The organism is Levilactobacillus yiduensis, from assembly GCF_024718525.1.
In the GTDB taxonomy this organism is placed as follows: domain Bacteria; phylum Bacillota; class Bacilli; order Lactobacillales; family Lactobacillaceae; genus Levilactobacillus; species Levilactobacillus yiduensis.
The window spans coordinates 1-57,671 of the sequence record NZ_JAMXAZ010000016.1 but is presented as its reverse complement, the minus strand read 5'-3'; the positions used below and the strand labels follow the sequence as shown (position 1 = coordinate 57,671).

General features: G+C 50.2%; 57 protein-coding genes, 1 pseudogene and 1 riboswitch (1 of these 59 running past the window's edge). Of the genes and pseudogenes, 25 read left to right on the top strand and 33 right to left on the bottom strand.

Annotated elements, in window-relative coordinates; all coding sequences use genetic code 11:
* Positions 1-1,225, top strand: partial view of a peptide ABC transporter substrate-binding protein gene (locus NGM66_RS09670; RefSeq protein WP_208907371.1) — the 3' portion only. The gene continues 425 nt to the left of window position 1, outside the view; only the last 1,225 of its 1,650 coding nucleotides appear in the window; the start codon falls outside the window, past its left edge; the stop codon is at positions 1,223-1,225.
* A gap of 173 nt (positions 1,226-1,398) precedes the next feature.
* Here the strand turns inward: NGM66_RS09670 and NGM66_RS09665 are convergent, their stop codons facing one another.
* The gene (locus NGM66_RS09665; protein ID WP_258115586.1) at positions 1,399-2,397 is read right to left on the bottom strand and encodes a LacI family DNA-binding transcriptional regulator; all 999 of its coding nucleotides are present in this window, start codon (positions 2,395-2,397) and stop codon (positions 1,399-1,401) included.
* A gap of 237 nt (positions 2,398-2,634) precedes the next feature.
* Here NGM66_RS09665 and NGM66_RS09660 point away from each other — a divergent pair, with 237 nt between their 5' ends.
* Positions 2,635-4,029, top strand: a complete 1,395-nt coding sequence (locus tag NGM66_RS09660) for an SLC45 family MFS transporter (protein WP_209279989.1) — start codon at positions 2,635-2,637, stop codon at positions 4,027-4,029.
* Positions 4,030-4,058: 29 nt separating this feature from the next.
* Positions 4,059-5,732 (top strand): glycoside hydrolase family 13 protein, encoded by a 1,674-nt coding sequence (locus tag NGM66_RS09655; protein ID WP_208907369.1) that lies wholly within the window; start codon positions 4,059-4,061, stop codon positions 5,730-5,732.
* A gap of 69 nt (positions 5,733-5,801) precedes the next feature.
* Here NGM66_RS09655 and NGM66_RS09650 read toward each other — a convergent pair whose 3' ends face one another.
* The 3 genes from NGM66_RS09650 to NGM66_RS09640 form a co-directional block, all read right to left on the bottom strand.
* Positions 5,802-6,350, bottom strand: a complete 549-nt coding sequence (locus tag NGM66_RS09650) for a phosphoribosyltransferase family protein (protein WP_208907368.1) — start codon at positions 6,348-6,350, stop codon at positions 5,802-5,804.
* A 3-nt stretch (positions 6,351-6,353) separates the two neighbouring features.
* Positions 6,354-7,430: an NCS2 family permease gene (locus NGM66_RS09645; RefSeq protein ID WP_208907367.1), complete on the bottom strand. Its 1,077-nt coding sequence runs from the start codon at positions 7,428-7,430 to the stop codon at positions 6,354-6,356.
* 179 nt (positions 7,431-7,609) lie between these two features.
* On the bottom strand, positions 7,610-8,296 hold the full coding sequence (locus NGM66_RS09640) for a hypothetical protein (RefSeq protein ID WP_208907366.1): 687 nt from the start codon (positions 8,294-8,296) through the stop codon (positions 7,610-7,612).
* Positions 8,297-8,466: 170 nt separating this feature from the next.
* Between NGM66_RS09640 and NGM66_RS09635 the strand changes: the two genes are divergently transcribed.
* From NGM66_RS09635 to NGM66_RS09615, 5 genes are all read left to right on the top strand, one after another.
* On the top strand, positions 8,467-8,889 hold the full coding sequence (locus NGM66_RS09635) for a MerR family transcriptional regulator (RefSeq protein ID WP_258115585.1): 423 nt from the start codon (positions 8,467-8,469) through the stop codon (positions 8,887-8,889).
* A 169-nt stretch (positions 8,890-9,058) separates the two neighbouring features.
* Positions 9,059-10,339 (top strand): MFS transporter, encoded by a 1,281-nt coding sequence (locus NGM66_RS09630; protein ID WP_208907364.1) that lies wholly within the window; start codon positions 9,059-9,061, stop codon positions 10,337-10,339.
* 155 nt (positions 10,340-10,494) lie between these two features.
* Positions 10,495-10,986: a hypothetical protein gene (locus NGM66_RS09625; RefSeq protein ID WP_258115584.1), complete on the top strand. Its 492-nt coding sequence runs from the start codon at positions 10,495-10,497 to the stop codon at positions 10,984-10,986.
* Between the two features lie 169 nt (positions 10,987-11,155).
* Positions 11,156-11,722 carry a TetR/AcrR family transcriptional regulator gene (locus NGM66_RS09620; RefSeq protein ID WP_208907362.1) on the top strand — a complete coding sequence of 189 codons (567 nt, stop codon included), beginning with the start codon at positions 11,156-11,158 and terminating at the stop codon, positions 11,720-11,722.
* A gap of 76 nt (positions 11,723-11,798) precedes the next feature.
* Entirely contained in the window at positions 11,799-12,491 is a 693-nt protein-coding gene (locus NGM66_RS09615; RefSeq protein ID WP_208907361.1) for a DUF4097 family beta strand repeat-containing protein, read from the top strand.
* A 98-nt stretch (positions 12,492-12,589) separates the two neighbouring features.
* Here the strand turns inward: NGM66_RS09615 and NGM66_RS09610 are convergent, their stop codons facing one another.
* From NGM66_RS09610 to NGM66_RS09585, 6 genes are all read right to left on the bottom strand, one after another.
* Positions 12,590-13,777, bottom strand: coding sequence for an NADH-dependent flavin oxidoreductase (locus NGM66_RS09610; RefSeq protein WP_208907360.1), 1,188 nt, complete (start codon positions 13,775-13,777; stop codon positions 12,590-12,592).
* Positions 13,774-14,067, bottom strand: a complete 294-nt coding sequence (locus tag NGM66_RS09605; protein ID WP_208907359.1) for a hypothetical protein — start codon at positions 14,065-14,067, stop codon at positions 13,774-13,776. The genes NGM66_RS09610 and NGM66_RS09605 overlap by 4 nt, the downstream gene beginning before the upstream one ends.
* A 74-nt stretch (positions 14,068-14,141) precedes the next feature.
* Entirely contained in the window at positions 14,142-14,516 is a 375-nt protein-coding gene (locus NGM66_RS09600) for a winged helix-turn-helix transcriptional regulator (RefSeq protein WP_208907358.1), read from the bottom strand.
* Positions 14,517-14,708: 192 nt separating this feature from the next.
* Positions 14,709-15,686, bottom strand: coding sequence for a cation diffusion facilitator family transporter (locus NGM66_RS09595; RefSeq protein ID WP_258115583.1), 978 nt, complete (start codon positions 15,684-15,686; stop codon positions 14,709-14,711).
* Between the two features lie 65 nt (positions 15,687-15,751).
* Positions 15,752-16,732: a serine hydrolase gene (locus NGM66_RS09590; RefSeq protein ID WP_208907356.1), complete on the bottom strand. Its 981-nt coding sequence runs from the start codon at positions 16,730-16,732 to the stop codon at positions 15,752-15,754.
* A 97-nt stretch (positions 16,733-16,829) separates the two neighbouring features.
* The gene (locus NGM66_RS09585; protein ID WP_208907355.1) at positions 16,830-17,606 is read right to left on the bottom strand and encodes a hypothetical protein; all 777 of its coding nucleotides are present in this window, start codon (positions 17,604-17,606) and stop codon (positions 16,830-16,832) included.
* A 449-nt stretch (positions 17,607-18,055) separates the two neighbouring features.
* On the opposite strand from NGM66_RS09585, the gene NGM66_RS09580 reads away from it, so the two are divergent.
* Together NGM66_RS09580 and NGM66_RS09575 are read left to right on the top strand one after the other, a co-directional pair.
* Positions 18,056-19,228, top strand: coding sequence for an iron-containing alcohol dehydrogenase (locus NGM66_RS09580; protein WP_208907354.1), 1,173 nt, complete (start codon positions 18,056-18,058; stop codon positions 19,226-19,228).
* Positions 19,229-19,458: 230 nt separating this feature from the next.
* Entirely contained in the window at positions 19,459-20,115 is a 657-nt protein-coding gene (locus tag NGM66_RS09575) for an HAD family hydrolase (RefSeq protein ID WP_208907353.1), read from the top strand.
* A gap of 470 nt (positions 20,116-20,585) precedes the next feature.
* On the opposite strand, the gene NGM66_RS09570 is transcribed toward NGM66_RS09575, so the two are convergent.
* Together NGM66_RS09570 and NGM66_RS09565 are read right to left on the bottom strand one after the other, a co-directional pair.
* The gene (locus NGM66_RS09570) at positions 20,586-21,212 is read right to left on the bottom strand and encodes a GyrI-like domain-containing protein (protein ID WP_208907352.1); all 627 of its coding nucleotides are present in this window, start codon (positions 21,210-21,212) and stop codon (positions 20,586-20,588) included.
* Positions 21,213-21,288: 76 nt separating this feature from the next.
* Complete coding sequence (locus tag NGM66_RS09565; RefSeq protein WP_208907351.1) at positions 21,289-21,759, bottom strand: GyrI-like domain-containing protein; 471 nt, start codon at positions 21,757-21,759, stop codon at positions 21,289-21,291.
* 80 nt (positions 21,760-21,839) lie between these two features.
* On the opposite strand from NGM66_RS09565, the gene NGM66_RS09560 reads away from it, so the two are divergent.
* Positions 21,840-22,817 (top strand): helix-turn-helix transcriptional regulator, encoded by a 978-nt coding sequence (locus NGM66_RS09560; protein WP_208907350.1) that lies wholly within the window; start codon positions 21,840-21,842, stop codon positions 22,815-22,817.
* Here NGM66_RS09560 and NGM66_RS09555 read toward each other — a convergent pair.
* The 5 genes from NGM66_RS09555 to NGM66_RS09535 all read right to left on the bottom strand — a co-directional run bounded on the left by NGM66_RS09555 (position 22,807) and on the right by NGM66_RS09535 (position 26,717).
* Complete coding sequence (locus NGM66_RS09555; protein ID WP_208907349.1) at positions 22,807-23,016, bottom strand: DUF6440 family protein; 210 nt, start codon at positions 23,014-23,016, stop codon at positions 22,807-22,809. The two genes, NGM66_RS09560 and NGM66_RS09555, sit on opposite strands and share 11 nt — an antisense overlap.
* A gap of 129 nt (positions 23,017-23,145) precedes the next feature.
* Positions 23,146-23,817, bottom strand: a complete 672-nt coding sequence (locus NGM66_RS09550) for an ABC transporter ATP-binding protein (RefSeq protein WP_258115587.1) — start codon at positions 23,815-23,817, stop codon at positions 23,146-23,148.
* A gap of 3 nt (positions 23,818-23,820) precedes the next feature.
* Positions 23,821-24,882, bottom strand: coding sequence for an ABC transporter permease (locus tag NGM66_RS09545; protein WP_208907348.1), 1,062 nt, complete (start codon positions 24,880-24,882; stop codon positions 23,821-23,823).
* Between the two features lie 2 nt (positions 24,883-24,884).
* A complete protein-coding gene (locus NGM66_RS09540; protein ID WP_208907347.1) occupies positions 24,885-25,400 on the bottom strand; it encodes a TetR/AcrR family transcriptional regulator in 516 nt (171 codons plus the stop codon).
* Positions 25,401-25,532: 132 nt separating this feature from the next.
* Positions 25,533-26,717 (bottom strand): MFS transporter, encoded by a 1,185-nt coding sequence (locus tag NGM66_RS09535; protein ID WP_208907346.1) that lies wholly within the window; start codon positions 26,715-26,717, stop codon positions 25,533-25,535.
* Positions 26,718-26,761: 44 nt separating this feature from the next.
* Here NGM66_RS09535 and NGM66_RS09530 point away from each other — a divergent pair, with 44 nt between their 5' ends.
* Positions 26,762-27,301 (top strand): hypothetical protein, encoded by a 540-nt coding sequence (locus NGM66_RS09530; protein WP_258115582.1) that lies wholly within the window; start codon positions 26,762-26,764, stop codon positions 27,299-27,301.
* A 51-nt stretch (positions 27,302-27,352) separates the two neighbouring features.
* On the opposite strand, the gene thiW is transcribed toward NGM66_RS09530, so the two are convergent.
* Positions 27,353-27,862 (bottom strand): energy coupling factor transporter S component ThiW, encoded by a 510-nt coding sequence (gene thiW / locus NGM66_RS09525; protein WP_208907344.1) that lies wholly within the window; start codon positions 27,860-27,862, stop codon positions 27,353-27,355.
* Between the two features lie 70 nt (positions 27,863-27,932).
* Positions 27,933-28,032, bottom strand: a riboswitch (TPP riboswitch).
* Between the two features lie 131 nt (positions 28,033-28,163).
* Here thiW and NGM66_RS09520 point away from each other — a divergent pair.
* Positions 28,164-28,973 carry a hypothetical protein gene (locus NGM66_RS09520; protein WP_208907343.1) on the top strand — a complete coding sequence of 270 codons (810 nt, stop codon included), beginning with the start codon at positions 28,164-28,166 and terminating at the stop codon, positions 28,971-28,973.
* 289 nt (positions 28,974-29,262) lie between these two features.
* Here the strand turns inward: NGM66_RS09520 and NGM66_RS09515 are convergent, their stop codons facing one another.
* From NGM66_RS09515 to sufC, 9 genes are all read right to left on the bottom strand, one after another.
* Positions 29,263-29,916, bottom strand: coding sequence for a response regulator (locus NGM66_RS09515; RefSeq protein WP_208907342.1), 654 nt, complete (start codon positions 29,914-29,916; stop codon positions 29,263-29,265).
* Positions 29,909-30,958 carry a sensor histidine kinase gene (locus NGM66_RS09510; protein WP_245155278.1) on the bottom strand — a complete coding sequence of 350 codons (1,050 nt, stop codon included), beginning with the start codon at positions 30,956-30,958 and terminating at the stop codon, positions 29,909-29,911. Before NGM66_RS09510 ends, NGM66_RS09515 begins: the two co-directional genes overlap by 8 nt.
* A 305-nt stretch (positions 30,959-31,263) precedes the next feature.
* On the bottom strand, positions 31,264-32,157 hold the full coding sequence (locus NGM66_RS09505; RefSeq protein ID WP_208907341.1) for a helix-turn-helix domain-containing protein: 894 nt from the start codon (positions 32,155-32,157) through the stop codon (positions 31,264-31,266).
* Between the two features lie 11 nt (positions 32,158-32,168).
* On the bottom strand, positions 32,169-32,498 hold the full coding sequence (locus NGM66_RS09500; protein ID WP_208907340.1) for a metal-sulfur cluster assembly factor: 330 nt from the start codon (positions 32,496-32,498) through the stop codon (positions 32,169-32,171).
* A gap of 31 nt (positions 32,499-32,529) precedes the next feature.
* The gene (gene sufB, locus NGM66_RS09495; RefSeq protein ID WP_208907339.1) at positions 32,530-33,936 is read right to left on the bottom strand and encodes a Fe-S cluster assembly protein SufB; all 1,407 of its coding nucleotides are present in this window, start codon (positions 33,934-33,936) and stop codon (positions 32,530-32,532) included.
* A complete protein-coding gene (gene sufU, locus NGM66_RS09490; RefSeq protein ID WP_208907338.1) occupies positions 33,936-34,403 on the bottom strand; it encodes a Fe-S cluster assembly sulfur transfer protein SufU in 468 nt (155 codons plus the stop codon). The genes sufB and sufU overlap by 1 nt, the downstream gene beginning before the upstream one ends.
* Positions 34,381-35,628, bottom strand: a complete 1,248-nt coding sequence (locus NGM66_RS09485; RefSeq protein ID WP_208907337.1) for a cysteine desulfurase — start codon at positions 35,626-35,628, stop codon at positions 34,381-34,383. The genes sufU and NGM66_RS09485 overlap by 23 nt, the downstream gene beginning before the upstream one ends.
* Positions 35,618-36,895 carry a Fe-S cluster assembly protein SufD gene (gene sufD / locus NGM66_RS09480; RefSeq protein ID WP_208910941.1) on the bottom strand — a complete coding sequence of 426 codons (1,278 nt, stop codon included), beginning with the start codon at positions 36,893-36,895 and terminating at the stop codon, positions 35,618-35,620. The genes NGM66_RS09485 and sufD overlap by 11 nt, the downstream gene beginning before the upstream one ends.
* Before the next feature lie 20 nt (positions 36,896-36,915).
* On the bottom strand, positions 36,916-37,710 hold the full coding sequence (sufC, locus tag NGM66_RS09475; protein ID WP_208907336.1) for a Fe-S cluster assembly ATPase SufC: 795 nt from the start codon (positions 37,708-37,710) through the stop codon (positions 36,916-36,918).
* A gap of 276 nt (positions 37,711-37,986) precedes the next feature.
* Here sufC and NGM66_RS09470 point away from each other — a divergent pair, with 276 nt between their 5' ends.
* From NGM66_RS09470 to NGM66_RS09455, 4 genes are all read left to right on the top strand, one after another.
* Positions 37,987-38,220, top strand: coding sequence for a FeoA family protein (locus tag NGM66_RS09470; RefSeq protein WP_258115581.1), 234 nt, complete (start codon positions 37,987-37,989; stop codon positions 38,218-38,220).
* Between the two features lies 1 nt (position 38,221).
* Positions 38,222-40,210, top strand: a complete 1,989-nt coding sequence (feoB, locus tag NGM66_RS09465; protein ID WP_208907335.1) for a ferrous iron transport protein B — start codon at positions 38,222-38,224, stop codon at positions 40,208-40,210.
* Between the two features lie 16 nt (positions 40,211-40,226).
* A complete protein-coding gene (locus NGM66_RS09460) occupies positions 40,227-40,397 on the top strand; it encodes a FeoB-associated Cys-rich membrane protein (protein WP_208907334.1) in 171 nt (56 codons plus the stop codon).
* A gap of 159 nt (positions 40,398-40,556) precedes the next feature.
* Complete coding sequence (locus tag NGM66_RS09455) at positions 40,557-40,766, top strand: hypothetical protein (RefSeq protein ID WP_258115580.1); 210 nt, start codon at positions 40,557-40,559, stop codon at positions 40,764-40,766.
* Positions 40,767-40,841: 75 nt separating this feature from the next.
* Here NGM66_RS09455 and NGM66_RS09450 read toward each other — a convergent pair whose 3' ends face one another.
* The 3 genes from NGM66_RS09450 to NGM66_RS09440 all read right to left on the bottom strand — a co-directional run bounded on the left by NGM66_RS09450 (position 40,842) and on the right by NGM66_RS09440 (position 45,891).
* Positions 40,842-42,203 carry a glycoside-pentoside-hexuronide (GPH):cation symporter gene (locus NGM66_RS09450; RefSeq protein WP_208907333.1) on the bottom strand — a complete coding sequence of 454 codons (1,362 nt, stop codon included), beginning with the start codon at positions 42,201-42,203 and terminating at the stop codon, positions 40,842-40,844.
* 27 nt (positions 42,204-42,230) lie between these two features.
* Complete coding sequence (locus NGM66_RS09445) at positions 42,231-43,505, bottom strand: glycoside hydrolase family 27 protein (protein WP_208907332.1); 1,275 nt, start codon at positions 43,503-43,505, stop codon at positions 42,231-42,233.
* 283 nt (positions 43,506-43,788) lie between these two features.
* Positions 43,789-45,891 (bottom strand): glycoside hydrolase family 36 protein, encoded by a 2,103-nt coding sequence (locus tag NGM66_RS09440; protein ID WP_208907331.1) that lies wholly within the window; start codon positions 45,889-45,891, stop codon positions 43,789-43,791.
* A gap of 282 nt (positions 45,892-46,173) precedes the next feature.
* On the opposite strand from NGM66_RS09440, the gene NGM66_RS09435 reads away from it, so the two are divergent.
* Positions 46,174-47,103 (top strand): helix-turn-helix transcriptional regulator, encoded by a 930-nt coding sequence (locus tag NGM66_RS09435; RefSeq protein WP_258115579.1) that lies wholly within the window; start codon positions 46,174-46,176, stop codon positions 47,101-47,103.
* 262 nt (positions 47,104-47,365) lie between these two features.
* Here the strand turns inward: NGM66_RS09435 and NGM66_RS09430 are convergent, their stop codons facing one another.
* On the bottom strand, positions 47,366-48,223 hold the full coding sequence (locus NGM66_RS09430; protein WP_208907329.1) for a glycosyltransferase family 8 protein: 858 nt from the start codon (positions 48,221-48,223) through the stop codon (positions 47,366-47,368).
* 505 nt (positions 48,224-48,728) lie between these two features.
* Here NGM66_RS09430 and NGM66_RS09425 point away from each other — a divergent pair.
* The 7 genes and pseudogenes from NGM66_RS09425 (at position 48,729) to NGM66_RS09395 (ending at position 54,047) form a co-directional block, all read left to right on the top strand.
* Complete coding sequence (locus NGM66_RS09425) at positions 48,729-49,991, top strand: FAD-dependent oxidoreductase (protein WP_208907328.1); 1,263 nt, start codon at positions 48,729-48,731, stop codon at positions 49,989-49,991.
* Complete coding sequence (preA, locus tag NGM66_RS09420) at positions 49,991-51,262, top strand: NAD-dependent dihydropyrimidine dehydrogenase subunit PreA (RefSeq protein ID WP_208907327.1); 1,272 nt, start codon at positions 49,991-49,993, stop codon at positions 51,260-51,262. The genes NGM66_RS09425 and preA overlap by 1 nt, the downstream gene beginning before the upstream one ends.
* A 223-nt stretch (positions 51,263-51,485) precedes the next feature.
* Positions 51,486-52,058 (top strand): DUF1097 domain-containing protein, encoded by a 573-nt coding sequence (locus tag NGM66_RS09415; RefSeq protein ID WP_208907326.1) that lies wholly within the window; start codon positions 51,486-51,488, stop codon positions 52,056-52,058.
* A gap of 401 nt (positions 52,059-52,459) precedes the next feature.
* Positions 52,460-53,050: pseudogene (locus NGM66_RS09410) on the top strand (transposase); the annotation flags it as partial.
* A gap of 68 nt (positions 53,051-53,118) precedes the next feature.
* Positions 53,119-53,343: a hypothetical protein gene (locus NGM66_RS14370; RefSeq protein WP_373418486.1), complete on the top strand. Its 225-nt coding sequence runs from the start codon at positions 53,119-53,121 to the stop codon at positions 53,341-53,343.
* Between the two features lie 87 nt (positions 53,344-53,430).
* Entirely contained in the window at positions 53,431-53,784 is a 354-nt protein-coding gene (locus NGM66_RS09400) for a hypothetical protein (protein WP_208907324.1), read from the top strand.
* 20 nt (positions 53,785-53,804) lie between these two features.
* The gene (locus NGM66_RS09395) at positions 53,805-54,047 is read left to right on the top strand and encodes a transposase (protein ID WP_258115577.1); all 243 of its coding nucleotides are present in this window, start codon (positions 53,805-53,807) and stop codon (positions 54,045-54,047) included.
* Between the two features lie 126 nt (positions 54,048-54,173).
* Here NGM66_RS09395 and NGM66_RS09390 read toward each other — a convergent pair whose 3' ends face one another.
* Both NGM66_RS09390 and NGM66_RS09385 read right to left on the bottom strand, forming a co-directional pair.
* Positions 54,174-55,769 (bottom strand): M13-type metalloendopeptidase, encoded by a 1,596-nt coding sequence (locus NGM66_RS09390; RefSeq protein WP_258115576.1) that lies wholly within the window; start codon positions 55,767-55,769, stop codon positions 54,174-54,176.
* 22 nt (positions 55,770-55,791) lie between these two features.
* Complete coding sequence (locus tag NGM66_RS09385; RefSeq protein ID WP_208907322.1) at positions 55,792-57,327, bottom strand: ATP-binding cassette domain-containing protein; 1,536 nt, start codon at positions 57,325-57,327, stop codon at positions 55,792-55,794.
* Positions 57,328-57,671 lie beyond the last annotated feature (344 nt).

The following is a 57,671-nucleotide window of genomic DNA, read 5'->3' as shown; positions in this document are numbered from 1 at the left end:
CCAGGTGAAGAACGCCGAAGCCATCAACAATGGCAAGAAGCCACTGAGCGCACTGGGTATCAAGGCCGATGGTAAGTACAAATTAACCGTGCAACTCACCAAGCCCGTTTCGTACTTCAAGAAATTACTGGCTTGGCCGCTTTTCTACCCGGTCAACCAAAATGCCGTTCAGAAATACGGCAAGAAATACGGGACTAGTTCCGCCACGACCGTTTACAACGGCCCATTCCGCCTGACCAAATGGAACGGGACCAGCACCACCTGGACGCTGGCCAAGAACAAGACTTATTGGGATAAGAAAGCCGTCCACCTGGACAAGATCAACGAGGTCGTGACCAAGAGTACGACTACGAGCTACAACCTGTTCAACGCGAAAAAGACCGACGAAACGTTGCTCGACGGCCAACAAGTTAAGAACAATAAGAATAACGAAAACTTTGTTAAACGCCTCCCAACTGGGACGCAACGGTTGAGCTTGAATCAAAAGACCGTGCCTGCCTTCAAGAACGTCAACATTCGCAAAGCCTTCTCACTGGCCATCAACCGTAAGCAATTGGTCAACGATGTGCTCCAAGACGGCTCGACCGTCTCAAAGGGCTTCGTACCAGCTGGCATGGGCAACAATCCTAAGACTGGCGAAGGGTTCGACCAAGAAGCCGAGGTCAGCTCCGCCGTTTCTTACAACTTGAAACAAGCCAAGCAGCTGTTGGCCAAGGGCTTCAAGCAGACTGGCAAGAAGTCACTCGACGTTTCCCTCTTAGTCTCTGACACCGACGCCAGCAAGCAAACGGCCGAATTTCTCCAAAGTTCCCTGCAAAAGCTCCCCGGCGTAAAGGTCTCCATCAACACGATTCCTTATGTCCAACTGATCACGCGGCAACACAACAAGAATTATGACTTGACCCTGAGTGGCTGGCAATCCGTTTTCGCTGACCCAATCAACTTCCTGGACGTTTACGAAACTGGCTCCAGTTACAACACGTCAAGCTGGTCCAACAAGCAATACGACAAACTGCTGGATGAATCCGAAAACCAAGACGGTAACCAACCTGCCAAGCGGTGGGCCAAGCTGGTTCAAGCTGAAAAGGTCTTGATGAACGATCAAGGTACCATTCCACTGTACCAAGCAGCCAAGTCACAATTACTGCGGAAAAACGTCAAGAACATCAACTACAACCCCGCTGGTGTCCCTTATGACTTCAAGACGACTTACATCGCCAAGTAAGCACACGACCTAGGTGCTTCGTCCAAGGACTGGTTGATCCCCCTAGTTACCAGTCGTTGGCAGGCCTCATCAGCCAGCTCTACTTGTCAGTTCCATAAATGTCTTTATCTATAGTAGAAAACAGGTTCCCATCGGCGTTTGAAGTGCGCTCCGGTGGAAACCTGTTTTTGTGGCTATTTCATTAATAATTGGCGAATACTTTGCCGAGAGACCAGCTGGATCGGCGTAATCTTCTGCGGCAACGTTTCCTTAGCCCGCAACTGTTGGACGCCCGCAACGCCCATTTCATAGAAGTTCTGTGACACACTCGTCAGCTGAGGTTGGACTAACTGGCACAATTCTGTGCCGTCGATGGCGACAATCGACAAGTCAGCCGGCACGCGTAGGCCCAGGTCACGCGCCTGATTCATGACCCCAATAGCGGCCATGTCACTGGCGCCGACGATAGCGGTCAAAGCCGTTTGTGCGCCATATGCCCGCATGGCCGTTTGCCCGGCATCATAGCTGTAATTGCCGAGCTGAATCCAATCGGTGTCTGGCGTGATTCCTGCATTGGCTAGGGCCTGGGTGTACCCCAGCACCCGTTGACGGCCGGTGTGGTAATCGCTGTCGACGCCTGCCAGACCAATGCGGCGGTGGCCGGCGTTGATCAGCGCCTGGGTGGCCTGGTAGCCGACCTGCCAGTCGTCAGAGGTGATGTAGGGTAATCGCGCCCCATCAAAAGAAATCGACAAGAAACAGTAGGGAATCTGCGACTGTTGCAGCAGTGCCAAGTTCTCCGCCGCCAGATCGACCGACAGGAGTAAAATTCCCATCACTGGTCGCTCAATCACCGTGGTCAACGCGCGCCGTTGCTGCTCAGCGTCGGCATCCCCCGCATACAAAATGATGACGTTCAGGTCGTAGCGGTGGGCTTCGGCCTGAATCCCTTCAATGATCTGGCTGGCAAAGTTGGTTTTAGTCGAATTGACCACGGCCGCAATCACGTGGCTGTGGCGCGTGACCAATTCTGCGGCAGCCGTATTCTTCTGGTACCCCAGCTCCGTTGCGGCCGTCTGGACCTTCTGGGCCGTACTTTCGCTGAAGAAAGCCGTTTTGTTCGCCAGCACCCGTGAAACGGTGGCCGTGGAGACCCCCGCTAATTTTGCAATATCCTTAATCGTTGCGGCCATCACGACCACCTCGCTTTCAATTTGATCAGCATCTGTTCTTATTCTACCGTTAATTGACCTAAACCACAAAGCCAATCCAGCTAAAATGGGTAAATTTACACAAACGTTTGCTTTTCTGTTTTAAAGCTATTGTAAACGTTTGTGTAAAGTGATAGAATTTATTTTGTAAGCGGTTACTTAATTAATTGAATCCGTGATAGCAATTATTCTATTTTTCATTTTCAAGGAGGAATCACTATGGCGCAAAATACAGCCCTAGATGGTGAGCCCGCCGCAACGACCACAACGACCGTCGCCGACAACTCACTGCCAAAATTACCATTGAAGACCATCTTTGCCATGACATTTGGCTTCTTTGGTGTCAATATGGCCTTTTCCCTACAGTCATCCCAAATGGGGCGCATCTTCCAGACGATTGGGGCGGATCCGACGAAGCTCGGGTTCTTCTTCCTCTTGCCACCGTTGGCCGGCATGGTCGTCCAGCCCCTGATTGGGAAATATTCGGACGTCACCTGGAACCGGTTCGGTCGGCGGATGCCGTACCTCATGATTGGTGCCCCCATCGCCGCATTGGTCATGATTCTCTTGCCAAACGCCGGATCGTTTGGGTTTGGGTACGCCTCACTGGCTGCCCTGCTATTCGGTGCCGTCGCTATCCTGTTCATGGACCTGTCTTCTAACGTCTGCATGCAGCCGTTTAAGATGATTATTGGTGACATGGTCAACGAAGACCAAAAAGATTTGGCCTGGTCATGGCAACAATCCTACTCCAACTTGGGTGGGGTCTTGGCCACCATCTTCCCCTTTGTCCTGACCTGGTTTGGGGTCTCCAACGTGGCCGCCAAGGGAACCGTGCCGTTATCCGTACGGTTGGCCTTCTACATTGGTGCCGCGATTCTGTTACTCACATCCATCTACACCATCATCTCTGTGAAGGAATACGACCCCGATACCTACAACCGTTACCACCACGTGAAGACCGAGGCCAAGCAAAAGACCGCTAGTCTCTGGCACCTGGTCAAGACAGCGCCGCGGGCCTTCTGGGAAATCTCATTTGTCCAGCTGTTCGACTGGTTCGCCATTCAATACCTCTGGACTTACGGGACCGGTGCCATTGCCGATAACGTTTGGCACACCGCTAACGCCGCTTCGGCTGGCTATCAGGCCGCCGGTAACTGGTTTGGGATTCTCTCTTGCATCCAGTCCGTGGCCGCCGTTATTTGGGGATTCGCTGTATTGTCCCACACCAAGCCCAGCCAACGGAAATTCTGGTTCCGCATTAGCCTGATTATGGGTGGCCTGGGAATGATCTGGATCTACTTCATTCACTCACAATGGTTACTAGTACTGCCATTCTGTTTGATTGGCATCTGCTACCTGACCATGCAAACGCAAGCGATGTCACTGTTCACCGAATCATTGAACGGAGAAAACGAAGGGGCTTACTTGGGCCTGTTCAACTGTGGAATCTGCCTACCCCAGATCATCGCTTCACTTGCTAGTTTCGCCATCTTCCCGGCTATCGGTCAATCCATGCCCGGCATGTTAGTCATCGCCGGCATCGCCTTTCTCTTAGGGGCCGTCGCCGTGAGTGTTATTCATCCCAAATTATCTGAAAATTCTGTAAACTAAAGACACATACTTTTAGGAGGTTATCTGTTATGTCCAAGCAATGGTGGAAAAATGCCGTCGTTTACCAAGTTTACCCACGTAGTTACCAAGATAGTAACCACGATGGGATTGGGGATCTCCCCGGCCTGACGCAACGGTTGCCCTACATTAAGAAATTAGGGGCCGACGTGATCTGGTTGAACCCCATTTACAAGTCTCCCGACAAGGACAACGGCTATGACATCAGCGATTACCGCAACATTCAAGACGTCTACGGTACCATGGCTGATTTCGATACGATGCTGGCTTCAGCTCATCAACAAGGCTTGAAGATTTTAATGGACCTCGTCGTCAACCATACGTCCGACCAACACGACTGGTTCGAACAAAGCCGGCAGTCCAAGGACAATCCGTACGCAGATTACTACATCTGGCGCGATCCCGTCGACGGTCACGCCCCCAACAACTGGGGTTCTTACTTCAGCGGCTCTGCTTGGACCTTTGAACCCAAGCGCCAACAGTACTACTTACACCTCTTTGCACCAGGCCAACCCGACCTGAACTGGGAGAATCCCAAGGTTCGGCAAGAGATCTGGAGCCTCATGCGCTTCTGGCTGGATAAGGGTGTCGACGGCTTCCGCATGGACGTCATCAACCTGATTTCCAAGCCCGCTGGCCTTCCCGATGCGCCACAAGCACCTGGCGCGCCTTACGGTAACGTGGAGCCCCTAGTCTCCGATGGACCGAAGTTAAACGACTACCTGCGGGAAATGAACGATGAAGTTCTCTCCCACTACGACGTCATGACGGTGGGGGAAATGCCCGGCTCAACGCCAGCCGATGCCATTACTTACACCGGTCTAGACGCCAACGAGCTGAACATGGTCTTCCAATTCCAACACGTCAGCCTCTCACCGAACCCCAATCAGCGACTGGGTAAGTGGAACGACGCGCCAGTCAAGCTGACCGAACTAAAGGACGCCTTATCTCGGTGGCAAAAAGCGTTGGATGGCAAGGGTTGGAACAGTCTGTACTGGAACAACCATGACCAGCCCCGCGCCGTCTCCCGTTTCGGTAACGACACACCGCAATATCGCGAATTGTCCGCCAAGATGTTGGGGACCACGCTACACATGCTACAAGGTACCCCTTACGTCTACGAAGGCGAAGAACTGGGCGAGACCAACGTTCACTACACCTCACTGGATCAATACGAAGATCTGGAGAGCCTGAACGCTTATCACGAAATCGTGGATGACGAAAAGATCATCGACCAGCCAACCATGCTGGCTTACCTGTCGCATATGTCTCGGGACAATGCCCGGACACCAATGCAATGGGACGCCTCCAAGAACGCCGGCTTCTCCGATGCACAACCGTGGTTTGCGTTGAATCCGAACTACACCGACATCAATGCGGCCGCCGAAGTCGACGATGACGATTCCGTCTTTAACTACTACCGCCGCTTAATTGCGCTACGACACCAGAGTGACCTGATCGTTCACGGTACTTACGAAGAACTCGACCCTGACGACAACCAAGTCTTTGCCTACCGGCGCCACTATCAAGGCCAAACGCTGCTGGTCATCAGCAATTTCACCGACCAAACGGTGACCCGCGATTACGACCAAGCCCAAGCCAGTGACAAGCTCATCGGCAACTATGCCGACGATCAAGGGACGACGTTGCGGCCTTACGAAACTAAGGTTTACCTGTTTAAGTAACATGTGAATTCAAAAAGCATCAGCTTCCTGTGACTGCGAGCGCTGGGAATTGGTGCTTTTTCGTTTGGCTTAGTCCAAGGGAAATAAGGGCAATTCCGCCAAATACCGAATGTCGTCACGACTGACGGCACCGCCTTCGGCCAAAATCGCCAACTGCCCCACGACCGTCGCGCCCGCCTGTTCAATCAACGTCCGCGCCGTCGTCAAGGAACCGCCACTACTGATGACGTCATCCACGATTACCACGCGTTTAGCCACCAACCGATCGGCGTCGGCCCCATCCAGGACCAATTCTTGCGGTTTACTAGTCGTGATTGCGTTAACCGGCAACTTGATGGGTGCGCGCATGTAGTCTTTGGTCGACTTCCGCAGGACAACAAACTGCGGGTGATTGGTCAGGCGACTCAATTCCTGTGCCAAGGGAATGCCTTTGCTTTCCAGGGTGACCAAATAATCGAAATCCGCTGGTATTAATTTCACCAGTTCCGCTGCCGCATAATCCGTGAGCTCCGCATCCCCCAATAACACGAACGAGGCAATCGCCAGGTCCTGGCTAATTTGAACGATTGGCAACTGCCGCGTGAGTGGTCCGATTTTTAACTGATACGTCTTCAACATGTGTTAAACCCCCAGTCCTAAAAGTGGTAAGCCAAATTTCAAGATTCCGCCCGTCAACAGGCCCGCAAACGGATCGACCACGGCCGTGATGACCAGCGTCAATGCCGCAATCGTTGCGTCTGACCCGTGGAGCGCAGTCGCCGCATCAGCCGGGAAGATGACCACAGCGCCCAAAATGAATAGGAATCCCGCAATCGATGCACTTGGCACATATTTTCCCAGCTTGGGCAACCAGCCGATTGCCAGAATTGCCGCCATAATCAGCATCATCATGATGCCAGCCACCACGGGTTCTGGCGCACTGGCCGTCGCAGAAATGATGGCCTCGACCGGTGCCCCACCCAGCAGGCTCGTTCCCATGTCGGCTAACGATTGCGTGATGGTCAGCAGGTTCAGATTCACCGGATTGGGCTTCAATCCCGTCATCTCACCGGTAATCAGTCCATATGAGATGTTGGCGCCAATGTTCAAGCAAGCCAGACTCAATGCGCCCCGCACGACTCGGGAATTCACAGTCGGCTTGGTAAACACAAAGCGCCGGGCCGTCACGTGTTCCGGGAGTTCGGCGCGATAGTGTTGCAAGAAGACGGCTGCGAGGCTTGATCCGACGACCGACAGCCCAATGGTCCACACCAGGTCCTTGGTCACCAAGTACGTCACAGCGGCCAGGGCGACGGATAACCACCCTGTTAAGCGTTCGTTTTTGGCCATGCCGACAGCGATTCGCACCAGCATCACCCCGACACCGGCCATCATCCCCGCCATGATCTGGTTGCCCAGGACCGCAACGATTTTGGTCAGGGTACCCGTCACCCCAATCAGCAGCATGATGACCGAGCCCCCTAGAATGATCGACGTTCGTTCCCGCAGATCACGCCCGAGTTTCCCCGTCAGTGCCAACGACTCTGCCTGAAAAGACAGCGGTGCGACAGCCCCAAAGACGCCATTGACCGCTGAAGCAAAAACAAACGAAAACATCGTCGGAAAGATGGCAAATCCCAGAGACATCGCCATAATCCCTTGAGGAATCCCATTCAAGACCACGCCAATCGCCGCCAACAAGTCCGCTAACCAATGCACACCCAATTCCCCCACTCGTTAAAATTCGTATTTGTTTCACCATCATACGGGATTATTGCTTGGGTGTCTACTATTATCTCTTAATATGCGAACATTTATAATTAAAATCGTTATTAAATTCGTATATAGTTAAGCGATTAAAAAAGTGTGCCACGAAATTCATCGGGACACACATCCTTTTAATGACTATTACGTTCATCTCGTTTTAGTTGGCGTTCTGTTCCGGCTACCCGCAATAACTGCCAGGAAGTGGGCAACGTCAGCGCCTTCAGCCGGCCGGCCGCCAGGGACGTAGCCTCCTGGGCCAATCTGCCAGCGCGGGTGTCACAGCCCACCGGTACGTACACGTCGCAACTGGCGTCCTGGTCCACTAACTGCTGGAACAATTGACGTAGGGCGGTCACGCCGGCCGGTAGCAATAACTGATGTTCCGACAACCCCATCTGCTGAAGCCAGCACTGGGCCTGTCCCGCCATACCGGCCAATCGCGCTGGTGAACTGGACCCTTTATGCTGCGTGACCATCAACGCGACCAGCGCGCCCGTGGTTGCTAGCAGCGTGGCGTGGTCCGTGACGGCCAAGTCAGTCAGTAAATACGTCGCGGGCGTGGTTGGGTCGCGCGTCAATGGCCAAGCCGTCATCAGCTGACTAGCGATGCGGCCATAAACGCTGTGTGACAGCCGTTCCAGTAGTGTCTCGACGGATACTTGTGGCACGATGGTCAGTTCATCGGTCGCCTCGTCGATGACCAACAAGTCCCGCACATCAGGCCCCACTAACGCCGCCGCACTTACCGCCGGATCCGTTGACCACGGCAATAGCGGCACAAAATCCGCGCCAGCCCGTTGGACATTAAATTGTTTCACACCCCCACCACCTTTCTGCTTACCGTAGTGTACCCCCTTCGCCCTACTTGAAGGCAAGCGCTTTGCCCAAATTTCCAAGACAAATGCTTGCGCCGAGGAGATTGGACGCGTATGATAGAAAACATCACTTACAGTTAGTCGAACGCTAACCCTAAAAGGAGGAAACTCGCGTGTCTTATACCATCCACGAAGTTGCCCAAAAGCTGGGCATCTCCACTTACAGCATTCGTTATTACCACGACCATGGTATGTTGCCCTACGTCCAACGTGATGAGAACAACAACCGCGTCTTTAACGATGTCGACCTGGAATGGCTGCACATCATCGTTTTCCTCCGTGGCACCGGAATGCCCGTCGAACGGATCCATCACTACCTCGACTTAGTCCAAGAAGGTGACAGTACCGTTCCCGAGCGCTACGCCATGATGCAAGCGCAACAGGAACGAACGCTGAGCGAAATCGCTGACTTGCAACATCACTTGTCAACCATCAACTTTAAGGTGGACCACTACGCGTCCATCATGAAGAACCACGAACCCGATAGCTTTGTGCCGTCCAATTTGCGCGACACAGCCGCTGACCAAACGGCTTAAGCTTGACCGGCTCCCACTAGCAGAATCACAACCAAATCAGCCAGTTCACGGGGTATCCTGTGAGGTGGTTTTTTTCTGAGTCAATTTCCTTGTACCCCCTTTACTAATATGCTAATATTAACAGCCTGTGAAGCATCTATTGCGTATTTTTTAAAAGGGGGTCTGACCCTTGGAAACAGCACTAATTCCGCATTGGCGGCGCAATATTTATTTATTTTTAACCAGTCAGTTTCTGTCAGGCATCACCAGCATGGTCGTCCAGTACGCCATCATCTGGTATCTGACCAAGCAGACCGGTTCAGCCACGGTCCTCAGCCTAGCCACATTGCTGGGCATGATTCCGATGGTGTTGCTCAGTCCGTTTGTGGGGCCCTTCGTCGACCGCCTCAACAAGAAAGCCTTGTTGATCGTTCCCGACGTGGTGGCAGCCATCTTTGCCATTATTTTGTCCGTTGTTGGTACGCTGCAAGCGACCTTTCCGCTGTGGCTGATTTTCATTTCACTTCTGGTTCGTTCCATCGCGCAGACCTTCCAAATGCCCACCATCCAGTCGATTCTACCGACCATGGTGCCCACAGAAGAGCTGACGCGGATCAATGGTCAATTGGGTATGGTCCAATCGGCCAACATGATTATTTCCCCTGCACTTGGCGCGTTTTTATTTGCCATCATCCCCATGAATTTCTTAATTTTAGTGGACGTCTTGGGCGCCATCATTGGGATCAGCCTGCTGACCTTCGTGGCCATCCCCGAACACCCAGTCATCGACGAAAAGGTTCACGTGCTCGCCGATGCCAAATTTGGGCTGAATAAGCTCCGTCACACTCGCGGCTTGTGGGCCATCACCATGATCGGCGCGACGTTTACGCTGATGTTCATGCCCGCCGCTAGCCTGTATCCCCTGATGACCATGGGTTATTTCCACGGCACGGTCGGCCAGGCTGGCTTGATTGAGGTCATCTACTCGGTCGGGATGCTGGGCGGGGGCGCCATCATTGGCCTCTTCGGCAATTGGCGTGACCGCATGAAGCCTATCTTCTGGGCGACCATCGCCATGGGTGTCACCTTTGGCGGCAGTGGCCTGCTTCCCGGTAATCAAACCGGCTTCATCTGGTTCGTGGTTCTCAACGTATTGGCCGGCGCCGTGACGCCATTTTACAGTACCTTGTTAATGGCGATGATTCAGCAGAGTTTCCCATCTAACGAATTGGGCCGCGTCTTAGGGGTCTTAAATTCCCTGACCAGTATCGCCGGGCCCGTGGGCCTGATTTTCGCTGGGCCCCTCGCCGACACGATTGGCGTGGAAAAGTTGTTTATCATCGGCGGCGTGGGTTCCTTGATCTGTGGCTTGGCCATGTTGCTGATGCCGAGTGTACGCGCCTACGACCGACAGTTGCAGGCCCGCTTAACGGCTGAAGCCGAACCGGTGGTTGAAGAACCGCTGGAATAATCCCTATTTTTGTAATCGACAGGACGTCTGGTCAGCTGACTGGGCGTCTTTTTTACAAAATCCCAAGCCAACTATTAGCAGAAGTGGTATGCTTAATAGTGATTATTAACTAATCTTTGGAGATGGTTGTGATGAAGCATCAACGCTGCTTATGGATGACACTATTAACTGGATTAAGTGTCTCGGTCGGCCTGAGTTTCTCGGCACCAGCCAGCGCGAAATACGTGAACCATAGTACCACCCCGACTGAACTGCGGGGCACGTGGTACCAGTATCAAGGGCATCATCAATGGACCAAAATTGTGATTAAAAAGCACGCTTTCAAGCTGAATGGCAAGACACTGTACACACCGAAGAAGAAGTCCTGGCATAAACTGTATGTCTTACATCACAAGAAGGGACAAGAAGCATCCGGTGGCCTGAAGGGTTATGGTGGCACGAATTATACGTTCAACGGCAAGTTTAAAGGCGACTATCAGCAGCTGGGAAACTTCTGGCTTTCTCCGCGTAAAATCAAGGGTCGTCGCGTGATGAAATCGTATTATAATATGTGGAATTTTGAAGTTTACACACGGCAAAAGATTCAACACAACTATAACTACACATCTAAGGGCAAACAATATATCAACAAAATTGGGCGCTCATAACTTCTCTTTCAATTTACTAGCTTTTCTAGAATCGCCAAACTACTAGTCCCACCAGTCCTTTTCGCTGATGTGGCTAGTAGTTTTTTAGGTGTACACCTCCACCCAAATAACTTATCCTTGACAAAATGAATGAATTATCTTATTATTCATTCAGTAAGGAGGACCTCTCATGGAAGAAAAGCAACAACGCCTTTTCACCGCCGCGCGTGACCTATTCTTAGCCAACGGCTTCAAGGCCACCAGCATCGCTGACATTGCAGCGCGGGCCAACGTGGCGGTTGGGACCTTTTATAATTTTTATGATGCCAAATCCACGATTTTTCTAGCCGTCTACAATGCCGAAAATGAGCGGGTCAAAGCCGCTATTCTAGCGCAGACCGACCTCGACGCTGACCCAGCAACCGTCTTACGGACAGTGATCCAGCAAATTTTCGCTCAGTCCGCGGACAATCTGGTATTACAAGAGTGGTTCCACAATCCCAAGCTCAACGCGCAAATCGCGCAGGCCAACCAAAACGCTGTCACAGATAGTGTGGTCTACGCGACCCTACTTAACTTGATCGACCGCTGGCAGGCCCGGGGCCTTCTAGCAGACGGCATGACCCCCAAACGCGCCGTTAACTTATTCAACGCCTTGGTCGTCGTGGATTTCCATCAAAATGAGCTTCAGTCGGCCGACTACTTTCAGGTCCTCAACGACCTCATCGTCGGTATTCTCAAAGTCGTTTTAAAATAGCCATGACGGTTATTTTTTTAAGTCAAAAAGTGAATGAATAATAATTATGTTCATTCACAACCATAAAGGAGCTATCATGAAAAAATTTTTCTTAATCTTAGGCCTAATTCTCATCGTCCTCGCCGTACTCATCGGGGGCCTCGTCCTCTGGACCACCACGAGCCATCGCCGTCTCAACGTCAACACGTTCAAGGTTCAACCTCTGACCAATCAACGGATTACCTTGAAGGAAACGCCGCGTCAGCTCGACTTGACCCTTCGAACTGCCGTTGTCATCATCCAAACGGGCCAGCACCCGGGACTCCAACTAACCAACGTGACTGCCGATCAGTACCACATCGCTCAAAACAACGGCACGCTCAAGTTAACGCAACCGCAAGCCACTAACCACCAATTCGAAATTGGTAAATCGGCAACCGTTACGCTGATCCTGCCCGCCGACACCCAATTAGACGCCCTCACCATCAATCAGCTCAACGGAACACTCAAGCTAAACGATCTGACGACCCAGCAACTTCTGATCCACCATCACAATGGCACGACTCAAGCCGATCACCTGACTGTCAACGGTCCCGGTCGGCTGATTAAGGACAATGGCAGCACCACTCTGACTAAGTTGACGAGCGCTGGACTGAAAGTCGCCGTGAAAAATGGCCAGGCCCACCTTAACGGCCGTCGCGTTGCCACTAGTAACCATAGCTATGCCGTCTCCGGTCAGCATCCCCTGACCATCACCAGTGGCTCCGGCCAAGTCAAAATCACCCAATAGAAAAAACTTGTCCGCCATCCAGGTGTTTTCGCCTGCGATTGGGGACAAGTTTGCTTTAACAAGTATTTTCTATTCGTGAGATTTATAAACCGAAAACCCTACATTTTCTTCTCGAAGCCTTCCATCGGTGCCGCTTCATTCTGGTAATCTACCGCCGTTGCGGGATCCGTGGTGAAGTGCATGACCGAGTAAAAGGCCCCTTTCAGGTAGTATTGCATGGCAACGGGAATCTTCAGCTCCGTCATTTCAGAGGGTGACAACTGGTAACGAATGCTGGCCTCATCATGGTCTTCAACCTTTTCCATCCATTGGGGTTCGCGGATCATTTCTCGACCCATTGCGACCAGGTCGGCCCCCATCGCCAAGACTGCTTCAGCATCGGCAGGCGTTTCCACCGAACCCACACCGATCAGTGGCTTGCGGCCAGCCAATTGCGCCACAAACTTTTTCATAATGGGTTCGTGATCGGACTTATCATTCAATGAGGTCCGTTGCGCTGAACCCATGGACATGTGGACGTAATCCACAGGAGACTCGCCGAGCATATCCAGGAAGGCCAGGCTGTCAGCTAACCGAATGCCGGGTGTCTCGATTTCTTCTGGCGAGATGCGGTAGCCCAGTAAGAATGGGCGGTCCGCATAGGTGGCAATGGCGTCATGAACGCGGGCAATCACGGCCTTGGCCAATCCCATCCGTGCATCCCGGTCGCCGCCCCACTTGTCAGTCCGACGATTCGAGTTAGGAGAGAAGAACTGCTGCAACAAGTACGTGTTGGCCCCGTGCAGTTCGACACCATCAAATCCCGCGGCAATCGCCCGCCGCGTTGCCTCACCAAAAGCAACGATCAGTTCGTCAATCTCAGCGGCGGTCATTTCCCGCGGTGTTTGTGAATCAGCCGGGAAGACGGCCTTGACCGCACTGGCGCTGACCGGTTGTTGGCCCCGCAAAATGCTGTCGTTGGACTTACGGCCGGCGTGGAAGATCTGCAGGACGGCCTTGGTGCCGTTGCGCTTCATCGCATTGGCTAGGCGACTGAGGCCCTCAATGTCGGTGTCATCAGCAATCGACAATTCGCCTTCAAAGCCCTTACCACCAGCGACCACGTTGGCCACCTCACCAATAATCAGGCCCACACCACCGGCCCGAGCGCTGTAAAAGTCAATCTCGTCGTTCGTCACGTGACCGTCGTAGAAGCTAGACATGGTGGTCGTTGGGGACATGACCACGCGATTCTTTAAGGTTAAGCCATTTTGAAATGCATAGGATGTTTGAAAATGATAAGTCATTCTGATTTCCGCCTTTCTTGATTACAGGTTTGGATTGCGATTAGAATCGGCCGGAGCGTCTCGCCCGCGGTGGTCAACATCCAGCCGTGTTTCACGTGAAACATAATCAGGTGGTGCCGCCACAAGCGCCAGAGTCCTTGCCAGCATCGGTGCCACTTAGTTCCCAGCATCTGGCGCTGGAGACACCACCAATGCTGCGGCCCGTGTGCCAGCAACAATAATAGGTGCCATTCCGTGGGGCTGCCAACCAGACTTTGCGTCACTGCCAGCCCCCGAACTGTTGGGCTCATCGCGTCACCTCCTTAACGAGACCTAGCATAACTGCTGGGCCAAAATAAAAAAAGAAGGCACTTAAAAGTACCTCCTAGTTAGTCGTTAAAATATGTGTGAATCCGCTGTGATCATGGGTCACTTCCATGTCTGGTACCTCGCTGGCCCGGCGTTCACCCCACACAGACATTTGAACCAGAATCTGGCCCAACGAACGACCCAGATCAGTCAGGGCGTACGTAACCTTGAACGGCGCACGGTCGCCTAACACGTGCCGCACAATGATACCGTCATGTTCCAGTTCTCGGAGCTGTTGCGTCAACACCTTTTGCGAAATGGCCGGCAACTCCCGGCGCAGGTCACACGTCCGTTGTGGCTGATTACCCAGGTGGCAGAGCAGTTGTGGCTTCCATTTACCCCCGATAACGCCTAGCGTGGCCTCAACCCCATTGTCGTATGACTTTTTCACGTGATGACCTCCCAAATGTTTTTCCTCATTGTACGCCTTAACTGTCGATTTGGGGAGTAGGCACCTTTTGGTAAGTATCAATTTTTCATCAGCTATCAACAATTATCAATGTTTAATAATCATTAATAACTCCTAGTCATAAAAATGATTGGCCCACGACATCATCTCGTCAAGCCAATCATTTTCCAATTCCTATTCTGCCGGCACCGCCATCACGTTGGTATCGACGACCCCGAATTCGCGGCGCATGGCCGCTTCAATCTTCTCGCCCAGACGGTAGCTGTCCTGCACTTCCATGTGCGCGTCCACGGCAATTACCATGCCGACCGTGACCACGTTGCCGTTGTAGTGGGCTTTCAAATCCACGACCCGCTTGACGCCAGCGAAACGCGCTGCCATTTGGCGAAATTGTTCTTCGACTTGTGGGTCAAAGTAATCCGCCAGGTTCAAGCTACTCTCTCGGAAAATCTTGATGCCCGCCGTCAGGATAAAGATCCCGACTAACATACTGGCCACCCCATCGAGCCAGGTCAGCTTAAACGCTAGTGCCCCGCCGATGGCAATCATGGTGCCCAGGCTAGTCACGGCATCGCTCAAGCTATCTTGCGCTGCGGCCGTTAACGCCGCGTTCTTTAATTTCCGCCCGGTGCGCTTGTTCAGCCACCAGACACCCAACATGATGACCGTCGCCACGCCGGCCCCCAGCAAGGTAATCGGCTGGGGAATCTCCTGGTCCGCCGGATGCATCAAGCTTTTGATCCCGCCATAGATGACGCTAGCAGCAATCGCAATCATCACGATTCCCGTGATCATGGTAAAGACGGTCTCGTAGTGAAAACGCGTCAGTTGGAGGCGCTGGCCGCTGTGGCTGTAATCTCCCGGCAGCGGCTGCCCCATCAAGTCATCGTCGTGAATATCCCGGGCGATGTAGATGCCAATCAGTAACAGCACCGACGAGATAATGCCCGATAGATTATTAAATGCATCCGCACGTAACGTTTGCGAATGGCCAATGACCGCTAGATAAAATTCAATCACGGAAATGGCCAGGTAGGCGCCCACGTTTAGGTACAAATGGTGTTGGGCCCCATGCAGTTTGGCCAGTTCTACCTGTTGTCGGGCCTGCCACGCCGCCTGTTCCTGCTGCTGATGCTCTTGCATATTGTTCATATTGCCAATCCCTCTAATCCTCTCAGCTAGGTCCATTATAGCCCTCCTAGCTAGCGGTGGACCGTTTACTTCTCAGCCGCAAAGACCACGTGATCCACCCGTTGGCCGAGGCGATTCATCGCAGGAATCTGCTGGTCTAATCTGCCATGTTGCGACAAGGCCACGACCACCACGGCGCGCTTGCCTTGCGCAAAAATTGCGGCGTCATTTTCCACGCCGTACGTGTCGAACTCCCCCGTCTTGTTATAGACCTGACGACCGGCCGGCACGTGACGAGGTAACTTGGTGTGATTGGTGTTGGCCGCCAGCAGCTTGAGCATGGCCGCATCTGCGGTCGGTGAAATCAGCCGGTGTTGCCACAATTTCATTAATAATTGGCCCAGGTCCCGGGCCGAGGTGACGTTGTCGCGGCCTGCCGCAAGGGCTTGTTGGTCCATCATCTTTCGCCGCAAGACGGTCTGCGTGGCCCCTAACCGTTTAATTTCCTGGTTGACCGCACTTAGCCCGCCAACCCGGCGAATCACGATATTGGTTGCCGTATTGTCGCTCACGGTCATCATGGCCCGCAACAAGTCGCGGTTGGTTACCCGCGTGCCATCTGGTTGGGCCTGCAGATTCCCGGTACCCCCAACTTTATCGGCAGCACGCAAGGTGTAGGGCGCTGATAAATTGAAGGTGCCCGCGGTCACCTGCCGATAGACCGTCGCCAAAATAAATAGCTTAATATCACTGGCCGCTTTTTGCGAACGATTCCGCCAACTCAGGGTCTGTCCCCCAGTCGTCTGTATGTAGACCGCATTTTGCCCGGCGAGCTGCCCCATCGTCTGCTGGGCAATTGCTTTTAACGGCAGTTGGGGGTGTGCAGTCGACCGTTGCGTTGTCTGGTGGGCACGCACAGTTGGTGTCTTGCGCTGGGACGCTTGCCTGGTCGCGTGGTGGGTCGCGACCGATGAGCTTGCCGCCGACCGCTGCGGTGCTTGGCGTTGACAGCCCGCCGCCCCCCAGCTCAACGCGACGCAAAGGGCCAGTAACCCGGTTAATTTCATATGATCTCCTCCTCAAAAAAATGAGTTTAGGTACGACCGCCTAAACTCATTTTGTGCGCCGCGCCAAAAACTTTGGCCCCTGCGCACGTCAGGTTTACTACTGCATCCAAACTTCATTGACCAAATCACCATCATAAGAATTCCCATCGGTCAAGACGATATCGTCATCGTAAGACGTGTAGCCGTAGTAGGCTTCGTGCTCGCCATTACTCCAGGTCACGTCGATCTCCACGTTGGCATCGATGGTCTTGGTATCGTTGGTCCCCGTCGTCACGTCATAGGACAAGACGCCCGACGCGCTGGAATTCTTGATGGTCGCGGTTCCGTGAAAGGCTGAGCCGTCGTTGTTGTTTTGCACGACCGTCCCGTCGCCGTGAATCGTCAGGGTCTCTTGTTGCCGGTCACCATCGTCATCATTATAGAAATAGTAATCGCCGGTGTACTTGCTATAGCCGTCAAAACTGTGATTCGTGGTTGACGTGGTCGTCGTGTTCCCACTAGCCTGACTAGTCGACCCAGTCGTCCCAGTGGCTTGTTTCCCCTGACTCTTCTTCAGCAGAAATTTGTCATTACTCTTCTGCAAACTGAAAAATTCGGTTTTGAGCGCACCAAAGCCCTTCTTGTTCAGATCTGTCAGGTTAATCGTGCTTAATTTTTGATTAGACTTTTTATATTTGCCATCTGCATTCAGTTCCTGAGCCGCCTTGATGATCGACTCATCCTTAGCTGTTTTACCACTGGTTTTCTTGCTCGACTGTGCCTGTTTGAGCGCGTCCTTGACCTGATGGCCACTCAAGTTGGACGAACAGCCTGCTAGACCGCTGGCCGCCAATCCCACTGCCAGCAACGTGAGCCAGTGTGTGTGCTTTATCATGTGAATCCGCCTCCGTCTGAAAGATTGTTATGTATCCAATACCTCAAGTTTACGGCAAGTAGTCAACAACTACAACGACCAGCATCGAATATAACTAATTAGATAAATGGTTTCCGGTAAACGTCATTTAATGTCGTCACGGTAAATTCCAGCAGGGGGTTCACGACCCACTGAAACCTCACGCATGTGCGCATTCAATTGCGAAATCACGACCAAATGAGAACAATTTGTTTAATCTTTCATTAACCTATTTGCCATTTTGTAAGCGTTAAATAAATTTTCTTATCGACCAGCGAATACCATCAAATCAGCGATAATACCAGGTTTTATCACACAACTAACCAACTCTTTTTCGAAACCAGTTGCAAACTGTAAATTTTTTAGTTATAATTGCTTTGTGAAATTGGTACCAATGATTTTCAAAACTTCCGAAAGAAGGCATTTGTATAATGGCTGAACGTAGTTATGATTTTCTTATGCCCAGCGTCAACTTTTTTGGCCCTGGCGTAATTAGCAAGATTGGTGACCGTGCAAAGATGTTAGGGATGAAGAAGCCCGTCATCGTAACGGATAAGTTCCTTGAAGGAATGGAAAACGGTGCGGTTGAACAAACGCTCGACTCCTTAAAGGCTGCTGGTGTTGACTACGTTGTCTACAACAACGTTGAACCGAACCCTAAGATTCGGAACATCAAAGAAGTTAAGAAACTTTACGAAGAATCAGGCGCCGACTCCATCATCACTGTTGGTGGGGGCTCTGCTCATGATACTGGTAAAGGTGCCGGCATTATCTTGACGAATGGTGACGATATCACCAAATTAGCCGGGATCGAAACGCTGGACAAGGCTTTGCCACCATTGATTGCCGTTAACACAACTGCTGGGACGGGTTCAGAATTGACTCGTCACGCTGTTATCACGAACGAAGAAACCCACTTGAAGTTCGTTGTCGTTTCATGGCGGAATATTCCGTTGGTTTCCTTCAACGACCCAACTTTGATGCTGGATGTGCCTAAGGGCTTAACTGCCGCAACTGGGATGGACGCCTTCGTGCAATCCGTTGAACCTTACGTTTCCGTTGACCACAACCCAATCACCGACTCACAATGTATCGAAGCCATCAAGTTGATTGAAACTTCCTTACGTGAAGCCGTTGCCAATGGGCACAACCTGGAAGCACGGACTAAGATGGTCGAAGCTGAAATGTTAGCCGGGATGGCCTTCAACAACGCCAACTTGGGTTACGTTCACGCCATGGCTCACCAATTGGGTGGTCAATACGACGCGCCTCATGGTGTTTGCTGTGCTTTGCTCCTGCCTTACGTTGAAGAATACAACATCATCGCTTGCCCAGAACGCTTTGCTGAATTAGCTAAGATCATGGGTGAAAACACCGATGGTTTATCCACGCGTGACGCTGCTGAATTGTCCATCAAGGCCATGAAGCAATTGTCAGAAGACGTTGGTATTCCAAAGTCCATCAAGGAAATCGGTGCAAAGCCAGAAGACTTCGAGCTGATGGCCGAAAACGCCTTGAAGGACGGGAACGCCTTCTCCAACCCTCGTAAGGGGACTAAAGAAGATATCATCAAGATCTTCCAAGCTGCTTACGACGCAAAATAACCAGACAACTAGCGCGACGATTGCGGCCAGTCCCGTAATCACTCGCGATACTCCTTGCAAACACCAGGGTTGGGGTTAACCGCCCGACCATGAAAATTGACGGCCCACTGGTTACCCCCTCGTGGTCGTCATCAAAAAAACAAGATTGATTGTGTATGACATCTTAAAAACCACCTTTGCGGGTGGTTTTTTTGCTTATGCGCGATTTAACTACTGAGGAAGTTCTTACTATGAAAAAATTTTTAACCTTTGATTGCTACGGCACGCTTCTCCGTGAAGAAGGGACTTACGCCGAGATCGTCCGCGCAGCCCATCAGATCGGGGTGGATGTTAAATTAGCGCGGCAACGGTTCATCACTTATCAGGCTGACCGCAACAACATGCATCCCTACCTGGACTACGACCTTTTAACGCGTAATAACCTGATTCATCTGGACTATCAGTTTGGCCTCAAGCACCAGTTCGAACGCTATTATCCGGAAATCCTGATGGCACACCGGGACCTGACACCATTCCCAGAAGTCATCGCGACCCTGAAGACCCTGCGTGAGCGCGGCTATCATTTAATCATGATGTCCAATTCCAGTTGGGATATCATTCCAGCCAACGCCGATGCGCTTCAGGTGCCTTTTGACATCTGGACCGCTGAAGACGTCCACGCGTATAAGCCGGACCACACCTTCTTCAATGCCGTCGATCAGCACTATGGGTTTACCCCAGAGAACCACTGGCACATTGCCCAAGGGTATCCGAGTGACATTGTGCCGGCCAACGACTTACAGTGGCCATCCATCTGGGTCAACCGTGAAAATGCCCAACCAACCGCAGCCGCCCGGCCAACACACATGGTCACCACGCTGGATGAAGTGTTGCAGTGGTTGCACTAAATATTTTACTGTTAACATATCAAAAGCATACACGTATTTTTACGGAGGTTGGTTACACCCCTGTATACCAAAAGGGCCACTCAATTGAGCGACTCTTTATTTTTGTAATTAACTAAAAGTTTCAAGTGCAAATGTTTTCTGACTAATCCTCAGTCAACGGGAGTACAAGTATTAATCTAATTTACCACCAGTACCTGTCAGACAGCCCAATCACAATTAGGAGTAGCCACGCCGGAACAGCAATACCCATCCACATTAAGGGCATTCTGCCACGTAGCCGAGAGTGAGCTAAATTTGTACTCAGCCGTGGGCGTTTTCAAGTGACCTACTTGGAAACGGGCGTCTGCGAGACGTGCTTTTCGGCTCGAAGCGAGGTTGAAGACCGCTCTTTGGCTTCGACCGGTCCTTCCCACAGCGTCACGGTCCAAATTTGGCGAACGGTAAGGCGGCCAGTGCGAGCCGTGCTGCATTCACTTAGGCGCGACCCGGTATCGCAACACCGTTTTGGCCTTCTCCGGCGCAGTTCGCCGGGGATCTGTCAGGTAGATCTCGCGGTGCCAGTAGTCGCCCATGATGGGAACGACTTTTAGCTGTTGCTCAGTTAAAATCGTCTGCAGTTTTGCAAACGTTGCTGGCTCATCGTCAAACGGTCCATGATGCACCGTCTGCAGGACGCGGCCTTCTGCGTAGGTTTCCCAGGTCACCTTAGCCAAATAAGGATTCGCTTTCTTAGCCTGAACAGCGGCCAATGCCCGGTCAAAATCACGTTCGGTCAATCGATCTGGCTGACGTAACATAATTTTATAGCTTAACGCAGCCTTGTTCAGGGTCGCGCCTCGTGACCCATCGGTAGTCGTCCACACGCCTTCTAGGGGATAGACCGTGTACACGTACGGTTCGCCAATTTCACCGCGCTTGAGTGCCATGCGCAGCTGATAAGCGACCGGATACAACGCCGCGACGTGTTCACCAAAGTCCGGCTGGTTGGGGTCCCCAGTCCCTGTAAGCGTGATAAAATTCATTGCGGGTAATGTCAGTAACGTCGGTGCTTTGGGCAAGTACCACGCCTTTTCTGCTTTACGCCATTCGTGTTTCACGGGAAAGCCTCCTCGTATTTTACTTTTTTCATTATACTAAAAAATCGTCAGCCATTTAAACCGACGATTCCCCCAATTATTTAGCAACTAATGGTACCAGCATTTCACCGTGGATGCCTTGGTCGTCGCTGCCCGTGACGTAGGAGGTGTTGGGACCACCCACGTAAGCGTAGTCGGTCAACTGGGGTAGGATCTCGCCAAAGGCTGGCCCTTCCAGACTGTTGTACAGCCCCATCTGGTCCGTAGCACTGCCTGTAATGACCAGATACTTACCCGCTGGAAATTCAATCAGCCGTTGGCCCGTTGCGGCCGTGGCATCCGTCGCGACCTGCCGTCCGGCATAGTAGTGGAATTCGCCGTTGATGGCTTCATTCACGGCAAACGGATAGTCGTTGATTCCTGCTAAATTGTCCAAGGCGTGATCTGCGTTGATCTTCTGCCAGAAGTCCGTCTTCTGTTGCCCCATCGTGGGAAAGTCCCCAGTTAAAACGGTATCGATTCCTAAAACAGTGAACGCCGGTTTGGTTTCAATCGTGTAATTTGCCATGTTGTGATGGCCTCCTTTAGATGATAGACTCAGTATACACAGAAATGGTTTCAAAAACTGACACCATTAGGAGGGCTATCATGAATAAAACGGCACGGGTCAATACCATGATGCGCTACATCAATAACCGCCAATTCTTTACGATTCGCGAGCTCATGGCTCAGTTTCACGTTTCCCGGAGCACGGTCATTCGAGATCTGACAAACATCCAGGAACTTGGCATGCCGCTAACGGCCAGTGTTGGCCGCGATGGCGGGTACGCGGTCATGCAAAACCAGCTACTGCCGGCCGTCCAGTTCAATAGTGAGGAGCTCAAAGCCCTGTTTGTCAGTTTTCTTGCGACGCGCAACACCCAACTTCCCTATCTCAAAAATCGCAATACCTTAACGGAAAAATTGGTGGCCATTGCCTCGCAGACGCAGCAAGACGACCTCCTGACGCTGCAAGAATTACTCGTTTTCAGCCACACCAATCCTGCCAACACCAAGCTGACGGAATTGACTGATTTTGCGCCGCCCATGTTGAAGGTCTTACTGAACCATTGCCTGACTACTCGCCAGCTTCACCTGACCCTCGCCGATGCCACTGTCACGGTTTGGGTCCGTCACGTGTTTAATCGCCAGGAAAACTGGGTCGTGGACGCCTGGGACCTGACCACGAAACAATTTCGTGAGATTGCGGTGACGACGATCAAATCAGTCATCCCAGTTGCCGCAGACCAAGCGCTTCCTACCACCACCATCACGGCGGCAATCAAAGCGGCTCGGCCACGGCCCAACGTTGTCCTTCACCTGAAAGCGACCGCCATCAGTCAGTTTCGCCATCATCCCCACCCCACAGAACCGCTACAATTTCAGGATATGTATCAGCAGACGGCTAAGCTAGACTGTTATTTGCCGCTGGACCAGCCACAACAGCTGGTAGACTTTGCCCGGTGGTACTTATATTTGGGCCAAGACGCAACGTTGCTAACGGCGCCAGCCGCCCTAGTGAACGCCATCCGGACGGAATGTCTGGCGCGTTTGGGGGACTTACCTGGGTATCAACTCAATCAGTAATCTTACCATTTCTCTGTTTTAACAACGGCTTGCCTTCAGCGTCGACCAACACCGTCATGCCTGAACCTAACGTGGCGTACATTCCCAGTAAATACTGGACGCCCGTCTCGCGATCCGTGATGATTTGCACCGTCGTCGCGCCATCTGTCTTGGGTGTCTCAACCTCAAACCGATTCGCTGGCTTTTCTTTTCCAAACATATGAGATAACCTCCTTTAGTAATGCACTTAGTTTACCATGTTTCGCTCAAAAAAAGCGTGAGAATCAACCAGCACTTACTGGTCTGATTCCCACGCTTTAGTGGTCCTTCACCCACATGATTAACTATTTTACGCTAACGCCATTTTGCCGTCCATTATCGTATAAATCTTATCGGCAAATGCCCGGAGCCGTAAGTCGTGGGTGACCACCACAATGGCCTTGTGATGCTGCTTAGCCAGGTCGTGGAGCAGTTGGCCCACCACCTTGACGCGCGCACTATCCAATGCCGCGGTCGGTTCATCCGCCAAGATGATATCCGGATTTTGGTATAGCGCTCGAGCAATGGCCACCCGCTGCGTTTGCCCGCCAGATAACTCGGCCGGGTACTGTTGCGTCAGCTGACCAATACCCAATTGGTCGAGCAATGCGGTCAGGTCAGCGGCGGTCAGGTTGCCCTGTGGCTTCACCCGGTCGACCAGAGAAAATTGGTCTTGAACCGTTAGATAGGGCACTAGATTGTAGGCTTGTAAAATAAACCCAATCTTATTCAACCGCAACGCGTCTCGCGCCTTGGTCGTGAGTTGGCCCAATGATTGCGCTTGGACCTGCACCTGACCGGTCGTGGGCGTCTGAATGCCACCGGCAATCGTGAGAAAGGTGCTCTTACCCGAACCAGACGGGCCTAACACCAGGCTGACTTCTCCGGCGGTGGCACTAAAATTAATATCGTGGAGCACGGTCACTTCATTTGTATCGTGGCCAAATTTTTTACTGATATGTTCCAATTTTAATGCTGGCATCATCTAGCCTCCAATCACGCTGACGGGGTCAACGCGCAAAATCAAACGAACGGGAATCAAAGCGCCAATTACGCCGGTCAGTAAAATGCCGGCCGTGACACCCCCGAGCAACGGCAAGTTAAAGCTCATCGGCACCCCTGCAGGCAGCGCTAAGACGGTCACCGCGGTCAACAGGGCACCAATCACCAGGCCCCCGATGACCAGCAACATTGCCTGACTGATTGTGGTCTTGACCAGGACGCTGGCCGGAATCCCTTGGGCCCGCAACACCGCATAGTTCGGCAACTTTTGCATGGTTAAAATGTACAGGAACACGGCGATTACGACCATCGCGATGACCATCAGAAAGGCAATCATGAAGGTAAAGGTCGTGTTCTGCGCTGAATAGCCCGGCAATTTATTAATAAATTGTTGGCGCGTCAAGGTCTGCACACCGGCCGTCTTCGGGGCAAACTGGGCATTGTTGGACACCACCCCATTGGCCTTAAAGTTGGCAGTCACGTGGCTTAACGTCCGCCAGGTGCCCAGGGACCCGTAGATCACCGGTGCCACGCTCAGCTTGGCGTTGTGGGTAAAGCCGACGATTTCATACTTACCATCGGCGGCATTCAGGCTCACCCGGTCGCCCAACCGGTAGCCGTTGTCATGAAAGCTATCGTCGACCAGAATCTGCCGGGATGTCGTTGGTTTATGACCACTGGTAACCTGGAGACGGCGCGCCACGAATTGGTTGGCTTGCAACCCCATGAACTGCGCGGATAATTTTGGCTGACCAGCCGCCTTGGCCACGACGCCCGCCTGGCCGATATAGGCTTCGTTAGCAGTCATGTTAAGTTTAGCTGTCGTCTGCTTTGTCAGTAGCGACTGCGACAGGCTCTCATTCGCATCACTGTTGAGCACGATCTTGCTCGCGCCCCAGCTGCTGATGGCCTGCGTGTTTTGCTGCGCGAGGCCGTATGCCAAGCCGCTCAACACGAAGACCAGATAACTCACCAACACGACCATCCCCACAATCAAACCGTAACGCAATTTTTCGTGACGAATTTCTTTTAACGCTAAAAACATGTTCAGGCCTCCTTCGCCAATAGTTGCAGTGCCTGCTGGAACCGGGCCAGTTCGGCCGCTTGCGTATCTGGCCGCAACATCACGGCCTTAATCGTGGCGTGACTGAGGATCATGGCCGCCCAGTCCGCGGCGGGTAAGTCCGTCGGGACGGGCCGCGCCGGTAAAAGGCTTTCGTTCTCCCCGTAGTGGCGTTGAATGAGCTCATCGTATTGGCTACCAGTGAAGTGCGTCAGAAATGCCGTCACCGCTTGGTAGTAGCGCTGCGGGTCAAACGGCCCCTGGGGTGCGGTCGGCACGCCTTGATGAACGGCGGCCATAGCCACGCGATACAGTGTTTGGTAGGCATCCGTTAGGTCAGCAAAATATTTATAAAACGCGCCACGGGCAATGCCAGCGGCTGAAACGATTCGCGCCACCTGGGCGTCGGCTAGGCTGTGTGCTGAAAATTCTTGTAGTAGGGCCGCCATCACGCGGTCTTTTTTCTCTGCATTTAAATGGTCAAATGTCTGGGTTGGCATGGGTTTTCGCTCCTTTTCGTTCCGAGAGTGACACGGTGTCACTTTAATCGATGCCTGTAGTTTAGCACGTGGGTGACACCGTGTCAACTTTTACTCAAAAGAAAAACCCGCCGACTATGCGACGAGTTTCGTTCAATCAGTAGCTAAGTGTTTCGGTTCACCGATGATCAGGTGGCCGGCAATCGCGATAAGTAAGAAGACGACCGCAACGCCACAGACGCCTAGCCAACCGGCGTGACTCCACGCCCAGGTGGCCGACAACGTGCCAATGGACCCACCTAAAAAGTAGCTGAACATGAAGACAGAGTTGTTACGGCTACTCTGCTGGCGATTCAAGGATTGGACGATGGCTTGGCAGGAGACTTGACTGAATTGGGTTCCCAGGTCCAGCAAGACGATGCCGATGATCAGACCGCCAATCCAGTGGCCAATCAGCCAAAAGATCACGAAGGCGACACCGGAAAAGAGCATCCCCAGCCCCACCGTCAACCGTGGGGAGCGTTGATCGACCATGGTCCCAATCACGGGAGCCGCCAAAACGCCGGCGATACCCAATAGTCCCAGCAACCCGGCAACGTTACTACCTAGATGGTATTGTGCCGCCAAGTAAAAGGCTAACGTGGACCAGAGCACGTTGGACATGCCAAACATGCAAAAGCCGTTGATGGCTGCCCCACGTAAAGGCCGCTGGGTCGCGAATAACTTGGGGAGCGTCCGAATGACCGGCCAGTATTTCAAATCCTGATGACCTCGTTCGTCATGGGGTAATTGAAAGTGAACGACGATCAGGAAGATCAGGTCGATGGCCGCTGCAACCAAGTAAATGTCTTGCCACGGCATGATGCTCCCTAGTAAACCACTGAAGGACCGTGACAACAAGATCCCCGTCAGTAGCCCACTGAGCACGATGCCCAGCACCTTGCCCCGCTGCAGGCCAGGGGCTAAATACCCGGCATAGGGGATGATGATCTGTGGTGCCACCGAGGTGATCCCCACCAGCGCCGTCGCCACGGCAAAGATGCCGGCGTTCGGCGCCCAATGGGCCAGTAATAAGGATCCAATCGACAGTACCATCATGAACTGAATCAGATGATAGCGGTCAAAAATATCTCCCAAGGGGACAATCAGTAACAGACCAAATGCATAACCCAGTTGTGTGACCATCGCCAGCATCCCAACGACGGCCTTAGACAAATTAAAGTCTGCGGCAATCAGGTTTTCAATCGGTTGAATAAAGTTCAGATTGGCGACGATGACCCCGGTCACCACCGCCATCAATAAAATGGTTTTCTTGGATAATGTTGCTTGCTCTTTCACTTCGCAAATCCCTCCTAACAAAAGTTTAGAACTTTTGCTAGAAAATGGCTACCACCATTCGTCGATGGTACCGGTTACGTGAAAAATTTGATATACTGGCACTATCGGAGGGGATTAATTTGCACAAATTACTAACAGGTACCATCCTGGCTTTAGGTCTGGCCATCGGCGTCAGCGGCACCACCACGGCGCAGGCAGCGAAATGGACCACGGGGACGCCTAAAGTCATGCGCGGCGTGTGGTACGCCAAGCCGCGGGTCCAACGAAAGGGCCACGACACGACCGTCACGAATAACGCCATGATTCTCACGCCCAAGTGGCTGTACGTCATGTACGACTACGGCAATCACGACTATGGCGGCAATCGCTTAGCCTACCGGAAAACCGGGAAGCAATATCGGCTGCGAGCCTATGATCGATTGGACAAGACCTGGTCTTACACCAAGCTGCAGCGGACCGGAAAAACCGTCACGCTACAAAAATATGGGACTAAACGAGCTGGTCACCGCTTCATCGCGCAAGCTGGTAAGTCCTATCAATTACAGTTTCAGACCAAGATGAGCGCGCATCTATTGGCAAAATAAACGAGAGCATCCTACGTGTACGTAACGGCAATCGCCGCTACGCACGCGTTTTTATTTGCCCTGCAATTTGTGCAACCGCGGTGCGATTACGGTTGGCCACATGGCCTTCAGTAACGCGTAGCCGATAATCACGCCGACCAGCGCACTCATAAAGAAGCTCGGCAGGAACAACCAGATTGCCCCCGTTGTCCCCATCAGCCAAGCCGCCACGGGATAGGCTACAAAGGCCCCTAAGATGCCAGACCCCACCAGCTCACCCAGCGCAGCGGCCAGTAACTTACCTGTTCGCTGGAACAGCCAGCCACTTAAAAAGGCCCCAATCATACTACCCGGAAAGGCCAAAACGGTCCCGGTTCCCATGATATTACGAATCACCGAGGTCAAGAAGGCCTGGGCCAAGGCCCACCACGGTCCCAGTAAGACCCCGCTTACGACATCGATCAAGTGTTGCACTGGCGCGACTTTGGCCACCCCAATGGCAAATGAAAAGGCACTCCCACCGATTACCGCTAAGGCCACCAACATGGCGGTCAGCGTCATCGGATAGACTTTCTTCGACATAATACCCACATCCCTACTTAGATTTACCAAAAAAGTCCCCGTTCCCCACGACGACGGCTTTCCTGATGACCCAGTAGACCGACCACTTTCCTACGCGAGTATGAACTCAACAGGTTCGAAGGGATTGGACTTGGTCCATCTCAGCCACACTGGCACCCCTAGTGTCTTTTTTAGTTGTGCCCAACTATACCGGGTCTGGCCGGCAATTGCAACTCATAATATGCTGTACTGATTCGCAGTTTATGCGATTATTCCGCCGAATTGTTTTCGGTCTGGTATACTAAGTGGCGGAGGGGATTCGATGATTAAAAAGATTGTTACCATCACGGCCGCCACACTGTTTTGCGGTCTTATTTTACCAGCCACGGCACACGCCAGTCGCTACACGATGGCCGACCACATCACGTTTCAGACCGGTCCGATGTACTACCACAACAAGAACAGCCAATCACATACCATTTGGAACTGGTCGCACTCACGCAAGCTACATAATCTCAAGAATTATCCGCACACGACCTGGGTCGTCAAACAAACGGCGCTGTTCATTCACGGCACCCATAAGGCCCGCTACTATTACGTGGTCAGCAAGAATAAGCGAACGGCTGGTTGGGTCTGGCACGGCTTCTTACAATCCGGGACTTACCGGCGCCAACAACTCACAACTGATGGGCTAAAATTGTCGTCGCAATTGACCAACGGCGATGACAGAACGTTGAAAAACTTCATGATCACTAAGCTCCAAAAAGATGGCTACGACTACAATAACCAGTTGGCCATGATGTTCGACTACTACCGGTCCAACGACCTGACACCGGCACAAATGTCTTACGCCGCTGTCATCAACCTGGTCCGCATCAAGGGTCTCGACCCTACGACCATCTCGGATGCCAGCCAGGACAACGTCTTACACCTGGCCAAATTGATCGATCCGAAGAAGGGCGACGCAACCTTAGAGACCACGGGGAAGGGTCAATTGGGTGTCCAACTGGTCCAAACGATTGAGCAGGCTCTGGACGCTCATCACGCCAAAACGTACCTCCTGGACGTGAAGCTGAGCGGCAGTCTGACTGCCGGCACGCCTCATTTACAATATACGTTATATATGAGCTAATTAACAAAATGATGACGACTTTTAACGGCCGCCATCATTTTTTATTGCCATTTTTATGGCTATTCACGCTAGGAACGCCAGGTAATCAAGCCCCTTTTCGTCAAATCGCTAACCCCAGAGACCAATTAACCCCCAACCAGGTTACTAGTTAACGCACCCCACAAACGGTTGACAGTCTGGTATACTGAACCAACCAGCTGTTCTCACCCCTAGCAGCTGGGTTCACTTGCTGGCTTGCTTATCTTGCTCAAACAGCGTCTGGGAATCTCTCCCGGACGCTGTCGTGTCTCTAAAATTCAATTAGCTTATGATGAATTGCATACCGTACCAGATCCACGTGAGAATTCAGTTCCAATTTGCGCATAATGCTGGCCTTATGGGCCTCAACCGTCTTCGTGGTGATGTTGAGCTTGGCCGCGACTTCCTTATTGGAATACCCCAGCGCCACCAGGGGCATGACCTCCCGCTCCCGTTTGGATAGCGGGCTGTGTCCCCACAGGTTCGTCTTGTCCACGTCAGACAAGATATTCTCAATGTCTGACTTCAACAGGATCACGTTCTCGTCCACGTAATGTCGGCCAGTAACGATGGTCGTGATGGCATTAATGATTTCCGCATCTGGCGAGCTCTTCAAAACATAGCCCGCCGCCCCATTCTTAATGGCTTGATCGACATAATCTTCCTCACCATGCATCGACAGGATCAAGATCCAGATCTTGGGATACTGATTGTGGATTCGTTTAGTCGTGACCAGTCCGCTTTCGCCCGGCGGCATACTCAGGTCCATGATAATAATATCAATATCACCCTGACCAGCCCGAGCAAACGTATCGTTACCATTTGCGGCCTCCGCAACCACCTGATAATCCGCCTGTTGGTCAATAATATTCTTCAACCCTTCACGCACGATGGCGTGGTCATCCGCTACTAAGACTTTATACATTTTGTAGGCTCCCCTTACTCGTGCAAACGGGGAACTTGACCTGCACGGTAGTACCCGCTCCCGGTTGCGAATTTAACGTAAAGACCCCATTGAGCGCTCTGATGCGGTCACGCATGTCACTCAGACCAAGCGAATGGCCGTTGAACTGCGTGTGTTGACTGACGTCAAAGCCATCCCCATCATCAATGATCTGTAGCGTTATGAAGTGATGGTGCTCGACCAATAAAATCATAATTTCTTGGGCATTAGCATGTTTCAAGGCGTTATTGATGGCCTCTTGTGCCACCCGATACATCGCACTTTGAATCGCGCTAGACAACTTTTCTGGGGCCGCGTTGCCACTCACCGAAATTTGAATGCCAGTGGTGGCTTGTAGCCGCGTCGCCAGTGCCCGCAATGCCGCGAACAAGCCGAAGTCATCCATGACGGACGGCCGTACCGTCAGCGCCATGTTCTTGACCTCCGCCAAAGTGGCCTGCAACTGCTGCGTAATGGCCGCCGCTTGATCAGCCCGCTCAGTAGCGCTCAATTCACCACTCGCCAAGCGTTTGACCCCGGTCGTCGCAAAGTACAACCCTTGGGCAATATTGTCGTGCAAGTCCGCCGAGATTTGATGACGGTCGGCCTCGTTGGCCCGTACGACGACGCGATTGATCTCGTCGTGTTGCGCCAACCGCAAGCCCCGATTGACTGAACTACAACTCTTTAACGTTAAGGAAGTGATGTGCGCCGCTGTGTCCAGCGCTTTATAAAACATCAAATACCCCGCATCGACCGAATCATCTTCTTCGGCCAAGACCGGGACCACTACTTCGTGCATCTGCTTGACAACTTCACAGGTCGGGCAATCCGTTACAGGCTGTCCTTGCCGGTCGACTGCCGCTTGCGCAATTTCATATAAGTAATGCGGATCAAAGTTCAACTGTGCTTTCAAACACCGCGCTGCCTGATTACACGCTAACATCTCATCTTCTCGGAATAAAATAATGGCAACGGGGGCATTTTCAAAGTAACGCGTGATCCACTTCTCGTTCTCATTCAAAGCCCATCCTCCTGTCCTATTTCTGGTTGACTACTTAAAATATGTAGATTGCCGTTAATCAACAATGGTCATAACCGTTTAGCGGCCTACCTTCCTATCCCTGTAGTATACCATATCGTCATTAAAGCGGTTACAGTTATTGGCGTTTCTTGTGCCGTTGCACATAAAAAGTGGGCGGTTTGTGCAAACACCCACCTTCTGGTTAGTTGTCATTCTTAACTAATTAATGACATCGTTCCAACAAAAAAGCGCGCCGCCAACAGCAAGCACGCTTTCTTCGTAGCAATCGCCCACACTTGATTGCTTCACTTATTTTCCGCCACCTGCCGGTTATACTGGCACTTCAACGCCGCCAGCTTCACCTCAATGACTTCATTTTGATTGATACGGGTAAAGGCCAACGTCTCATCCATCAGCCGTTGAATCGTCGCTGGTTGTTTCCCTTGATTGACCGCATTTTGCGTCGCTAGAAATTTCAACCGTGGCAGGTAATAGGTCACCCGTTCATCCGAACACAGCTGCACACCGGTATCGACCAGCTGATTGCTCAGCCGGTATTTCTCCTGACCCGCATAGAATTCGGCGGTGAAGAAGATCAGTGTCAGCATGCGCAAGTAGTATTGATTGGGCTCATCCAGATGGTCGTCTGGGTGGTAGGCCTTGATGTGTTGATAGACCTTTTCAAAGTAGAACTCTGCCTGCTGTGTCTCTTGGTGCCGAGCGTACATGATGCCCGACCCCAGAAAAGCCAGCTGGGTAAAAATCGTTTGGTGTCGTTCGTCTAAATCATTTAAGATCTGCGCGAAGTCAAAGAGAATCTTGTCAGGTTGCTGATTGACGAGGGCGTTCACGCAACCGCGCAGGTAACAGAACTGCATCTTCACGTTGATCTCATCGATTTGGTTGATCTTGATTTTAGCCAGCTGCTTTAAGACAGCCTGGTAGTTTTCCATCATCAGTTCCTTTTCGATGTTATCCAGGTCGTGACGCAGCTGAACCGCCGTCTCCGCGCTTTCCTGGTACAGATCATCCACCGTTAACCCCAACCGCACACAGAGTTTGCTCAGAATCGTCAACGACGGAACGCGGTTATTATTTTCAAATTTACTGAGCGTCGCCTGCGTGCAGATTCCCGTACACAGCTTGACTTGGGAAATCTTGAGGGCCTTGCGGCGAGCCACAAAGATGCCAATATTCATTTACCTCACCCTTATTCGTGAATACCTAAAGCGACTTTGGCGTAGCGGGTCATCTTGGCCATGTCCCACGCCGGTTCCCAGACCAGGTTGATCTCGCAGTGTTCCACGCCTTCAACGGCCGTGACCACTTGCTTGATAGCCTCGTCCAAGACGTGTGTCAGCGGACAACCCATGGTAGTCAGCGTCATATCGACCCGACAAGTATCGCCCGTCACCGTTACGTCGTAGATCAAGCCCAAATTGACCAGGTCAATGCCCAGTTCCGGATCAATGACCATTTCCAGTGCCTTCATGACTTGAGATTCCGCCGGCGTTAACTGTTTTTCTTCATCCAATATCATCCGTTGACCCTCCTATGATCTGTGGTCCGTCTTACCCGATGGACCCTTCCATTTCAAAACTGATCAAGCGGTTCAATTCGACCGCGTATTCCATTGGTAATTGCTTGGTGAACGGTTCCACGAAGCCCATGACGATCATTTCTGTGGCCTTGGCTTCGGAGATCCCACGACTCATCAAGTAGTACAGTTGCTCTTCAGAAATCTTGGAAACCTTGGCTTCGTGTTCCATCGACACGTTAGCGTTCGAGATTTCATTGTACGGAATCGTGTCCGAGGACGACTGATCATCCATGATGATGGTGTCACATTCCACGTGGGCCTTGGACCCATCCGAATGACGGCCGAAACGCACCGTCCCGCGGTAGTCCGTCGAGCCCCCGGTCTTGGAAATGGACTTGGACACGATGGTACTGGACGTGTTCTTGGCGTTGTGAATCATTCGGGCACCAGAGTCTTGGTGAATGTTGTTGCTGGCCACGGCGATCGACAACATGGTCCCGCGAGCGCCTTCACCGTTTAAGTAAACGGACGGGTACTTCATGGTGACCTTAGATCCCAGGTTCCCGTCGACCCATTCCATCGTTGCATTCTCTGCGGCAGCGGCGCGCTTGGTTTCCAAGCTGTACACGTTGTTCGACCAGTTTTGAATCGTGGTGTAGCGGCAGTAGGCGTCCTTTTCGACGTTGACTTCGACCACGGCGGCGTGCAGGCTATCCGACGAGTAATTCGGAGCGGTACAGCCTTCCACGTAATCGACCCGCGCACCAGGTTCCACGATGATCAGAGTCCGTTCGAATTGCCCGGAGTTTTCGGAGTTCAACCGGAAATACGATTGGATCGGCGTCTTGGTTTGGACACCTTTGGGCACGTAGATAAACGAGCCACCGGACCAGACGGCCGTGTTCAAAGCGGCAAACTTGTTGTCGGTTGGCTTGACCAATTTGCCAAACCACTTTTTGAACAGTTCGGGATATTCCCGTAGCGCCGTATCAGTATCCGTGAAGATGATGCCCAACTTGGCGAAGTCATCTCGCATATTGTGGTAGACCACTTCTGATTCGTATTGGGCGGAAGAGCCGGCTAAGTATTGCCGTTCAGCTTCCGGAACCCCTAACCGATCGAAGGTCTTCTTCAAGTCAGCGGGCACATCGTCCCAATCCCGGTATTTCTTATCCGTCATTTTTTGGTAGTACAGCATGTCCTTTAAGTCCAAGCCGGACAGGTCCGGACCGTATTTAGGCATCGGTAATTTCTTGTAAATTTCGTAAGCGTTGAGGCGATATTCCAGCATCCATTGGGGTTCATGCTTGGCTGCGGAAATCTCACGCACCGTTTGTTCCGTTAAGCCCCGGCCTGTCGAATAGGCGGGCTGAATATCATCGTGGAATCCGAACTCGTAGTCCTTGTCCTTGACCACTTCTTCTGGCATCGTTGACATTATGCTTCCTCCTCATCTGTCGGCGTCTCTTCGTTCAGTAAAGCCCGCTGGAGCGCCCACCAAGCTAACGTGGCGCATTTGATACGGGCCGGGAAACTCATGATGCTGGACAGGATTGCCGCGTCGCCCAGTTCATCGAGGTCGGCTTGCGGGTGCTTGGTGCCCATCACCATGTCGGAGAAGGTCTTGGCCATCCGCAGCGCCGTTTCTTTGTCCTTGCCCATCACGGCATCGGTCATCATGCTGGCGGAAGATTGACTGATGGTGCAGCCGTCACCGCTGAAACCGATGTCTTGGATCTGTTCCTGGTCGTCCAGCTGAATCGACAGATTGATCACGTCGCCACAGGTGGGATTTTTCAGGGTAATGGTATTGGTACTGGTCGTAAGGTCGTGCTTGTGGCGCGGGTGATCCGCGTGATCCAAGATAACCTCACGATACAAACTATTTAGCTTTGACAGCCCCATGATTGAAGAACTCCTTTGTTTCGGCCAGGGCGACTAACAAACGATCAGCGTCCTGCTTGGTATTGTAAAGATAAAAGCTGGCACGGGCGGTCGCCACCAGACCCAAGTAGGTCATCAGTGGTTGCGCGCAGTGGTGCCCGGCGCGGACGGCCACGCCTTCCATGTCTAAGGCAGTAGCCACGTCGTGTGGGTGAATACCTTTCAAATTAAAGGCAATCACCCCAGTATGTTTAGCGGGATCGTGGGGGCCATAGACTTCGAGATCCGGGTCCGCCACGAGTTTTGGCAATAAGTAATCGACGATGGCCTGTTCATGGGCGGCCACACTGGTCATCCCGATGTCACTCAGGTAGTCCACAGCGGTGCCTAAGCCCACGGCACCGGCGATATTTTGGGTCCCGGCTTCAAACTTGTATGGCAGTTGGGCCCAGGTGCTGTCCTGTTGGTGCACGAAGTCGATCATTTCGCCACCAAATTGATACGGTGGCATTTGTTCTAACAACGCGCGCTTGCCGTACAACGCACCGATTCCAGTCGGCCCCATCATCTTGTGGCCGGAGAAAGCGTAGAAATCAACATCAAGTGCTTGGACGTCCACGGGGTGGTGCGGTACTGCTTGGGCCCCATCGCCCACGATGATGGCGCCGTGTTGGTGGGCCAATTTTGCCAAATCAGCCAACGGATTGAGTGTTCCCAAAACGTTGCTGGCATGGGCAATCGCCACGATTTTGGTTTTGTCTGTAATCTTGGCCGCCGCGTCGGCCATGTCCAGTTCGCCGTCGGCCGTTAAGCCGATGTACTTGAGCGTGGCGTGCTTCTTGATGGCCAGTTGTTGCCAAGGAATCAGGTTGCTGTGGTGCTCCATGATGGAGATCACGATTTCATCGCCGGCCTGGATGACCTGTTCGCCATAGGTGCTGGCCACCAGGTTGAGCCCGTCCGTGGTCCCCTTGGTAAAGATGACCTCGGCAGCCTCGGCGGCATTGATGAAGTGTTGGACCTTGACCCGAGCGTTTTCGTAATCCTCGGTCGCACGTTCCGCTAGGGTGTGGACCCCGCGGTGAACGTTGGCGTTATCGGTCTGGTAGAAATGCACCAGGCTGTCAGTCACCGCCGTGGGCCGTTGCGCCGTGGCGGCGTTATCCAGATACACCAACTGCTCGTCGTTGACCCGCTGGTCTAAGATCGGAAAATCTGCGCGTAAATCCAAATTTTTAACGGCCATTTTCAAGTTTCCTTTCAATGATGGCAATCAGCTGTTGCCGGACGGCCTTGGCAGGAATAGCGCTAAGCACGGCCCCCAGGAAGCCCCGGATGACCAGGCGCTCGGCCGTTGCCCGTTCCAGGCCTCGACTCATCAGGTAGTACAACTGTTGTTCGTCGACCTGACCCACACTAGCGGCATGGCCGGCCAATACATCGTTTTCGTCGATCAGCAAAATCGGGTTGGCGTTGCCGTGCGCATCGCTGGACATCATCAGTAACCGGTTTTCCTGTCCGGCTTCAGAGCCCGCGGCACCGTGAATGATGTCGCCGATACCGTTGTAGACCAACTCGGATTTCTCTAAGATGACCCCCCGTTGCAAGATGTTGCCGTTGGTGTGCTTACCGCGGTTGGTGATCTTGGTGTTCACACCCATCCGTTGGTCATGGTCGGTAATGGCAATGACCTTGGCGTCGGCTTGCGCACCAGTTCCATTCAATTCGGTATCGAAATTACCGATCGTATTGCCTTCGTTCATGAAGCCCACGGCCCAGTTGATCACGGCGTTGTCCGCCGCATAAGCCCGACGTTCCACGTAGGCCAAGGTTTGTGGCCCCAATTCATCCAAAGCAGCGATGGTCACGTGACTGTTTTCATTAGCCACAACTTCCAGCAAGCAGTTCGCCAGGTTGGCGTTAGTGCCCACCGTGGTCAAATGCTGGTTCAAGGAGAACTCGGCGTTGCGACCGGCGACGGCTAAGACGTGAGAGACCAGTGGCTGGTCTTGGGTGCTGTCTTGGATCAGTTGAATATCGACGGGTTGGTCGATGATCACATTGTCCGGCACGTAGAGGAAGACCCCGGCATTCAAATAAGCGGTGTGATAGCTGGCCAGTCGGTTTTCGTTGGCCTTGATGGCTTGCGTCATGAAGGCGGCTTGCACCAGGTCGGGATAGTCTTGAGCCGCCGTGAAGATGTTGGTCAAGATGACCCCTTGTTCCTGTAGTTTTTCTGGTAAATTGACCCGGACCGTAGTCTGGCCGACCTGGACGATCTGGCAGTCACTTGCCGCAACGTCCGCCAATTCCGGCGTGGATTCACGCCAAGCAAAGGTGTCGGGCATCATGGCCCAGTCCCGGTAGTTAAAGCGTTGAACCCGTGGCATTGGCAGGTCTGGCATTTGGGCCAGGGCCGCGAGCCGCTTGTGAATCAACCAAGTGGGTTCATGATGTTGCTGGGCAGCGGTTTGGATGGCCGTCGCCGTTTGCGATTGCGATTGCGTTTCCATGGTATCCATTTTGCCACCCCCTAGTTCTCATCCACGAGTGCCACGTCAATGTCCAAATCGTCACGCAGCCCGGCGTAACCTTCCTTTTCCAACCGTTCTGCCAGTGACGCGTCGCCGGTCTTGACGATCCGGCCACCCATCATGATGTGGACCACGTCTGGCACGATGTAGTTCAACAGGCGTTGGTAGTGGGTGATGATCATCGAACCGAAGTTGTCGCCACGCATGGCGTTGACCCCTTTGGAGACCACCTTCAAGGCATCGATATCCAGGCCAGAGTCGATTTCATCCAGTAAGGCAAAGGCTGGCTTGATCATCAACAGCTGGAGGATCTCGTTACGTTTCTTTTCCCCACCAGAGAAGCCTTCGTTCAGGTAACGTTCCGTCATGGCTTCGCTCATGTCCAAAATATCTAAGTTCTTATCGAGTTCTTTTAAGAAATCCATGACCGAGATCTGATCATCCTTCGGCCGACGCGCATTGACTGCGGCACGGAGAAATTCGGCGTTGGTCACGCCCTGGATCTCGGCGGGATATTGCATCGCGAGGAACAAGCCTTTGCGGGCCCGTTCATCAACGGGCATACCGACAATACTTTCGCCGTTCAACAGGATATCCCCTTGCGTCACGTGGTAAGCCGGTTGACCCATAATGGTTTGCGACAACGTTGATTTACCAGTCCCGTTAGGCCCCATGATGGCGTGAATCTCGCCGGTGTTCATGGTCAGGTTGACCCCTTTTAAAATTTCCTTAGCCGTTTGGTTTTCCTCATCGGTCACTTCAACGTGTAAATCTTTGATTTCTAGTGTTGCCATTATCCATCAACCTCCATTAGGTATGAAATTCACTGTTAAGGCGTCTTTTCATTGACGGCTTTGTGCGATTTTCACAAATTATGCCCGCATATTCCGTGAAGTGTGCATAAAATTATTCCAGAGTGTTTCGCTCTAGGCCGCTCTTTGTAAGCGCTTGACATTATTATAGGCAGAATATTCCTGGAATAATATTAGGCATTTCCCTAATATATGTGAAAGTGCTTACATGGTAAGCTAGAACCAATTAATCGGAATCTAATTCATTTGAAAGGCCTGATGAGCATGCAACTCCGTTATTCAGAATCAGCCTATCCTAACGTTATCGTTCGCCAAATGAGCCAACTCGATGGTCAGACTGCCCATCGTTTACAAAACCTCGGCATCCACCCCGGCAGTCAACTCGCTGTCCTACGGCAATACCCGTTTCACGGCCCGGTCATCGTCGAATTCGACCAACAAAAGATCGGCATCCGCTACGTCGTTTTCCAATCACTAGTAGGGGGGCAATAGCATGACCACCGTTGCCCTCTTAGGAAATCCAAATACTGGCAAGACCACGCTCTTCAACGAGCTGACGGATAAATACGCCTACGTTGGTAATTGGGAAGGGGTCACCGTGGACAAGAAGCTCGGTCGCATCCGCCATTCGGAAATGGTGGTCGTCGACCTGCCCGGCATCTACTCACTGACGCCGATCACCAAAGACGAGGCGGTGGCCTGTAATTACTTACTCAACGACTCACCGGATATGATCTTAAACGTCACCAACGCCAGTCAGCTCAAACGCAACCTCTTGTTGTCAATTGAACTACTGGAGTTCGGCCGGCCGGTGGTCTTAGCGCTCAACATGATCGACGACCTCAAGGCCAACGGCATCAGCTATGATTTCGCCGAACTAGCCAAACGCTTGGGCTGTCAGGTACGCGCCACCAACGCCCGGAAGAAATCGGGTCTGGATCAGTTGCGCCAAGAACTCCTGACCACGCCGCCCACCGCCACGCAACCGCTCCACCTGGCCTACCCGGCAGCGGTCCAACACGCCATTACCACGGCTAGCCAACAATTGATCGACGACTACCAGCAGCCCGCGGCCTTTGCCAATTGGTTAGCCATTCAGTACATGAACCGCAACCAAATCGTGCGCCGTTACGCCAGCAAGCACCACCTCAAGCCGCTACTGAGCCAACAGAAACTCTACGACGACCAGAACTTTGAAGAACAGATTTTCCAAACGCGTCTGGCCTTCATTGACGAAACGCTGTCGGCCACGACCAAGTACTTACACGAGGTATCTAACGACAACCTCACGGCCAAGATCGACCGCATCGTGACCCACCCCGTGTTGGGTCTGCCCATTTTCGTGGGTATATTCCTGCTAATGTTCAAGCTCTCCTTTGATTGGATTGGGACGCCGCTATCGGATGGGCTGGATGCCTTTATCTCCGGGCCGCTGTCCACCACGACCAGTCATTTTCTGACCAGCGTTGGGGCAATGCCCTTTCTGAAATCCCTGATTGTGGACGGCATCATCGCCGGGGTCGGTGGTGTCTTGAGCTTTATCCCTCAAATTTTCGTCCTGTTCGCCTGTATCTCCGTCCTCGAGGATTCCGGCTACATGGCCCGCGCCGCGCTGGTGACCGACCGGCTGATGCAGCTGATTGGCCTCAACGGCAAGGCGTTTATCCCGCTGATCATCGGCTTTGGCTGCAACGTGACCGGTATCATGGCTGCCCGCACCATCGAGCAGCCCAAGGAACGGCTGGTCACCACGCTGATTTCGCCGTTCATGAGTTGCTCGGCCCGCCTGCCGATCTACGGCCTGTTTGTCGCCGCCTTCTTCCAGCGCAATCAAGCGCTGATCGTGTTATCCCTGTACTTCCTGGGCATTGCGGTTGCGCTACTGATGGCCAAAATCTATCAGTGGGCCTTCAAGATCCACGAAAACACGGTCTTCATCATCGAACTGCCCAAATACCACGTGCCGCGTCCAGACATCATTGCCATGGGTACCTGGGAAAAGGGCAAGGGCTTCATCCGCAAGGCCGGCACCGTCATCTTTGGTGGTACCGTCTTGATCTGGCTGCTGTCCAACCTGGGGCCCAGCGGTATCGTGACCAACATCGACCAGAGTTTCTCGGCCATGATCGGTCAGTTCGTGCTCCCACTTTTCCGGCCCATCGGCATCACCTCGTGGCAAACCATTAGCGCGCTGATGACTGGCGTGCTAGCCAAGGAAGTCATCAGTTCCAGCATGATCGTGCTCTTCCATCTGAGCGGACAGACTGGCCTGATTGCCACGTTTAGTTCGCTGTTCACCCCGTTGTCGGCTTACGCGCTACTGGTCTTCATCCTGATCTACGCCCCCTGCTTCGCCACGTTGGCGGCCATCAAAGCCGAGACCAACTCGAAGAAATGGGCGCTGTACTCGGTGGTCTCCAGCACCGTCATCGCCTACCTGGCGGCGTTACTCATCTACCAGGTGGGATCGCTCTTCATTTAAAAAAGGAGTCTTGACCATGTCCTTGCTACTTAATATCCTCATCGTTGCCGTGATTATCGGCGGCGCGGGCGTCGTGCTCTACCGTCACTTGAAAAAGTCCAAGGCTGGTAGCTGTCCGGCGTGTGAATACGATTGCGCCGCTAAGCAACAGCTGAAGAAACACCAACGTGAACAGCACCAGGCGTAACTGAAAAGCCGTCGTGGCCACACTATCCTGAAGGATTGTGGTCACGACGGTTTTTTAAATAATGAGGTGTTCATTATCTATTGAATGGATTTGTTTTAATCAGTAAAGTTATCGTTCATTTACCTTTACGACCTATTCGCCATCTTATCTATTAGCCTGTTGCCGCCAGTCTTTTTGCGCGTCTCGTTCAGCGACCAGCTGTCGGTCTACTTAATTGTCGCCGTCATCCTGTCAGCTTGGCTGGGTGAATTTCTCACGGCCCACAAAAACCAGGCAACCTCGTACAAGGTTGCCTGGCTATTGAAGACCGTTGCATTGGTGATGACGGTCGTTTGCTTCTTGGCCGCCTGCTTGGGACAGCTGGTTTAAACCGAATGGGGGTCCCTGTCACCGGTTAATGACAGGGACCCCCATTCGTTATTCTAAATAAGTTATTTCAGATTATTAGTCACGTGTCTTCGCTAAATCAGCTGTGATTTGACCTTCCATCTTTTCGTAGCGTTGATACATTAATGCTGGAATGATGGCAGCAGCGTACAATAACATGGTCATCCAGTTAAAGTCGATGCTAATTCCAGTCAGAGCATGGGCAGTTTGAACTTGATTGGCCACGTAACCAAAGGCAGACAGGAACGTCCCGTTCAACCAGCCAGCTAACCCTTGGCCCATGGACATACAGAACGCCGAACCAATCGTAGTCAACAGACCAGCCGCATTGATACCGTTTTTCCATTCTCCAAAGTCCACAGCGGACCCTAACATGGCAAATGGCATGGAAACAGCAATTCCGGAACCAATCAAGGCGATTAACCAGCCGATTACAGCGCCCACGATGCTTAAACCAGATACGGTAATGATTAATTGACCCACAACAGCAATTGCAAAACCTAATGCCCAAATTTTACTCTTCGACATATACTTATTCATGAATGGAATGGCAATAACCCCGACCACTTGAATCAGGCCAATCGAATTAAAGAAAGTGACTAGGTCTTTATTCTTAAAGTAATACGTGAAATAGTAAACCATCCCTTGTTGCCGGTTCTGTTGAGCTACCCAGAACAAGAAGTTTCCGGCAACCAGAATCAACCAAGGCCAATTTTTGTTCATGGCGTGAATCCCTTGTTTCAAGGTAACTCGTTCACTAGTACTAGAGGAAACTCGTTCCTTAGTGTGCGCAAATGAGAATAAGGTCAGCGTGACATTTAAAATAGCAAAAATCACAATAAAAATACGGAAACCTTTAACGTCATTGCCTCGACCGAAGAATGCAACTAACGGCAGTGTCAGGGAGTTCACAACGAAGACCCCTAAGTTAGATCCGACCATCCACCAAGAGTTAAGAACCACCCGTTCCTTAGGATCCGAGGTGATCAATGGTAACATCGTGGTAATAGGTGCATTGATTCCCAAATATAAGATTCCGTAGATAATGTAGGTGATCCCACAATACCAAATCTTACCGGTAACACTCAACTGTGGTGCCCAGAATAAGAGTACACCCATTGCTGCATACGGAAATGCCAGCCACAAGAAGTAAGGCCGAGCCTTCCCATACTTGGTATGTGTCATGTCAATAAACGTTCCCCAAACGGGGGCTCCTACGGCATCCACAACCCGGGCAATTAACAAAATCAATCCGGCTGCGGCGGCAGGTAATAAGACCACGTCAGTAAAGAAGTACATCAGGTAACTCCCAACGACTGTGGCGACCAGTTGACCAGCAAAGTCCAGTTGACCGTAACTTAACTTCTCCAGCCAGGGAACAATCTGTCTTTTAGGCTGGCTACTTGCTTTTTCTTCCATAGTGTTCAACTCCTCAGAATTTTTGTCTTAAACTTTTAGCAAATATACATCGTGCGCGTCAATGATTAATTGCTGATCCGATGACAACGCGATGTCTTGATTTCGCCAAACATCGTGTCCAGCTAACGGAATCGACAGGCCAATCAAGTCTTGGCCCGTGAGCGTCAGTTGCCGCTCAGAGATGTTGAAGACAGCGTAGTACTCGTGACTTGGACTCGTGGCGTACCAAGTAATTTGGGACTCGTCACGCGTGACCTGATACTTTTCCGTAATTTGATCATCCATTGCGAGCAAATCAGCATTCGTCAGCAATTTAGTCGTCCACTCATCCAGATCTGGTAGTTCACCGCCCATAATTAGTGGTGACTGCATCAGGCTCCACAAACTCATCATGGTTTTCTGTTCTGCGTGGGTGAAACGGGTCTGGCGGTCACCACCCGGGCCATCGACGGACCGGATCCCAATGTGCCCTAGTGGAAGCATGCCACAGTCCGGCCAATTTCCAGGCCGCGACATGGCTGACCACTTTTCAGCACGGTCAAACATATTCAAGAGTAGCGACCAGTCATCCCAAAAGTCATCCGTGATTCGCCACATGTTGGCATTACGCTGCAAGAACGCACCGTTCTCAACCGGCGCTGGTCCTGGCGATAACGACAGCACCATATCACGACCGGTCTTGTCAATGGCCTTGCGTAAGGCCACCACTTCTTTCTTCAACGTGCCGCGGTAAATCACTGAATTAGCAATGTCGTCGCACTTGATAAAGTCAACACCCCATTCGGCATACAGCGCCATCAGTGAGTCGTAGTACGCTTGTCCCTCTGGGAGGTCAACGTTGACACCATACGTATCGGCATTCCACGGACAAATCGTGTTTTCAGCAATATCGCGTGCCGTCTTGGTCGTTCCCAAAATCGGCGTGGCCGCATGGACGGCCTGACGTGGAATTCCTCGCATAATGTGAATCCCAAATTTCAAGCCCAGTCCGTGAACATACTCGGCTAGCGGGCGAAAGCCTTGTCCATTAGTAGCCGAAGGAAAGCGCTTGGGATCTGGCATCAGTCGTGAGTAATCATCCATCACTAGTGGCGTAAAATTGTGATATTTTGACGAATCCGCAGTCGGTTCGTACCATTGGATATCAACGGTCACGTACTCCCAGCCAAACTGCTTAAGGTGTTGGCTGAGATAATCCGCGTTGCGTTTGACTTCTGGTTCCCGAACCGAGGCACCATAACTATCCCAACTATTCCAGCCCTTCGGTGGAACTGCGGCAAAACTTCTAAATTTTTGAGTCATGCTTAGTATCCTTTCTGATCACTCAATCACCGGTTATTAAGTGCGTTGTTTGCTTGGATATCCTATGTACACTCAACATCATAGCATCTAAGAAAACGCTTTCAATAAACGATAACGTACATTTAGTGGTATAAAGTAACGGGCCTAATGCGAATTAGTGTTAAAATCTCACATTCGTTAATTTCCACGCAATTTCTATCAGAATCTACTGGTACCGTATTCCTCACCAGACGTGAACAAGACCCGTTCGGCTCAAGTAAGCCGAACAGGTCTTGGTTTAAAGCTACTGTAACTGTACGTGGTAAAGCCGCGCCATCTTTTCGCGAGAGAAGTTCACGTGTAACGTCTCTTGATCATTAGTAAAATCGCTATTTCCAGTCGCACTGGGATAGAGCTGCGTGACGGCCGCAATTTGGCCGTATTTGGCTAGTGACACAGTATGGTCGACCGTTTGCCCAATCCCCCGCCAAACGGCTAGATACAGGTCCTTACCCTGCTTAAAACCATAGCTAAACCAGTCATCATCCAGCTGTCCTAATCCTTCTGGCCAAATTGGCAAACCAGTTGCGATTTTTTGCCGGTAGGTCTTGTAAGCCCGAATGCCTTCAGCAACTAGGTCTAGACGATGACCCTTTACTTTATTCAGATAGCCGCTCTGGTGAATTCGCAAGAGCATGGCATTGACCATATTAAAGACTACCTCTTCGTCATCCCCATCCTGCAGTGGGTAAGACCAGATGGCACACTGCTCTGGAGCGACGACCGATGCGCCTACCGCGGCAATATTACCATTGCGGACATAGTTGGTTTGATCCGTCATTGACTGAATACTGTGGCGTTCAAGCATGGCATAGTCATGCCGCATCCCACCAGACCCACAGTTTTCAATAACCAAATCAGGGTAACGAGCGAAGATGGCATCTAACCATTTCAGATAAGCACGGTTATGTTTCAACAGTCCATCGCCAACACTATCGGCTTGACGATCCGTCCCGATACCGGTAGTAATGTTGTAATCCATCTTGATATAACCCACACCGTACTGTTCAACCAGACGCTTCATCACGCCATCCGCAAAGTCACGGACCGCTGGATTAGTGAAGTCCAAATGGTAACGGTCTGCGTCAATCACACGTTTGCCATGACGCATGAAGAACCAGTCATCCGGTAATTCTGCGGCTAGCGGGCTCTTGATTCCCATGACCTCTAACTCCAACCACAAACCAGGAGTCAAGCCCTGGTCACGGATGTATTGAATCAGTTTTTCGATGCCGTCAGGGAATCGTTCCTTCGATGGTTGCCATTCACCCACGCTGTCCCACCAGTAGCCTGGCGCATACCAGCCACAGTCAATAACAAAGTACTCACAACCAACCTTCTTGGCCGCATCGATCAGCGGCAGTTCTTTGGCCGTCGTTGGGTCACCAGATAGGCCATTCATGTAGTCGTTGAAAATGACCGCTAGCTTCTGGTCGTCTGCATTAGGCCGGCGGATTGCACGTCGGTACTTGGTCATCTCGCCAATGGCATCCTCAAAATCCCCTATCAACTGACCAAATGCTACCGGTACTGTTGTGAAGGTAGCTCCCGGCGTTAAGTTCTTCCACCAATGATTATCGAATTCCTCAGGTCCGGACAGACGAATGGCCAATAAGTTTCCACGGCCAATGTCCTTCAACTCATAATGCCAAGCCCCGTTGTTTTCAATCTGCCAAATAGCTGTCTGCCCCGTCTGGGTATTGGTCAAGATACCGTTCGGCGAGTATTCTGAACAGGACCACGAGGAATTGTTGGTGACACTCAGACGCTTCGTCGATGCTTGCGCTTGGTCACCATCGACCCAGTAATCTAGGCCAGCGTCCTTGAGCGTATTGGCTTTCCACTGGGCCTCCGCTGTCCAATCATTGTTGGGGATGTACACCACATTGTGTTCAGCATAATTGCCAGCTAGATCCTTAGCTTGATTGATACCACTCAACGCAAAAGATGAGGCATATTCAATCCCCAGATCTGCGGACCCGATGTTTTCCAATTGCGTCCAACTCCGTACAACGGCCGTCCCGTTGTAGAGCCTATAAAAACTACTGACCCGCAACGTGTGGTCCGTATCTTCTTGTACCACTGTTAGGAGCTTGCCATCAGATTCATCCACCACGGTATGCCTGACGTAACGTAGGTCGCGTCCTGGATTTGTATCCACAAAACCGACCCCTTTGTGGTGGAAGTTTCGACCAGTGACCTGTACCTCAGCAATCTGTAAATGTTGTTTGAGCTCATCATCCGCCGCACGCAAGTCATTGGAATTCATGACGACCAAGCGAACCTTTTCTTGAGCCACTTCAAACTTCAGCTGTGCGTGATCCGTTTCAACCGCAAAATTTTCCATCCTTATCTTCCCTTTCTAACCGACCAATCTGTCTAAGTAGGTTACTGAATCCAGATAATCATTTCCCTAGCAATTAGGTTATTTAGCCTAATTGTAAACGGTTTCAATTACGTTAAAAATGGTGTATTTTGTAGGAAAGGTGTTTATTTATAACTATTAGCAGGCGATTTAGTGGTAATTTCTCACTTTTAGGCCATTACATCTAGACGACGTGCCCAAAACGGGTGAAAATAGTGCTTAACCAAATATGAATCGCTACACTCACGAGAGGAGTCAATCACGATGCGAACCATAACTTGTATTGATATCAGTGAACCCGTTCTCCATTTTTCATCCGGAAAATTCACAGCGGGTTCTCACTGGAAACATAAGCCAATGTATCATGATGGGAATTTTGAAATCATCATTGTCGTCAAGGGCACTCTCTACTTACAAGTTGATAACAGCTATTATGTCATTCAAACCGGCGATGTTTTTGCATTACCACCATTTCACCATCTCCACGGTTACAAGGAATCGCCTGAGAACACGCAATACTTCTGGTTTCATTTCTTTACACACAAGAATGCCATGCGGTCATTACACGTGGACGGCCAAGATGACCAATCTTTGGCCAACTTATTTAAAAAAGACCAAATCGTCTTGCCGCTACAGTACCAGGCTGTGAGTCTGGAAAAAATTCTGATCATCATCTACCAGGTCCTAGACATGGCCAAGACCCACTACTTCACGTCGATGTCCGTAGATTATCTCCTGACCGCCCTACTAATTGAAATTTCACAAGACTTCTACAGCTCACTATCTGGTGCCAATGCCTCTAGCGCTGAAGCCCGCATCGACGGCATCAAGGAGTGGATTCGTGCCAATCTCAATGCTGAACTCAAGGCCAGTACCGTTGCAGAGAATTTTGACTTGAACGCCCACTATCTAGTCCGCATCTTCAAGGAACAGACTGGCCAGACTATCATCCAGTACATCAATCAGCTCAAGCTTCAACAAGCAGCTGAATTATTACTACAGACTAATTTTCCCATCAAACGTATCGCCAGCGCTGTCTTCTTTTCTGACGAAAAACGCTTCATGAAGGCCTTCAAGGCCCGGTATTACTTAACACCAACTGAATTTCGCCACACCTATACCAAGAAATTTTTGGACAGCAGTCATTTTGATCCTGAGGTTCCTATCGTCTTGGAACCACCCGAGCAGAAATAACATTTATGGCCATACGAATAGCCGCCGACATCATTACTACAGTCGACGGCTATTAAACTTACTCTTAAAACTTGAAAGACAGAAGCCAACTAGACGCATTCCTTTAGCGCGATTCATAAGGATAAAACTAGTTGTTTACAGCGTCATGACACACATTGGCAAGAGACTAGCGGATCCTTGACAGCCTTACTCAGGCTGGAGGTGATCCCCAGGGCAAGCTGACGCAAGCATCTGATTTGGCCAATTCGGGCTGGAAAATAGCTTACTCGACCTTTCGTGACCCGTTACCAAGTCTCGCCACCAACCGCCGCAACTGCTGCTGATAAGTCAAAAACAGCCCGGTGAACTTGCTGTCGCTGGTCGCTTCCCACGGCTTGGGCGTGCCACAATAGTGCAGTACCACCGTGTTGGCCATCACCCAGTGAATCTCGTGGGCGTTCAGGCTGCGCGTCTGGTAGACGAAGTATTTGCGCGTGTCGTAATTCCAGATTTCCTCGGGAATCTCCAAAATGTCCGCGCCGTACAGGAAGTTTAAAATGTCTTGGTCTGGCAAGATCAGCTCGCTTTCGTACTTCTGAATGGCAGCGGTAATGTCACCCAATTTGATCTTAGCCCGCGCTTGGTCGAGGTCAATCACCAGCACGCCGGAATTGAAGTAAGCTGTCGTCGTGCCCAGTCGCAGCTGATTCAGCCCATCAACCAATTTGGTCACGCCGCGGTGAACGGCTGCCGCCAGCATCTTCCCCCGCAAATCAATTTCCCACAAAGGCCGCAGCGGATTAATCACCAACAGATCCGGGTCCAAATAGATGACCCGCTTCACCGTTGGCGGTAAAATTTGCCCGCTCAGCAAGCGAAAGTACATTTCTTTGGGATACCGCTTGATCAGGGGCACCCCCGCCGCAAAGTCCGTGGTCACTTGTTCATTACTGAGCGTCCAGCCAAACGCATCCGTAAGTTGCCGTACCGCTGCCACTTCTGCTGGCGTCAATGAGGCGTGCAACAGCCACAGATGAATCCGCTCGCCCGGGTTATTGGCGTGTACCGAGTACAGCATGACCTTCAGTGGCGGCAAATAGCCCGCGTTCAGGGTCACCAGTAAATTAATCTCATCAGTCAAAATTGTCCACCGACCTTCGTTTAGGTTACTTCCATTTAACCATACGCCAGCGGTTTGCGCTGGGATGAGCACTCCTGGTTTAGCCGCCTGACCAAATATACCCACTGCCAGAATTTCCCGCATAAAGTTAGGAATAAAATGTCGCCAGTATTTTATGCCAAAATGACATGGAAAAATTTCATCATTTTCATCAAAAACGGCCAAATCCTTGTTAAATCACGTTTTCACGGCAGTTTACGAGCGCTAACTATTAGGCAAAACCCTCAATTATGCCAAATGGTTGGTGTTTTTTCTATATATAATTATATATAAAAACCCGGCATTTTCACGAATATCCGTGAGAATTGCCGGGAATTTTTTACCGTATCCGCTAGACATGCTATTCTCTAAGTGTTCAAGGCACGTGAAAGAAATAACAAGTTACATAACCAGGTTATCCAACCCATCACGGGCCTCATCATTATAGCAATCAACCAAATCAAAAAAAGATAGTGAGGGTATCAGCATGACTAAAAAATACGAAACAGAAGCCCCAGGATACACCATGACCACTGTGATGGAAGAAGCTGCTCGTTGCCTGCTTTGCCACGACGCACCTTGTTCCAAGGCTTGCCCCGCTGACACTGACCCAGCGCGTTTCATCCGCAGCGTGCGTTTCAACAACGTCAAGGGTGCTGCCGAAACGATTCGGGAAAACAACGCCTTGGGTGCCATCTGTGCCCGCGTCTGCCCAACCGAAAAGTACTGTGAATTGGCCTGCTCCCGGACTGGCATTGACTGCCCCATTGATATTGGTGGGATTCAACGCTACGTCACCGACTTTGAACAAGCCGCTAAGATGGATATCTTAAAGCAAGGCAAGTCCAACGGCCACCACATCGCCATCGTTGGGAGTGGTCCTGCCGGCTTACAAGTTGCCACGACCATGTTGACCAAGGGTTACGCCGTAGACATTTACGAAAAAGCCGAAAAGGCCGGTGGTTACCTGACCTACGGGATTCCAGAATACCGTCTGCCAAACGACATCGTGGAATACGAAATCAAGCGGATCGTCAACTTAGGTGCCAACATCCACTACAACACCACGGTGGGTGAAGACATCATGATGGACGAACTGAAAGCCAACAATGACGCCGTTGTTATCGCCGTTGGGGCCAGCGAAAGCAAGGTCTTACCGATGTTTGCTAACAACGAAAACGTTGAAACGGCAGTCGGCTTCTTAGCTCGTGTCAAGGAAGCCAAAGGTAACATCACTGACTTGCCTGAAAACGCCGTTGTCGTTGGTGGTGGGGACGTTGCCATGGATGTGGCCACGACCTTACGCCGCTTAAACGTTAAGAACGTTACCGACATGGCTTACGAAGAATTTGACGAATTCAAAGCTTCCAAGAAGGAACTCAAAGGCACTCGTGAAGCCGGCGTGACAATCGTCGACGGCTACGTGCCAACCGCTGTGAACGGCAATGAAGTCACCTTCAAACACCGTCACATTGATAGTGAAATGACCATCAAGTCCGACAAGATCATCTTGGCTGTTGGTCAACGCGTCAACGCCGCTAACCTCGGCATCACTATTGATAAGCATGAAGAAGTTCCTTACGCTGGCTACGGTACCGCTGATCCTAAGGTCTTCGTCACGGGTGACATTGCCCAAGGCGACAAGACCGTGGTTTGGGCCGTTCGCAAGGGTAAAGAAGTTGCAGAACAAATGGACAAAATGATTATGGGCGACGCAAAAGAAGCCGACTTGGTAGGAGGTAACGAATAATGATTAAAAAAGACTTATCCGTAGATTTCTTAGGAGTACATTTTGAAAATCCATTCCTCCTATCATCTTCGCCAGTAGATAACTGTTATGAAATGTGTGCCAAGGCCTTTGATGAAGGCTGGGCTGGGGTTGCGTTCAAGACGATTGGCCCTAAGCACTTTAAAGTTGACGAAGTTTCCCCACGGTTTGATGAACTGACCAAGGAAGGCACCCCGTTCGTTGGGTTCAAGAACATGGAACAAATTGCCGAACACTCCTTGGAAGAAAACCTGCATGACTTGAAGAAGTTAAAGGAAAACTACCCAAGCAAGATCATCATTGCCTCCATCATGGGGACCAACGAACAAGACTGGGAAGAACTGGCCCAATTGGTCACCGAAGCCAAGGCTGACATGATTGAAATGAACCTCTCTTGCCCACAGATGACCTCTCACGAAATGGGTTCTGATGTTGGGACTAACCCTGAATTAGTTAAGAAGTACTGTGCCGCCGTTCGTCGCGGAACTGATTTACCAATCTTAGCCAAGATGACACCCAACATCACCGACATGGTGCCAGCTGCTAAAGCCAGCCTGGATGGCGGGGCTGATGGGATTGCGACCATCAACACGGTCAAGTCTATCGCCAACTTAGATATCGACCGCAAGACGGCCTTACCAACGGTTGACGGCAAGGGCTCCATCTCCGGGTTCTCCGGGAAAGCCGTTAAGCCAATCGCCTTACGCTTTATCCAACAATTACGGGAAGCCGCTGGTCTGGAACAACTGCCAATCTCCGGGATCGGTGGGATCGAAACTTGGCAAGACGCCGCTGAATTCCTCCTGTTAGGGGCAACTACTCTTCAAGTAACCACCTCCGTTATGCAATACGGCTACCGGATCGTGGAAGACATGAAGAACGGGTTGATGCACTACATGGAAGAACAAGGGATTGACCACCTGTCAGAAATCATTGGCGCTGCCAACAAGAGCATCGTTCCCGTTGAGTCTCTGAACCGGGACTACAAAGTCTACCCTAAGATCGACTGGGACAAGTGTATCGGTTGTGGCCGCTGCTACATTTCTTGCTTCGATGGCGCGCACCAAGCTATCTCCTGGAATGAAGAAGCTCGCCGCCCAACGGTCGATACCGAAAAATGTGTCGGCTGCCACCTGTGCAACCTGGTCTGCCCAGTGGGCGCCATCTCGACCGGTGAAGTTGTGATGAAGCCAGGCCGTGAAGGCAATCCAGAAGATATCAAGATCGAGTCACCACGCTTAACGCACTTCTAAAACGACAAGCGCGTCACGCCCGCTGTCCGGGGGATTTAAAAAATTTGAGTGATCGGGGTGTGACGCCCCAAAAGAGGCTGGGCCAAAAACATTGCGTTTGGGGTCCGCCTCATTTTGGGTTTAAACGTTTTACCTAAAGTCCTTGCGCCATTTCACAGAATCAGATACACTGGTATTCTGACTGAGAAATGGAAGCGCTAACTAGTAAAGGGGAAATCACATCATGAAAATTAGTAAAAAAGTTTGGTTCGACTCCATCGGCGTTGGTGGGTTCACCATCGTTTACAGCTTGATCATGACTGGCTTTTCACTGTGGATGGGTGCCGCAGCCTTCATTGCGGTCTCCTACTTCTTCGGTGCCGGCTTCCCGAAGGATAAGATCTGGAATATTCTGTTGAGTTTCTGCTTGGGCCTCATTTGGGGGCTGATGGCCTTCTCCCTGTTGCACGTGTCTTGGATCTCCGGACTGGTAGCCTCGTCCGTGATGTTTGGGATTCTGACATTCCTGGCCCTCTTCTTGCAAGGAACCATCCTGCCGTTCACCGAGGTGCCGGCTTGGCTGATCACTTGGGGGACGACCATGCTGATCATCTCCAACATCACCATCAAGAGCTGGCCAATGTTCTGCTTTGAACTGCTGGCTTCGATGTTCATGGGTATCTTCGTCATCGGCTACGCTTCGGACTACTTCAACAAGGTGATGTTCAAGCTGTTCCCGGAGAAAAAGCCTAAGGACGACGACAGCCAAGACCACGACGCGGCTGATAAGGGCGAGCCTGGGAATGAATTGGGTTAAAGAGCTATTGTTTATGAGTAAAACAAGGGATAGCTGACCATCGATCAGGTGTTAAGTTTACTAGTCAGATAATTCTAGAATTTGGGATATTGGGATATCAACTTTAAGAAAAACTAACTTCTTTTTATCGTTTCAATCATCTAAATTTTATGTACAAACAATACGAAGGAAAGAGCCTGGGACAAAACTCCCAACTCGCATATTAAAAGGGGTCCTCTCAAGAAATCGTATGATTTCTTGAGAGGACCCCTTTTGAGCTTATGTATACACAGAGATGGTAATCCCTGCTATTCTTTAGGTGCTGAACCAAAAAAGAAAAGAGATAACCAACTCTATGCAAATGAATTATACCAGTAATCGCACCACTTTAAAAACTCAATCTATCTTGGCAACCTCAACCAAACAGCGTCGCATGGGCTATTAACGCTATTGTGGACGATATTCCGACCGCTACTTTTCAAACCAGTTCAGCTCCTACCGGTCGACCTTCATATCCGCCACAGTTACTCTTAAAGCTTTGGCTCTTCGGTTACTTACGCCGGACTTTTTCGGGACGTAAGCTAGTTCAAATGGCCAACGAAAACTTAGTGATGCGTTGGTTCATTGGCCCAAATCTGGCCATTCCGAGTTATCGTACCTTCAATCGATTCCGCAGTAATCCTAAAACCTTGAGACTGATTGAAGGGCTCTTTCGCGCCTTTCGTGATTACCTGACGATGATCGGCCTCTTCAATAATTCCGCACTTTTCATTGATGGGACGAAGATCTTGGCTGACGCTAATAAATACACGTTTGTCTGGCGTAAATCCATTGAGAAGGCCGAACCTAAGCTCGATGATAAGACGGCCTCGCTTTATCAAGAATTGTTGAATTATCAAGTATCCGTACCGCATTTCTCGCCGCAAAAATGCGCGTTAACTAGTGCTGAGCTGATTAAATTAACCACTAACTTAACACTCGCAATCAATAGTTTAACTGAAAAATCAACTTAGAAAAGCCGCATCGTGGTGGTTCACAAGCCAAACGTCATCGCCGGAAATTAAAGCATTTTCTCCACCTGTTGACGACGGACTATTTACCTCGTAAACAGCGCTATGAGCTGGCTGAGAAGACCTTTAGTGACCGAAATAGCTTCTCGAAGACTGATCATGATGCGACCTTCATGCGGATGAAAGAGGATCCCATGAGAAATGGCCAACTAAAACCAGGATATAATTTACAGGTCGCCAGTCAACGACAATTTGCCCTTTATTATCAGCTTTTCCAGCGCCCAACGGATACGTGAACCTTGATTCCATTCGTGACGCATATCTTTAAACAGTCGCCGCGAGTCGTTCAATATTTGGTGGCGGACGCTGGGTATGGCAGTGAGATGAACTACCAAAAGCTTACTGATGACTTTCAAACTAAGTATTTGATTCCTTATGGCATGTACGAAAAAGAACAAACCCGTTCTTATCATAAAGACCGGCGCAAAGTCGCTAACTGGCAATACGATGAACTGAACGATCAGTACACCGATCCTGATGGCATAATCTTTACTTTTCACCATTACAGTACCCGCCATGACCGCTACGGCTACGAAAGACAATTTAAGGTTTATCGCTCAGTCAAATACTTTGAAGACCCAAAGCGCGAGACTTTGGCGACAACCAAGAGCGGTAACCGCCGTCAAATCAGTGTGAAAATTGGCTTTACTTTAAAGACCAGGCGAAGAAACGGCTGACTAGTAAGGTTGGCCATGCTTTGTATGCGCATCGTAAAATTGAGATTGAACCAATCTTCGCTGATTTAAAGACCTACCTGAAGTTCAAACGATTCTCAGTTCGCGGCTTAACCGCAGCTACCAATGAGATTGGCATTGCCTTAATGGCTGAGAACCTATCAAAGTTATCGAAGACAGTTAAACAGGCTCATATCATGCCAAAGAAAAGTGGTGTTAATTGCCACGAACCGGCAATTAACACCACTTATTACTTCAGATTCTAGGGTTTTGTCCCAGACTCATTTCTTCGTATGTTCATGTCCCTATAATTTAAATCCGGCTGGTTTACAATTCATCATTCAGTAAATAAACAACCAATAACTGGCTGCTCATCAACTTTCAGCTCACAATTATCCAAACATCGGTGTTACTTTGGTCTTTCTACACCATGTTTGAAATGATGGCAACAAACTCAACTGCAGATTACATCTCACAAAAACTGGTGAATGTTTTGACTTCAGTATTTCTTCCTTTTGATCACTAATAGTCAAATGGACTAAGAAAAGCTTTGCATACGCTTCAAAAAAAGCCTCCTGGAAAAAACTATCCGTTAAATTCGACGACACTTCAAAGGCAACATGCAAACCAACATAGTCAGCTAAGTCTTCATTTTTCGTTTTACCAGGAGCCAATGGGATGCCGTCAAAGGAAATATGTTGAATTTTCTGCACAATCTTCCTAGAAATATCTGCCAAATTTTGATTTTCCACAAATCCTGTATTGATTCTCCGACTAGCTACTGAATCAATTGAATGAAATAATTCATGAGATAAAATCACACTTAGCCCATAGAAGTGTGATTTTTCAACATACGGTGGCATCAAAAAGCTTAATGGCACCGTAATCTTCAATCTCTCTCTGTCGAAAAAAATTCCCCTCGTTATAATTTGAAGCAGCTCATTTTGAGTGAAATCAGCTAATTTGTTTTTCTTTAAAATACTAATAACTTCTTGATATGTCGTTGGAATAACTTCTTCAGGTCTTTCTTTGGAGAACCTCGGAAGAACAATTTCCGTTACCTGCATTAGCCTGGACGCAGCAGTGGTAAAGCAAGTTAACGATACTTCTCTTGCTTGTAAGATTCTAACAAAATCCGCTAGTCGCCTAACTGTATTCTCAACGTTCAATCGCTTTAAGACATTAACCATAATTTGTTGAGGATAAAGCCGAAGCATAATGCTTTTACTCAGCAATTTATCCATACTCTTATCACCAGAAGACATACCCGTTGCTAACTCAAAAAAGTGCATTCCCAAAAACATACTGTTGCTCAGCGCTGTTGCCAACAGCACCCAACAACGAAATTCATCAAAATGTTTAATAATAACATTATATACTTCATTGCATTGATACTTATTCTGCATTACAAGAATTGTATCAACATTTTGGTGATTAGACGCTTGCTCTACATAAAAGTACTTCTGGTCAGATGAATCAAAAGCTTCGTTAGCCATGATTCTTTCAAAATTTACTACTTTTAGATAAAAGTCATTTACACTGATGTCTTTAGCTGTTCCTTTAAATAAGAAATGAATAACTTTACACATTTGTTTCCGCCTGCGTGCTACATTCTCAATTCTATTTCTAACCAAAACTTTCTTAATTATCTTTTTAACTCGCACTGTTTTTAATTCAAACGGCATTACTAAGTTATAGTCTCGGGAAATATCATCTATAGATGACAAGTCCCTTTCATCCTTTAAACTGTCAATTGTTCCTATTTCTCTTTTCAAATCTTCTAGGAACCCCTCCTTTGCAACTCTGATTAATGAACTATTAATATTATCAGACATTCCTTCCAACACATCATTGAACGTGCTCATCACAATAGTTTGATTCAAAAGAAAACCATCTTCACTTAGACTACTCGATACTGACTGTATAAGCGGCCCATTTATTTTCTCAAAATAATCCATTGCTTTACAATCTTTAAGTAAATAATCCATTACACACCTCACCAATGCTCACTCACTTCTTTATGCAAATCTCGCGATCGAAAAGGCTACGAGTACTAGCGTCAAAATTGTGGGCAACAAATAAAACAGTAATTGGTAAGCTTAACAGAGACTTCAATATGGCAGACGTACCCTCATAATCAATAGCCGATGTCCCTTCATCAATAATAAGAATCTTCTGCTCATGTATTACTGCTCTTGCAATTATAATCTTTTGTCGCTGACCTCCTGAAAAATTCTTTTCTTTTAAGTTGAGTACTGTACCAAGTCCAGAATCAAAAGAATCAATGTCCTTTTTCAAATCTGCACCTTTGACCACTTCGTTAATAAGCGAATCAAGCTTTGCATTAAACATCGTTATATTGTTTTTAATTGTATCTGGAAACAATATTGCATCTTGTGGAATATATCCAATTTTATTTAAATTAACTTTCACAGTTTTAGACTCACCATTCAAAAACTCTACATTACCTTTTGTAGGCTCCACTTCTCCAATGAGAATTTTCAATAGTGTCGATTTGCCACTACCACTATCTCCTGTAATTAAAATCTTTTCTCCCATACGAATACATAGATCTGGAAAGACAAGCGTTTCGCCATTCGGAAAACTTTTAGTTAATTTATGAGTGACTAGACATCTAACTTGATTAGGATTATTGTCTGGCCCTTCTCTGATATTCTTCACTTGCCTTGCATGCTCCATAAACTCTTTGCTTAACGTTTTTGAAGACAAAATAGAGCCAAAAGAATTGGAGATTGTAACTACTCCATTAAATATAATTTCAGCAAATTGTCCTGCACTCAAAATCGTTCCAAATGAAACTGAATTTTTACTTATCAAATACCCTGTCCATGCGATTACTAAGAACTGCGAAAAAACGTTAGCAAACGTATTTAGAATTCCCAACGTACAGACCTTTCCTACCCTCTTCATAATATTTTGTTCAAGCTGTTCTGATTCTCTACTTAGTACCTTATAAAAATGCCCCTTTGCCCCATAACGTCTAATTTCAGAAAGTCCTGAAAACCATTCATCAATCGTACTTAAGTACTCTCGATTAGATTTTGACACATTCATTGTCGTAACTTGCAGACTTTTTGAAAGTAGCCGTGGTAAGAACAGAATACCAATGGCCAATACCACTACAAGAATCATTAATGTCCAATTAAGCGTAAAGAGAGCAACACACGAAAAAGCCAGTGTCAATGCTCCCGTGAAAATTGAGAACAAAGGCGTTGCATATTGATTAGTAAGCGTTTTTAAATCATTTGTCAACTTGTTCTGAACAAAATCAACTGACGTATCACTGTTATTGTAGGCTGATTGGACAAAATTCTCTCTTAATTGATGAGAATATATCTGAACCTGGGAATTGAACAAATAACCCATTAGTATATTACTAACATAGCCTCCTAGTAGTAAGAGAATAAAAAAAACCATTTTCGTAATAAATTGAGACAAATTTCCGTTTTTTAACACGTTAATCGCAAAGGTCAGGCTATAATTTCCCAATGTAATTGACAGTGCGGATAACACACTAACAATCATAATTATGGAACTCCTTACCTTATTTGTTCTGATTATTCCCATCAATCGCATAGATTTGCCCCCAATAACTCTTTCAATACAAAGGAAACTCCTCTATTTCCATGTTCAAAGCTTGAATCAAGTAATTGAAACGACTCATTTACAACGTATAATTTCCGATCATATTTCAACAGATATTCACCAACGTCCCAACTACTTTTAGATATCCATTGATCATACTTACTATTCTTTTTATATTTTCTAAAAAGTAGTACTGCCAAAATAATCGGGAGTGTCAAATTTTTTGTGTAAATGGAAGTCCTCTCCCATTAGCTAGCTTCTAATACATGGATTCTAACGTATCT

Coding starts and splice junctions, on each gene's coding strand:
- NGM66_RS09540 (WP_208907347.1), bottom strand. CDS start 25,400: ATGCCAACCCAGACATTTGACCATTTAAATGCAGAGAAAAAAGACCGC.
- NGM66_RS09450 (WP_208907333.1), bottom strand. CDS start 42,203: ATGGAAGAAAAAGCAAGTAGCCAGCCTAAAAGACAGATTGTTCCCTGG.
- NGM66_RS09460 (WP_208907334.1), top strand. CDS start 40,227: ATGTCCTTGCTACTTAATATCCTCATCGTTGCCGTGATTATCGGCGGC.
- sufU (WP_208907338.1), bottom strand. CDS start 34,403: ATGGGGCTGTCAAAGCTAAATAGTTTGTATCGTGAGGTTATCTTGGAT.
- NGM66_RS09425 (WP_208907328.1), top strand. CDS start 48,729: ATGACTAAAAAATACGAAACAGAAGCCCCAGGATACACCATGACCACT.
- sufD (WP_208910941.1), bottom strand. CDS start 36,895: ATGGAAACGCAATCGCAATCGCAAACGGCGACGGCCATCCAAACCGCT.
- NGM66_RS09520 (WP_208907343.1), top strand. CDS start 28,164: ATGATTAAAAAGATTGTTACCATCACGGCCGCCACACTGTTTTGCGGT.
- NGM66_RS09385 (WP_208907322.1), bottom strand. CDS start 57,327: ATGATTGTTAGTGTGTTATCCGCACTGTCAATTACATTGGGAAATTAT.
- sufC (WP_208907336.1), bottom strand. CDS start 37,710: ATGGCAACACTAGAAATCAAAGATTTACACGTTGAAGTGACCGATGAG.
- preA (WP_208907327.1), top strand. CDS start 49,991: ATGATTAAAAAAGACTTATCCGTAGATTTCTTAGGAGTACATTTTGAA.
- NGM66_RS09620 (WP_208907362.1), top strand. CDS start 11,156: ATGGAAGAAAAGCAACAACGCCTTTTCACCGCCGCGCGTGACCTATTC.
- NGM66_RS09615 (WP_208907361.1), top strand. CDS start 11,799: ATGAAAAAATTTTTCTTAATCTTAGGCCTAATTCTCATCGTCCTCGCC.
- NGM66_RS09400 (WP_208907324.1), top strand. CDS start 53,431: ATGAACTACCAAAAGCTTACTGATGACTTTCAAACTAAGTATTTGATT.
- NGM66_RS09585 (WP_208907355.1), bottom strand. CDS start 17,606: ATGATAAAGCACACACACTGGCTCACGTTGCTGGCAGTGGGATTGGCG.
- NGM66_RS09660 (WP_209279989.1), top strand. CDS start 2,635: ATGGCGCAAAATACAGCCCTAGATGGTGAGCCCGCCGCAACGACCACA.
- NGM66_RS09445 (WP_208907332.1), bottom strand. CDS start 43,505: ATGACTCAAAAATTTAGAAGTTTTGCCGCAGTTCCACCGAAGGGCTGG.
- NGM66_RS09555 (WP_208907349.1), bottom strand. CDS start 23,016: ATGTTTGGAAAAGAAAAGCCAGCGAATCGGTTTGAGGTTGAGACACCC.
- NGM66_RS09655 (WP_208907369.1), top strand. CDS start 4,059: ATGTCCAAGCAATGGTGGAAAAATGCCGTCGTTTACCAAGTTTACCCA.
- NGM66_RS09605 (WP_208907359.1), bottom strand. CDS start 14,067: ATGAGCCCAACAGTTCGGGGGCTGGCAGTGACGCAAAGTCTGGTTGGC.
- NGM66_RS09590 (WP_208907356.1), bottom strand. CDS start 16,732: ATGAAATTAACCGGGTTACTGGCCCTTTGCGTCGCGTTGAGCTGGGGG.
- NGM66_RS09515 (WP_208907342.1), bottom strand. CDS start 29,916: ATGTATAAAGTCTTAGTAGCGGATGACCACGCCATCGTGCGTGAAGGG.
- NGM66_RS09470 (WP_258115581.1), top strand. CDS start 37,987: ATGAGCATGCAACTCCGTTATTCAGAATCAGCCTATCCTAACGTTATC.
- NGM66_RS09390 (WP_258115576.1), bottom strand. CDS start 55,769: ATGGATTATTTACTTAAAGATTGTAAAGCAATGGATTATTTTGAGAAA.
- NGM66_RS09440 (WP_208907331.1), bottom strand. CDS start 45,891: ATGGAAAATTTTGCGGTTGAAACGGATCACGCACAGCTGAAGTTTGAA.
- NGM66_RS09485 (WP_208907337.1), bottom strand. CDS start 35,628: ATGGCCGTTAAAAATTTGGATTTACGCGCAGATTTTCCGATCTTAGAC.
- NGM66_RS09625 (WP_258115584.1), top strand. CDS start 10,495: ATGACACTATTAACTGGATTAAGTGTCTCGGTCGGCCTGAGTTTCTCG.
- NGM66_RS09500 (WP_208907340.1), bottom strand. CDS start 32,498: ATGATATTGGATGAAGAAAAACAGTTAACGCCGGCGGAATCTCAAGTC.
- thiW (WP_208907344.1), bottom strand. CDS start 27,862: ATGTCGAAGAAAGTCTATCCGATGACGCTGACCGCCATGTTGGTGGCC.
- NGM66_RS09665 (WP_258115586.1), bottom strand. CDS start 2,397: ATGGCCGCAACGATTAAGGATATTGCAAAATTAGCGGGGGTCTCCACG.
- NGM66_RS09530 (WP_258115582.1), top strand. CDS start 26,762: ATGGCTACCACCATTCGTCGATGGTACCGGTTACGTGAAAAATTTGAT.
- NGM66_RS09545 (WP_208907348.1), bottom strand. CDS start 24,882: ATGTTTTTAGCGTTAAAAGAAATTCGTCACGAAAAATTGCGTTACGGT.
- NGM66_RS09550 (WP_258115587.1), bottom strand. CDS start 23,817: ATGCCAGCATTAAAATTGGAACATATCAGTAAAAAATTTGGCCACGAT.
- NGM66_RS09565 (WP_208907351.1), bottom strand. CDS start 21,759: ATGGCAAATTACACGATTGAAACCAAACCGGCGTTCACTGTTTTAGGA.
- NGM66_RS09415 (WP_208907326.1), top strand. CDS start 51,486: ATGAAAATTAGTAAAAAAGTTTGGTTCGACTCCATCGGCGTTGGTGGG.
- sufB (WP_208907339.1), bottom strand. CDS start 33,936: ATGTCAACGATGCCAGAAGAAGTGGTCAAGGACAAGGACTACGAGTTC.
- NGM66_RS09435 (WP_258115579.1), top strand. CDS start 46,174: ATGCGAACCATAACTTGTATTGATATCAGTGAACCCGTTCTCCATTTT.
- NGM66_RS09610 (WP_208907360.1), bottom strand. CDS start 13,777: ATGACTTATCATTTTCAAACATCCTATGCATTTCAAAATGGCTTAACC.
- NGM66_RS09560 (WP_208907350.1), top strand. CDS start 21,840: ATGAATAAAACGGCACGGGTCAATACCATGATGCGCTACATCAATAAC.
- NGM66_RS09595 (WP_258115583.1), bottom strand. CDS start 15,686: ATGAACAATATGCAAGAGCATCAGCAGCAGGAACAGGCGGCGTGGCAG.
- feoB (WP_208907335.1), top strand. CDS start 38,222: ATGACCACCGTTGCCCTCTTAGGAAATCCAAATACTGGCAAGACCACG.
- NGM66_RS09575 (WP_208907353.1), top strand. CDS start 19,459: ATGAAAAAATTTTTAACCTTTGATTGCTACGGCACGCTTCTCCGTGAA.
- NGM66_RS09580 (WP_208907354.1), top strand. CDS start 18,056: ATGGCTGAACGTAGTTATGATTTTCTTATGCCCAGCGTCAACTTTTTT.
- NGM66_RS09650 (WP_208907368.1), bottom strand. CDS start 6,350: ATGTTGAAGACGTATCAGTTAAAAATCGGACCACTCACGCGGCAGTTG.
- NGM66_RS09505 (WP_208907341.1), bottom strand. CDS start 32,157: ATGAATATTGGCATCTTTGTGGCTCGCCGCAAGGCCCTCAAGATTTCC.